Source organism: Pontimicrobium aquaticum, from assembly GCF_005047595.1.
Classification (GTDB): domain Bacteria; phylum Bacteroidota; class Bacteroidia; order Flavobacteriales; family Flavobacteriaceae; genus Pontimicrobium; species Pontimicrobium aquaticum.
On sequence record NZ_SUPL01000001.1, the window covers coordinates 403,700 to 461,370 of the forward strand.

The following is a 57,671-nucleotide window of genomic DNA, read 5'->3' on the forward strand; positions in this document are numbered from 1 at the left end:
CCATGTACATAAACGGTGAAGCACATGGTCCAGACAGAGGCGTAACTACATGCCAATTACACATGCGTATGTTTAAGGATGGTGATACCATTACTATTGAACCATTTAGAGCTAAAGCATTTCCAGTAATAAAAGATTTAGTAGTTGATAGAACAGCTTTCGAGCGTATTCAACAAGCTGGAGGCTACATTTCTGTAAACACCTCTGGTAATACACAAGATGCCAATGCTATTCCTATTTCAAAGCATGCTGCTGATGAAGCTATGGATGCTGCTACCTGTATTGGTTGTGGTGCTTGTGTAGCCACTTGTAAAAACTCTTCGGCAATGTTATTTGTTGGTGCTAAAGTAAGTCAATATGCTTTATTACCTCAAGGGCAAATAGAAGCTGCCGATCGTGTTAGAAATATGGTTGCTCAAATGGATGCTGAAGGTTTTGGTAATTGTACCAATACTGGAGCTTGTGAAGTAGAATGTCCTAAAGGCATTTCATTAGATAATATTGCGAGAATGAACCGAGAACTTATGAAAGCCAATTTAAAATAGCCTAAATAATTCTATATAAATAAATAAAACCTAAGTTCTCACTTAGGTTTTTTTATTAGCTTTGGTTTTTAATAAACATAAAATGAAATTAAAACATTATTATCTAGTACTCGTTGCTATCCTTACGCTTTCTTGTAAAGGTCAAACAAGCGAAACAACACAAGAAGTTGAAACTACTGAAACTATAGAAAAAACAGTAACATTATTTGATACTGAAGCACTGTTAGAACGCGTAAAATTCTTGTCGTTAGATTCTTTAGAAGGCAGACAAACTGGAACAAAAGGTGGTTTAATAGCTAGAGAATATGTTATTAATCAATTTAAGAAATATGGTATTGCACCTTTATTAGATGACTACACCCAACCATTTACTTTTGAAGGTCGTCGTGACAAAAAAACCTATAAAGGCGCTAATGTTTTAGGTGTTATTAAAGGCACAGATCATCCCGAAAAATATATTGTATTATCGGCACATTACGACCATCTTGGAGTAAGAGATGGGAAGGTGTTTAATGGTGCAGATGACGATGCATCTGGTACAAGCGCTATAATTGCAATGGCTGAATATTTTAAAAGCAATCCCCCAAAACATTCTGTGGTTATTGCATCTTTCGATGCCGAAGAAATGGGCCTACAAGGTGCGAGTTACTTTGTAAAAGCCAATACATTGTCAAAAGAACAAATTGCCCTGAACATTAATTTAGATATGGTTGGTCGTAACGATAATAATGAATTATATGTTGTTGGAACTAATTTATACACACAGTTACAACCAGCTATTGATGGTTTGGAATTACCAGAAAATTTTAAATTATTAACTGGTCATGACGGATTAGATGGCAAACAAAGTTGGGTGTTCTCATCAGATCATGGGCCATTCCATAGAGAAAAAATTCCGTTTTTATACTTTGGTGTAGAAGACCATAAAGACTATCACAAACCAACCGATGATTTTGAAAGCATACAACCTGAATTTTATGCAAAAGCAGTGACAGCTGTGATTGCTGTGTTTGAAAAGTTGGATGAGATGAGTTCTTAGTTGCAAACTATAGTTTTTAGATAAGCTAGATGACATATGAAAACTGAAATTATTCCACATGTTGGATTTGGTAAAGTTAAGCTGGGTCAAACTCTAGGTCAAATAGAAAAATTATTAGGAAAACCTAATGAAAATAAAAGAAACTACTACAGAGAAGATAATTCAAATGAAGTTGTCTTAAAATATCATCATATTGGAGCAGATTTAGTATTTTCATCTGATAATAGTTTTAGGTTAAGTTCAATTACTTTGTTCTCTAGAGCATTTACTCTAAATGGCAAAAGTTTGATTGGATCAAACCAATCAGAGTTAATATTAAAATTCAAAAATTTATTTGAAGACTTAAAATTAGATGATGACTTCGAAGAATTAAATGCAAAAGATTACTCGATTGACTCAATAGGAATTTCATTTTGGTTAGATAATGGAATTATCGAATCAATTACTCTTTTTCCGAAATATCAAAATGATAATGAAACTATAATATGGCCTAAATAACAATTAAACAAGAAAATGTAAAAAACCCTTCTAATAAACAGTAACCACATTTTTTCGTTTCTTTACTCTCAAAAAAACGCCTCATGAACAACCCATTACAATTTTATAACGCTCAAATAAGCTTATTTCAAAGCAAAATAGCTGCTCTAAAAAAGAAGCTCTTGGTTTTGAGTCTCTCAAGAGTAGTTATTTATTTAGCTGGTGTTATGGGTGTTTATATCTATTTTCATAACATTCCTGTGGCAGTTAGCATTGCTATTGTTGCCATTGGCTTGTTTTTATATTTTGTATCAAAACATACCGATGCCAAAGCACAACGCAATTTATTTAGAGCATTATTAAAAATTAATAATGAAGAATTAGAGATAGCAAAAGGGAACTTTTATAAACGGTTTAGTGGTAATCAGTTTCAAAATTCAGAGCACCCTTATAGCTTAGATATCGATTTGTTTGGTCGCGGGTCTTTTTTCCAATACCTCGATAGAACAGCTATAAACGAAGGCACACACGCACTAGCAGAGGTGCTAAAATCTAACGACATTACTAATATTCCTAATCGTCAAGAAGCTATTAAAGAGCTTTCTAAAAAACCTGAATGGCGACAGTTATTTACTGCTAAAGCATCCTTAATAGAAACTGAAACACCAACAAATGTTATTATTGATTGGTTAAACAATTACCAACCCTTTGTCCCTAAAATAATGCGTTGGTTACCTTATGTTTTTGGAACACTTTCAACAGTAATCATTGTTTGTAGTGTATTGCAAATCATTCCGCTTCATTATATGGCATATTGGTTAATTTTTGGGATATTTATTATTGGTTTTGTATTTAAAAAAGTAAATATGCTGTCTATGCATACCTCCAAAATTAAGGATACGTTTAGACAATATGCTTTGCTATTACACCAAATAGAAACGGAAACGTTCACCTCAACATTACTTAAAAACAAACAACTTCAAATCACTTCTGAAAACGATAAGGCATCAGACATTTTGAAATCGTTTTCAAAAGCATTAGACGCCTTAGACAATAGAAACAATATCTTTTTTATCCTTTTTGGAAATGGATTTTTTCTCTGGGATTTAATTCAAAGCTATAAAATAGAACAATGGATAACCACGTATGCTCACAAAGTTGAAGATTGGTTTGAAGTCGTTGCCTTTTTTGATGCTTATAACTCCTTAAGTAACTTTTCGTTTAATCATGCTGAATTTGTATATCCTAAAATTACAGCAAACAACACCATTATAAACACCAAAGAGTTAGGGCATCCTTTATTAGATAAAACCAAGCGTATTGCTAGTGACTTAAACATCAATAAAGAACAGTTTTTTATTGTAACAGGTGCTAATATGGCTGGAAAAAGTACTTTTTTACGAACGGTTTCCTTGCACATTGTTATGGCGAATGTTGGATTACCAGTTTGTGCAGCGTCAAGCGAATACACGCCAATAAAACTCATCACAAGTATGCGTACAAGTGATTCTTTGACTGATAATAGTTCTTATTTCTTTTCGGAGCTTACACGACTTAAGTTTATTGTAGATACTATAAAAACAGAGCCATATTTTATTGTGCTAGATGAAATTTTGAAAGGCACTAACAGTACCGACAAAGCACAAGGTTCCAGAAAATTTGTAGAGAAATTAGTGGCTGGAAACGCCACAGGTATTATTGCCACCCACGACCTAAGTCTTTGTGAAATTGAAAAAGAATTAGACGACGTAAAGAACTACTATTTTGATGCAGACATCGTCAATGATGAACTCTATTTTGACTACAAATTAAAGAAAGGTATTTGCCAGAATATGAATGCTAGTTTCCTGTTAAAGAAAATGGAAATCGTTTAACGTTAAAGCACCTTCCCTTGATTAAGGGAAGGTGGCTTCAACTTTTTTTTGTTGAAGACGGAAGGGTTGGAAAACACAACCACATCGTCTTCTAATTTTTATTAAATTGAAATCCACTCCTCCTTTCAAGGAGGAGACTTAATTTATTCTCTAGTTTCTTTTTTTATTTTATCAATATAATTAGCTGCTACATATTTTGGTGCATATTTTCCATCTAAAATAGCTTTAATACCTTGTTCAAGGGTTTCTTGCGGTGATTCTACAATTCTATTAACCTCTTTTCCATCTTTATAAAAAATAAACGTAGGTACTTTGATAATATTTAAGCCTTCCTCTTCGCCTGTTGGGCTTTTTTTATAGGCTTCTGGAGTTCTATCTACAGCAATTACTTACCTATATAGACTCGCTTAAAAATTGGATAGAAAAGCTTTGTGGTGAGCAGTTTGTACAAGTCCATAAATCGTTTATCATTAATAGTAAAAAAAGTCGATAAGGTTTCAGGCAATCAAGTATTTATAAACAATTTAAAAATTCCTATTGGAAGAACTTATAAGCAAGAATTATTAAAGCAGTTAAAAATTATGTAATTTTCGGTTTGTATAACTTATAGTTGTGAATTCAAAAAATTATGAGCTTTTTTAAAAAATTATTTGGTAGAGGTCACACTAAACTACAAATAGTAGATTCTGATTTAGGGCAATTTAATAGTGATTATATAAAAGGTTCAGATGTTATTTGGATTGGAAATACTAAATTGTTTGGTAAGTCTATTGAGCTTCTTATGGAAGGAAATCAAGAGAGAATTTCACAAGTACAAAAAAAGATTGTTTTATCAGCTTTATCTGATGAAGACAATCTTAAATCTGAATCATCTATTGCTATCAAAGAAGAATATAAAAATGCCGAAATGGATTTTTCTTCTCTTGAAGACCTATTGGAAGTTAAAGCGATTACAACCAATGACAATGGGTTTGAACTATCTTTTGAACAAAAGGAAAATCCTTTTTTTTATTTTAATGTGTTTTTCGAGAATAATAAACAAACAGGAGTATCAATTGATAGCTAAATAAAAAAATAAAACGTTTATAATAGATTACTGTTTTTTAAGCAAAATTCAACTCTAATAAACAACCAATAACATGAACCACCAATCCAAACTTCCTAATTTAGAAACCACCATTTTCTCGGTAATGAGTGCTTTGGCGCATAAACACAAGGCCATTAATTTATCACAAGGCTTTCCAGATTTTAAAGGCGACCAAAAGTTAATAGATTTAGTAAGTGCCAATATGAATGCTGGCTATAATTATTATGCACCAATGCCTGGAGTTTTAAAATTACGTGAAGCCATTGCAAAAAAATACGATGATCTTTACAGTTCTACCTATAATCCAGACAATGAAATAACGGTTACAGCAGGCGCTACACAAGCTATTTATACAGCTATCACTGCACTTATTAGACCTGGAGACGAAGTGATTGTATTTCGTCCAGCGTACGATTGTTACATTCCATCTATAGAACTTAATGGTGGAAAAGCCATCTCTATTCAATTGCATAAACCTGATTATAAAATTGATTGGAACAACGTTGCTAAGGCGATTAATAATAACACAAAAATGATTATTATTAATACACCTCACAATCCAAGTGGTACTGTGTTTTCAAAAGAAGATATGCTACAATTACAAAAGCTAACCAATAACACAAACATTGTTGTGTTAAGTGACGAGGTATATGAGCATATTATTTTTGATGACGAACAACATCAAAGCGTGTGCTTATTTCCTGAGTTAAAATCTCGTAGTTTCATCACCGCGTCGTTTGGCAAAACGTTTCATAATACGGGTTGGAAAACCGGTTATTGTTGTGCACCAAAAGAATTGATGGACGAGTTTGTAAAAGTGCACCAATTTAATGTGTTTAGTGTGAATCATCCTATACAGTTAGCGTTAGCTGTGTATTTAGAAGAACCCAATCATTATTTGGATTTATCTCAGCTATTTCAAGAAAAAAGAGATCTGTTTCTCAACTTGATAAAGGATTCTAAATTTACGTTTACACCATCAAAAGGCACGTATTTTCAAGCATTGGATTATTCAAATATTTCGAATGAGAACGATTATGATTTAGCTATCAGACTTACCAAAGAACATGGCATTGCTTCTATCCCTATTTCGGTGTTCAATAAAAATAAGCTAGACGAAAAGATGCTACGCTTTTGCTTTGCAAAAACCGATGATACTTTAAAAAGAGGTGCGGAAATATTATGCAATATTTAGTTATTTTTGATCTATGCAAGACACTTTAAAAATAGCCCTTATTCAATCTGATTTAGTTTGGGAACACCCTAAAGAAAACAGATTACACTTTTCTGAAAAAATAGACACAATTACTGAAACTGTTGACTTCATCCTTTTACCAGAAATGTTCACTTCTGGATTTACGATGACTCCTGAAAATGTTTTTGAAACCATGGAAGGCGAAACAGTGCAATGGATGAAAAAACTTTCGAAAGAAAAAAATGCTGCTATTGGAGGTAGCTTAGTTATAAAAGAAGGTGGTAATTTTTACAACCGTTTTGTGTTTGTAACGCCTAATGGTACCATTGACACCTACGACAAAAGTCATACCTTTACTTTAGCTGGTGAAAGTGATGTATATAAGGCTGGATGTGAAAAAGTCATAATTAATTATAAAGGTTGGAAACTTTGTCCATTAATTTGTTATGATTTACGCTTCCCTGTTTGGGCTAGAAACGTTGAACATTATGATGTACTGATGTATGTAGCCAATTGGCCAACACCTCGTGTTGATGCTTGGGACACCTTACTCAAGGCTAGAGCCATAGAGAACATGAGTTATTGTATTGGTGTTAATCGTGTTGGTAGTGATGCTAATAATCTTGAGTATTCTGGACACTCAGCTGCTTATGATGGATTAGGAAAACAACTAACATCTTTAGAAAACAACAAAGAAGGTATAGAAATTGTAACGCTAGAAAAAAAGCATGTATCTAAAATTAGAACCATGCTAAAATTTTTAGATGATAAAGATGTGTTTACTGTAAAGTAAATGTGATGATTTGTTCCGAATACGCTCTAACATCAATTTCTTTAGAGTCATGGCTTACACGTTCAGGTTGAATTTTATTTAAAAAATTACCTGAATCGTACTTACCATTTTTATTGGTGTCGAAAATTACTCTTATAAAATACTTCCCTGGATTGAGGCTTAAAAAATCAATTGGTTTTGAAGCATCTTCAACATATTGCTCAACTTCTAGCTCTCCTTTTTTATCTACTAATTGTACAATAACAGGATATACTGCGTTTTGTAAATTAACACGAATTTCACCATAATCTATTTCAGCTTTCGTACGAACATTAAAGTTAAGTGTGTCGTTTCTGTCTTCAAAAAAATCGGTAAGTGCTCCTGGCAGTAATGTTATTCTATAAATATTCTCTTCAGTTTTATCAAAAGAGAGGTTATAAGTATTATTAAATGTATCGAGTCTGCTAGTAAAGGACACATTAGTAGAATCCTTATCTAAAATGGTTATCTTACTTTCATCCATTGAAGCAAATGGTGTTGTTCCTTGCAATTGAAAATCTTCTTGCAATTTTAGTGATCTGCCTTCTATAGGCTTCACAATTAAAGTGTCTTTTTTTAGGTCTCTTAAATTTACTTTAAATGTTTCGGTAAAATCTGCTTTTGAAACGTTTACCATTACAGAATCTGCTTCAAAATTAGGTTTATACCAAAAATTTAAGGTGTCTTTTTCAACTTCTTTAGTGATGACACTTTTAAAATCTGAAGTGGTTTGAGACAAAATTTCAATATTCATATCCTCACCTTCTCCTTCGTATCCAAAAGCAATTTTATTACCAGATACTAAACTAGGTCTCACAGGTTTAAAATCTGTAACTTCTTTAAATAAATTCATTTCGTAAACCGAATCAGAAGGCAATGTAATGAACTCCTTTTTAAAGGCTATTTTATCTGTTTTTTGTTGAAAAATATAATCTTCATTTTTCTCTTTTAAAGCAATCATTAAATACTTACCTGCTTTTAAGTTTTCAAGTTTAAAAGTCGTTGTACTATCTAATGTATTAGTGATGTATTTTGGTTTCTGCTTGTAAATAATGGAGTCCGTAAACGTGTCGTTTACTTCATAAAGCATGACAGACACAAAATCGTCAGGTGTTCTTTCTAGAGCATTTTTCACAAATCCGTTAATGCTTAACGAATCAATATGGTTGCCAGTTGAAAACACATAACGATAATAAGGATAAGGATTGCCTTCGTTATTATCTACAATACTTGTTCCGAAATTAAAAGCATACGTGGTGTTTTCTTGTAAGGTGTCGTGAATTTTAATCGTAATATATTTACTTGCTGAACCCAAAGGCGTAATCTCAGGTGCAGGATCCATTGGTGGCGATACTATTAATTGCTTTTGTATATCGTTAAGTTTAATATACTCATCAAAATAAATTCTAATTTCCTTTCCTTTAAAGTTTATGGAGTTGTTTTCAGGAACTGACCTAACAATTTCAGGTGGCGTTACATCTTTTTCGCCTCCAGAAGGAGTGCCTCTATTTGCACAATTAAAAAGAACTGTACAAACTAAAGTTAAGAGACAAAAATTAGATAAAAAACGATGCATTAAATCAATTATTTAGACAAATTAACAACTTATTTAGATAAACGAAAAACTTATTACGCAATTGCCATAGTGGCAAGACTTAATTTAACATTGTTGGCTTTTAACAGTTCATTTGCACAAGCTTCAACTGTTGCTCCTGTTGTAATAATATCGTCAACCAATAATATATGTTTATTTGCTAAAACATCTAGTTTAGCTGAGCTAAAAACCTCATTATCATTGCCCCATCTAGCTATACGCTTTTTAAATACTTGGGTTTGCGTTGCTGTGGTTTTTTTAAGCACAGTATCTATATATGGAATATCTAAAGCGTTCGCTATTTCTTTGCCAAACTTTTCTACTTGATTATACCCTCTTTTTTTAAGTTTCTTTTTATGTAAAGGCACAGGTACAATTGCATCAATATTTTTATATGCTTCAATGTTTTTTAACTCATGCCCTAGCCACTTCCCAAGAAACTCACCAATATCTTGATAGCCTCTGTATTTTAAACCATGCATAAGCTGTTGTACCATTCCTTTTTTATGAAACCTCAAAAGTGCAGTGGCATGTTCTAATTTTACACGTCCGTAAAGCACTTTTTTAACCGTATCATCATTATTAAAATGATAATTAGTAACTGGTAAATTGTGCCTACAATCGGTACAAACGTATGTTTCTTTATCTACAAGTAAATTATTGCAAGCATAACACACTTTGGGGAAAAATAAATTCAACAAGTTTTTTACCATTTTAACGATTAAAATTATTTACTACAAACTTAATATATATTTTCGCCTCAATTAATTAAATCAACCAATAATAGTAAGTAATGATAGTTAACCCTCAAGTATTTAACTACAGATTCACTATAGGCACCCTCGTAGTTGCTATTACAGCTCTAATAGTGTACAGTTACTCTAGCTATACTTCAGCACAGTCAAAAGAAGCTTTTTTTAAACAAGAAAAAAAGCTTTTAGAGAGTCAGACATCTAAAATCATTACGAGTTATGATAAGCTTGATAGTATTAACAAAAGATTAAAATTAGAATTAGACAATTCTAAACAACATATTACTCAAACTCAAGATTCTTTAGAAAAATTACAAGCTAATATGTCGTTGATTTATCAATATAGAAATGAATTAATATCTCTAAAAAAGCAACAATCTCATTTACTTAAAAAAGAAGATTCTTTTTCTATAGTAAATAATGAACTTTCAAAACAAAACGCTTCTATTTCTAAGATTCTTAATGAGCAATTGAATGTTATTTCTAACCTAAAAGAAGAAAAAGCTAAACTAGATAACAATCTAAAAAAAGGAGCATTAGTTACAGCAAACTCATTTAAAACCACAACCTTTGGTATTAAAAATTCTGGAAAATTATTAGAAACCAATAAAGCAAACAAAACTAAAAGCTTTAAAATAGATTTTGTGCTTGCAGAAAATCCATTAGCTTCAATACAGGAAAAAGAATTTTACTACCAAATAATTGGCCCAGACAATAATGTTGTTTCAGATAAAGGTGCCATTGAATTTGATAGATCATCACTAATATACAGTTATAAAACAAGCGTTTTATATAGCAAAAACACATTAGATGTTTCTGTAAACATTGGAGTTGAAGAAACTCTTAAATCTGGTCGTTACCTAGTAAATATTTTTGACAACAATAAACGGGTAGGTAGTACTAAAATAATTTTACAATAATTCAACAAATAATTTTTAAGTAACCGTTCCTTTTGTATGGAACGGTTTTTTATTTTTGCACCATGGCAAATCAAGACGATAAATTTAAGAAGGTAATCTCTCATGCAAAAGAGTATGGTTATGTGTTTCAAAGCAGTGAAATATATGATGGTTTAAGTGCTGTTTACGACTATGCGCAAAATGGCGTTGAACTCAAAAAAAATATACGCGACTATTGGTGGAAAGCCATGGTACAAATGCATGAAAATATTGTTGGTCTAGATGCTGCTATTTTTATGCATCCAACCACTTGGAAAGCTTCTGGACATATTGATGCTTTTAACGACCCTCTTATAGATAATAAAGATTCTAAAAAACGCTATCGTGCCGATGTTTTAATTGAAGACTATTGTGCTAAAATTGAAACTAAAATTGAAAAAGAAGTAAAAAAAGCTGAAAAACGTTTTGGTGATGCTTTTAACAAAGAAGAATTTGTTTCAACTAACGGAAGAGTATTAGGCTACCAAGAAAAAATAAACACTATACTTTCTAGAATGGCAAAGTCTTTAGAAAATGAAGATTTAGCTGATGTTAAGGCACTAATTGAAGAACTTGGAATTGCTGACCCTTTAACAGGAAGCAAAAATTGGACTGACGTAAAGCAGTTTAATTTAATGTTTGGAACTAAGCTTGGTGCTTCCGCAGAAAGTGCTATGGATTTATACTTACGCCCTGAAACAGCACAAGGTATTTTTGTGAATTTTTTAAATGTTCAAAAAACGGGACGTATGAAGATTCCGTTTGGGATTGCCCAAACAGGTAAAGCCTTTAGAAACGAAATTGTTGCACGACAATTTATTTTTAGAATGCGTGAGTTTGAGCAAATGGAAATGCAGTTTTTTGTAAAACCAGGTACACAAAAAGAATGGTATGAGCATTGGAAAGAAACCAGACTTAAATGGCATTTATCTCTTGGAATGGGCGAAGATAATTACCGTTTTCACGATCATGAAAAATTAGCACATTATGCCGATGCTGCTGCAGATATAGAGTTTAAATTCCCATTCGGTTTCAAAGAATTAGAAGGTATCCATTCACGTACAGATTTCGATTTAAAAGCACACGAAGAATTTTCCGGAAAAAAGCTGCAATATTTTGACCACGAAGACAACAAAAACTATGTGCCTTATGTGGTTGAGACTTCTATTGGTTTAGACAGAATGTTTTTAGCTGTATTCTCCAATTCTTTACAAGAAGAAGAACTGGAAAACGGTACAACAAGAACTGTTTTAAAGCTACCAGCAGTATTAGCACCAACTAAAGCAGCCATTTTACCATTAGTTAAAAAGGATGGTTTACCTGAAATAGCACGTAAGATTGTTGATAATTTAAAATGGGATTTCAATGTTGCTTATGACGAAAAAGATGCCGTTGGAAGACGCTACAGACGTCAAGATGCTAACGGAACACCATTTTGTATTACAGTAGATCATGATACCTTAGAAGACAACTCGGTTACTATAAGACATCGTGATACTATGGAACAAAAACGCGTTAGAATTGGAGAACTACGAAACATTATAAAACAAGAAGTAGATGTGAAATCTTGGTTGATGAAAATATAGCCAACAATAAAACATAAAAAAGCCTCAAGCAAGAAACTTGAGGCTTTTTTGTTTTACTCTCCTCCAGACAATAACATAAACGTACCTTTAGTTAATACTTGCTTATCTTTAAAATCTTGAGTGTTTAGAACCTCTACAAAAGCTTCTGTTTGCTTTCCTACCGCTACTTTTGTCTTTTCGAAAGCGTATCCATCATCTTGGTTTTGTAAAACTAATGCATAAAATGCTCCATCAATTTTAGCCACTGCTTCTTTTGGTAAAGCATTTCCACTAGAAGCATCTGTAATAATTTGAGCTTCCACAAACATTCCAGTTACAAAAGGCGAGTTTTCGTCATCTTCAATATGACCATGTATTTTTATAGTTCGGTCAGTGACGTCTATCGATGTTCCAACTAAATAAACCTCTGCTTTATAAGCATTGTTAGAAGCTTCAGGAACTTTAAAACTAATGGATTGTTCTTTTTTTATCTTTAAAATATCCTTCTCAAAAACCATGAGTTCCAAATGAATGTGATTTGTATTCACGATTTCCAATATTTCAGTAGATGCAGATACAAACGACCCATTACTTACATTTACTTTAGTTATAGATCCTGCAATTGGCGCATACAAATTTATAGTTGATGATATGTTGCCATTTTCAACATTTGATGGATTAATATTGAGCATTTTTAGCCTTTGCTTTAATCCATTATAATGTGCTAGATTCCCTTTGTAATCACTTTCAGCTTTCAAATAGTTTTTTTGCGAAGTGATATTCTCTTTATACAAAGTTTCTTGCCTTTCAAACTCCGATTTTAAATAGGTAAGTTGGTTAAACACTTCTAAATAGTTCTGTTGTAACTCTACAAATTCTGGGTTTTCAAGTGTTACTAATAACTGTCCTTTTTTAACCTCATCTCCAATTAAAAGCGGTGTGTTTTTAATATATCCTTCCATAAATGCGGTAACACTTGCTCTACTTGATGGAGGTACATCTATAAATCCTGTGGCTGTTACTGTTTGGTTAAAATCTTGCGTAGATAGTTCACCTAAAGCCATATTTTCAGACTCAAACTGAGATGCTGAAACAACAACCTCTTCTTGATGACTTTGAGTTTCTATACTAACTTCTTCTTTTTCGCTATTTCCACAAGACAAAATGACTAGTAAAAATAAAATGCTATATATATGTTTCATGTTGATATTTTATAAGGTTAAGTAATTAATGGCTATAACTGTTTGGTTATATTGATTTAAATTTTCTAAATAACTAAGTTCAATTTCTTTTGCGTTTTCAATGCTTTGGATGAATTGAAAAAAATCTATTTCTCCATGTTTAAAGCTTTGCTCGGCTGTTTTGATAATCTCTTCAGAAAGATGTTTTCCTTGAGTTTCATAATATATGAGCGCTTCATCTAGTTGTTCTAATTTTGCCAATAGTGTATTAAACTCTGCTTCATAACTTAACTTGTAGTTTTTTTGCTGTTCTTCAGCAGCTTTAAAAGCTAGTTTAGAAGCTTTTATTTTTGAAGCATTCCCATTAAACAATAATGGTATTTTAAGTCCTATTTGATAACCATTTATGTTTGAATTTAAAGTACTGTTTGTGCCTTGAAAATACTCTATGCTTACATCTGGTAACAAATTTTGTGATTCTAAATTGATTGCTGAATTATAGTAATCTTTTGAACTTTCAAAATATGCTAAACCAACATTAGGACTATTAAGTGTTCTTTTTAATTCAAGCCTATTAGGCGTTTGGGTGTTAAATGAAGCTAATTCAGACTGTACTACTTTATTAAGCTGATGTTGTGCAGCAATAACTTCTTTTGATGCTTGCCCTAATAACATTTCTATTTGACGTTGTTTTGATTTTGCTGAAATCATTTCGAGGTAATTAGTTTCACCCAGTTCAAAACGTCTTTCAGAAGCCTTTGCAAAATTTTTGTACAAACTGTCTAGATATTGAATAGCTGCAACTTTTTCGTTTGTATAACTTAGTTGATAATATGCCGAATACACCTCTCTTTTAATTTTTAACAGCTGCATGTTATACTCAGCTTCGGCAATATTTTGTGCGGCTTTATTAAGTTTCTTTTGGGCAAAATAAACCGTTGGAAACTTAAAATCTTGAGACACTCCAAAGACTTTTAACGGTTCACTATTTATGGCTAAATTATTCTCGTCGTAATTATAATAAACATTTGTTTTGTCGAAGCTAAATGCACTATTTATTAACGCTTCTTTTTCCTCAACCATTAATCTAGAGGCTTTTAAAGATGCATTGTTCTCTATTGCTAAAGCTAATGTTTCATCTATTGTTAATTTTGATTGTGCATTGGTATTCATCATAAAAAAGAAACCAATAATGGTAATAACAGCTGTTTTGTTCATTCTTATTTCTTTTTTGGTTTCAAACCACGCATATAAAACAGGCAGTACGATTAAGGTTAAGACAGTTGCTGTAACTAAACCTCCAACTACTACTGTAGCTAACGGACGTTGTACTTCGGCACCAGCATTGGTAGACACAGCCATAGGTAAAAATCCTAAAGCTGCTGCTGCTGCAGTTAATAATACTGGTCGCAAACGCTCTGCAGTACCCCGTTTTATACGTTCTTCAATATCATCCATACCTTGTTCTTTTAGCTCTTTAAAATGCTCAATAAGTACGATACCATTTAGTACTGCAATACCAAAAAGTGCAATAAATCCAACGCCTGCTGAAATACTAAAAGGTAAATCGCGTAACCATAGCAGTAATACACCACCAACTGCAGATAACGGAATTGCAGAATATACCAACAATGCTTCTTTAGCCGAACCAAATGCAAAGTAAAGTAGTAAGAAAATTAAAGCTAGGGCTATTGGCACAGCAACCATTAAACGTGCTTTCGCACTTTGTAAATTTTGAAATTGCCCACCGTACGTAATGTTGTAACCAGCAGGTAATTTTAGTTGACTATCAATGATGTATCTTACATCGTCTACAACCGACTGTAAATCACGATTACGCACGTTAATACCAACAACAATACGCCTTTTGGTATCGTCCCTTGAAATTTTTGCAGGTCCAGTTGTGTATTTAATGTCGGCTAATTCACTTAACGGAATTTTTATTCCGCTTGGTGTATCGACATATAAATTTTGAAGACTTTCCAGGTTTTTTCGATTGTTTTTATCCAGACGAATGACTAAATCAAAACGTTTTTCACCTTCAAAAATATTACCAACTGTTCCACCTGCAAACCCCATTGATATGAGTTGATTAACATCTGAAATATTAAGTCCGTAACGTGCAATTTTACTTCGGTTGAAGGTAACACTCATTTGTGGGAGACCTTCAACTTTTTCAATAATAATATCTGAAGCACCTTCAACATCTTTGATGAGTTCTTTAACTTCATCTGCTTTGTTGGCTAATATTGACAAATCTTCGCCAAAAATCTTGATAGCTACATCAGCTCTAACACCAGTAATAAGCTCGTTAAAACGCATTTCTATAGGCTGGGTAAATTCTACTTCCATACCTGGAATTACACTTAGTGCTTCCTTAAATTTATCGGCCAACTCGTCTTTAGTTTCTGCGTTTACCCATTCGTCTTTTGGTTTTAATTTTATAATTACGTCACTCTCTTCCATAGACATTGGGTCTGTTGGCACTTCGGCAGCACCAATACGACTCACCACTTGATCAACTTCTTGGAAATTGTCTAATAGAATTTTTTCTATTTTAGTTGTGATTTCAATGGTTTTCCCCAGTGAAGTTCCTGTTTTTAAAACAGGTTGAATCACAAAATCACCTTCATCTAAAGTAGGTACAAATTCGCCACCCATTCTACTAAATAAAAAGATGCTTATAGCCAATAAAATTCCTGCTAAACTTACCACTGTCTTTTTGTGATATAATGCCCAATGTATAGATGGTTTGTACCATGAGTTTAAGGCTTTCATTAGTCTTACCGATACATTTTTTTTGCTGGGTGCTTCTGGTTTTAAAAATAATGAAGACACTACAGGTACGTAAGTTAAACATAATAACATAGCGCCAATTAAAGCAAAACTGAAGGTTAGTGCCATAGGCTTAAACATTTTGCCTTCTACACCACTTAATGATAAAATTGGAATAAACACTATAAGAATGATAAGCTGCCCAAAAATGGCAGAATTCATCATTTTTGAGGCGCTTTTTAGTGTAATTTGATCAATTTCTGATTGTTTTGCCTCTCTAGTTAGAGATTTTAGTTTTTCGCTTTGCTTGATGATCCTAAAGGCAATAAACTCGACAATAATTACGGCGCCATCAATAATAATCCCAAAATCTATAGCGCCAAGACTCATTAAATTAGCATCGACGCCAAAAATATTCATCAGTGAAATGGCAAATAATAAACTTAATGGAATCACTGAGGCAACCACTAGCCCAGAACGTATATTACCCAGTAATAAAACCACCACAAATATGACTATTAGAGAGCCTAAAATTAAATTTTCAGACACGGTAAATGTTGTTTTGCCAATAAGTTCGCTTCGTTCTAAAAATCCGTTTATGTACACACCTTCTGGCAAGCTTTTTTGTATAGATTTTACGCGTTCTTTTACGGCGTCTATGATAGCTTTTGAGTTACCATCTTTAAGCATCATAATTTGCCCAAGTACTTTTTCACCTTCACCATTACCAGTAATAGCACCAAATCTGGTAGCGCTTCCAAAGCCAACATTGGCAACATCTTTAATGTAAACTGGAGTACCTTCATTTTTTACCACGATTTGTTCAATATCTTCTAGGTTTTTTACCAAACCTTCACCGCGTATAAAATAAGATTCGTTGGTTTTTTCGATATAGCCTCCTCCAGCAACACTATTGTTTTTTTCTAATGCATCAAAAATTTCGGCTATCGAAATATTCATAGCATTTAACTTATTTGGATTAATGGCAACTTCGTATTGCTTTAAAAATCCGCCCCAGGTATTAACCTCTACAACGCCAGGAATACCAGATAATTGACGTTTAACAATCCAATCTTGAATAGTGCGTAACTCAGTAGTTGTATATTGGTCTTCATAACCTGGTTTAACGTCTAAAATATATTGATAAATTTCACCTAAACCTGTGGTGATTGGCCCCATTTCTGGCGAGCCAAATCCATCAGGAATTTTCTCAGAAGCCGATTTTATTTTTTCAGCGATAAGTTGTCTTGGAAGGTAAGTACCCATTTTGTCTTCAAAAACAATGGTGACTACCGAAAGACCAAATTTTGAGACCGATCTAATCTCTTCTACACCAGGTAAATTAGCCATTTCTAATTCTACTGGATAGGTAATAAATTGTTCCACATCTTGGGTAGATAAGTTACGCGATGTGGTGATAACTTGTACTTGATTATTGGTAATATCTGGCACAGCACCAATAGGGATTTGGGTTAAAGAGAAAATTCCAAAACCAATAATAAATGCTGTAAAAAGGAAAATAAGAAGCTTATTTTTTAAGCTTGACTTTATGATTTTTTCTAACATAATTCATAATTAATTAAAATTGAAATGTGACTGATTGCTTAAAAATCAGAACCGTTTTTTAATGAATTATGCTTGTTTAGGTGGCTGAAACACAGAAGGTTTTTCGAATAAAGAATATGATTCTTTATAAAAGAACGTTTTACCAGAATCTATAAATAAAGCTTCTTTTAGTTCAATAGCTATAGATTGCGGCATAAAAATAGTAGGCGAATGATGGCACGTTTGCTGGTCATGTTTAAAAGGTAAATCTTCGTGCTCTTTATGTTCACTACTGTGATTTATAAACTCTTCGCCATAATGTTCTGCTAAAAACTCAAAAAAATTGTCTCCATATTGCTCTTGATGAAATGAGGCATGTTGCAACAGCGTATTGAGCTTTGAAACATCATCAAAACCAATATTGAAACTTTGAAAAAGTATCAAATTTGCAAATAGTATGGAAAACAACTTTGTCATATCGTTGCTCAAAAATAAATAAAAAACTGAACACTATTGATACCTAGGTTACATTCATTCTAATAAAATATTTAAAAATAGGCTTTTAGCTGTATGTTTCCTGTATGAATGGTTTTACTCAATTTACTTTTCCTTCCAAAATAATTAATGTTTAAATCAAGAAACTGGGTTAGTTTTTTTTGAGCTAATAAGTTCCAAGTGAAATTTTTTCCTGGTTGTAAGCCTTCCATCATTTGGTATCCAACTGGTGAGTTAGGGTTACCTTCAAATTTGTTTGAAAAATAATTTACTTCGGCTGTTATTGCGGCCTTTTGATTATTAGATAGTGCAAATGATACACCATACTTTTGCTGAGTTAATGTTTCTAAATTTCCTATAGTGTTTTCTTTATTTGCATATTGGTAAAACACATCAAATCGAGTAGCATCATTAAATAAATACGAAAGTTTTGGGTTAAGTTTTATTTCATCAATATTATAGTTCTTACTCACAAAATTTTCACTTATACTTTCATTGTTATTAAAAGCCGAATCTAAGTTTAGCAACCATGTATTTGCTATTTTATGGTTAAAATTAAATTGGTGGCTCTTTAAATTATTTTCAATAAACCCAAAAGACAACACATTTCTAGCTTTGTTAGATAAATACATGTAAGATGTTGTGTAATGCTGTTTCCCTCGATTAAAAAAGAGTACATTTCTAAAATTTAATTGCAGTCCTAATTGATTTTCTGCTTCACTTTCAAATGGGTTTAAATTAAAATTATTGCCTTCTCTTTTTATTTTTCTATCAATTAAATATGAGGTTTGATTATAAAAATGCGACCAGAATTTCTGACTTGTATTTTCAGCAGATGACCAAACCGAAGGATTAATAGTTAACGTTTGACTCAACCTATTTTGATGTGTTTTTAAGAATACTTGATTTGGTAATAACACTCTAATATACTTTCCTTGATCTTGAAATTGTGCCAATTCAAATTCTTCCAATTCTTGTATGCCATTATTATTATAATCAATCCAAGTGTAAGCGCCTTGTCCAGGTTCTACTTCAACATACGTAAATTGCTGTTGTGGTAATGTTCCTGAGTTAGTTTCGAAAATAGTATTCCACAACATTATTTGCTTAAACAGTTTTTGACTAAACTGAACTCTTGAGTTTAACGATGGTGAATCCTCGATAGCAGAATCAACACTTTTTAAAACACGATAATTTGCGTAAACACCTAAACTAGTGTTGTTATTTTGAATAAGTTTTGAGCGTACATAGTAGGTATTTGAGGTATTCACTTTTTGAAGCTGGCCGTTTTTAATACTATCATTAACTCGGTTTTTATAACCAATTTCTACAAATACGTTGGTACTATCACCAATGCCAGTAAATACTTCATACGACGAGAATTTTTGACTTAATGGCGTGAGTTCGCTTGTTAATTTTTCCTTTTGCTCATTATCTTCTATAGCAACTTTAGTGCCTATCCAACCCTTATTAAAATTATAAGTAATTCTATTAAAGGATCTTGAAAATTCTGATGTATTTAAACTTGAATTCGATGTTAAAAAACTGGAATTTGAAAAGATGTTAAACCTTCCTAATCGTAAATCTGCTAAAACCACGTGTCGGTTTCCATTAAAGTTTTCAGAATATCCTAAATGCTCAAATTGATAAGTTGCTATCCCTTTGTTTCCATGAACTAACTGCAATCCTGTTTTAAGCAATTGTTGATTTCCTAAAGGCATGTCTAAATTCCAATCTCTGTTAAATTCGGCATAGTACAAGCGTTCAATGGTTTTAAAATCTTCATTCACATAGTCGCCATCTACAAAAGCGTTTAAGTTCCAAAGACTATCTTTTTTAATAATGTTTTGTGTGATTTTTAACTTTCCTGCAAATCCGTTATTGTTAGCATCATCTAATGCCGAAAATAAATTTAGATCATTTTTGCTAGCCGAAATTTCAAAATTAACAATTGTTTTTTCCGAAGGTGTATAAGTTCCATTTACAACAGCCATTTGTAACTTTGTTGGCGCGATTAATTGCACAATGGGTTCGTAATTTCCTTGTGGCACTCCCAAAATTGGCTCAACATATTCGTAAATTGTAGAAATAGCATTGGTGTTACTTACAATATAATTACCTTGATTATCGCCAACCAATGAAAACCTAACACTAAATAATTCATCATTTGGGTCATTAGAAAATACGAATGCCTCTACACCATTAATGGTCTCTTTTTTGTACAGAATTCTATTTTCGTTATAAGCTTCAGGAACTGCCGAAGGTGCTACCATCAAGTTATTATCATCACCTGCATCTTTTAAAATTTGTACCTGTTCGGCAGATAAATTTTGCTGCAAAGGCTGGTTTTTAGCATCCTTTTCTGTATAAACTGAAACACCTATTTTTAGCTTTTCACTTTGATAATTTCCGCCTCCATAACCAACGAATCTTGAGTAATTTCTATCACTAAATTGGTAATCTACCACAATACGCATCTCAGAAGTTATAGGATACGTGGCGTTAAAAATAATTTCACCAGCATTGTAGTCAATAATATAATCGTTGTTTTCTCCTCGCTCTAAAGCAATGCCATTTACATATACCGTTTCACTTCCAGAAACAATCAATACAAATAGCTCTCCATTTTGCCCTTGTAATTTATAAGGTCCTTGATTGCCTTCTTGCCCTTTAAATGTGCTGGTGCTAAATTGACCTCTTACCAAAGCTCCTGCAGCAAAAATATTAGATTTAGAGTCGTCTCCATTTAAATTGGCATTGATGGATAATCCCTGAACACGTTTGGAAAATTGACCAAAATAAGACTCCGTGTTTTGTAAATCGATGTCACCTGCACGAATGTTCCATGTATCACTATACAACTCAATAAATATTTGGTCAAACTCGTCCAACCGTTGTGAATAGCCACTCTCTTGGAGAGGAATATTAGCATCTTGTATAGATGCTCTTAAAGAGACTTTGTCGTTTAGCTTCCCTGAAATTTGTAAATCTAATTCACTGTTTAAAACCGAATTTTGATTATTCCCAACTGTGATCCCTCTAGAAATACTTCCTGAAGTAGTCAAGCCATCAAAAGGAATGAAGCTATTGGTTTCACTTGGTTGTGATAATTTGTAAAGCTTATCTAAATTACTCGTATTTTCAACAATAATACTTTCATCTAATTGCTTATAGGTTCTCGTTAAGAATTCTGGATAACGCAAATATTCAATAATGATAGAATCGGTTTCAATTGGCTTTTTAAATGTTAATAATGCTTTGGAAAAATCAATATTATAAAACGTAGAATCTAATGTAACTCCATTTTTAAGTTTCACTAAAAACATACTGGAATTGATACTCACGCTATCAATCAAAATAGAATCCCTAACAATAACCTTTTTAGTCTTGTAATTAGAGGTTTGTTCTTGAGTAAAGCCCAAAAAACAAAGAAAAAAAAAGAAAAAAGGTAAAGTTAATTTCATCTAGTATGATAAACTAAAAAGCTTATAAAATATTTTGTTAATAGTTTTAAGTTAAAACTCCTTTAAAATTATAGTGTAAAAGTACAGCATTATTTATTTTAGCTGAAAACTAACTTTGCTTATATAATAAGAGACGGTTACCCCAACTTTTTATTAGTAAACATTTTAACAGTAATGAATAAATTTTTATCGATTTTCTTAATCATTGTAACATTTTTTAGTTGTAAGAACGATACTATTTCATATTTCGACCAAGAGCCTCCTTCTACAATTCCTGAATTATTTGCACCATCAATTGTTAATACTGACAGTATCGAACTTAATGTAGTTTTTAATTATGACAATACAGAAATGTTCTTTTCAAGAATTGTGGACAACAGTTTTGTTATTCACCATTCTGAATTGATTAATGGAAAATGGTCTGACATTAAACCTATTAAAATGTATAACGATGATGTTTTAGTTTCAGTTGCTTGTGATCCCACAATTACCAAAGACGGAAAAACAATGTATTTTCTTGGTGTAGACCCTAAGCTTTATAAAAATGATGTTACCCGAGAAGAACTTTACACGATACCACCAGACATTTATAAGAGTAAAAAAGTGAATGGTAAGTGGGAATTAGCCTCTAAAGTGGATTTTTCAGTTTCCACGGAATACTTTGAAACTTATCCTGTAGTTACGGCGGATGGAAGTTTATATTTTCGCTCAAATAGACCAAGTGATGAAGGAGGAATGAATACATATCGTGCACAATATTTAGGAAATGAAAAATTTGAAACACCTGTTATCGTAAACATTAAGGCAAAAAAAAATGAACTAATAACTTATGTTTCACCTGATGAACGGTATGCGATAACTAATGGAGAAGGTAAATTTCAAATAACGTTTAATGATAATGGTGAATGGACAAAACCAAAAGAAATACCGTTAAAATATGAAAGCAATTGGCATTATTATTGTCCGTATATGTCTTCTGATGAGAAATATTTTATCTTCTCCAGAAAATATAATAACCCTGAAAAAAGAGGATGGGCAGGTGTTGAAAAAGGAGAAGTTTATTGGGTAAACGCCGACATACTTTTTAGTGCAAAAAAAAATTAAAATATTTGTTGCTGATCATGCACTAGATTGGCTTTTTAAATTAACTAAAAATTAAAAATATCCCTTCCGAAGCTTCGGAATTATTGAAAAAACAATATGAAAATCATTTCTTATAACGTCAATGGCATTCGCGCCGCAATTAACAAAGGCTTTATTAACTGGTTACAAAGTGCTAATCCTGATGTAATATGTTTACAGGAAACCAAAGCGCATAAAGAACAATTAGAACTATCGCTTTTTGAAGACGCTGGTTATAACTATCATTATTGGTTTAGTGCTCAAAAAAAAGGGTATAGTGGTGTTGCTATTTTAAGTAAAACGGAACCTGACCATGTAGAGTATGGCACAGGCATTCCGACTATGGATTTTGAAGGTAGAAATATACGTGCCGATTTTGGTGATGTCTCGGTAATGAGTATGTACTTACCGTCTGGAACAAATCAACAGAGACTAGATTTTAAGTTTAATTACATGGACGAAATTAAAGAGTATTTAACTTCTTTAAAACAAAACAAACCTAATTTAATTGTTTGTGGCGATTATAACATTTGCCATGAAGAAATTGACATTCACAATCCTAAAATGAAAGGTGTTTCTGGATTTTTGCCAGAAGAACGTGAATGGCTTGGCAACTTTATAGATAGTGGATTTATTGACTCGTTTAGACACTTAAATAAAGATGTACAACAATATAGTTGGTGGAGCTATCGTGCTAATGCCAGAGCAAATAATAAGGGTTGGCGTTTAGATTATGCTATGGTTACTGAACCATTACAAGAAAATATTAAAAGAGCCGTTATACTCACTGAAGCAGTGCATAGTGATCATTGTCCAATTCTAGTAGAAATAAAAAAATAATCAAATCTATATAAATAACCTAATAACAAAAACAACCACAGTTATGATTAAAAAAATATCATTAATAGTATTCACACTAGCGCTTTTAGTGTCTTGTGTATCTCCAAAAGTTTATAAAGAACTAGAAGACAAATACACTAACTTAAAAAAAGAACACAGGCAATTATCAGACGATAATGAAGCACTCCTAAATGCTAAAACAAAGTTGGAAAATAGCTTAAAAGACTTGCAAAAAAATTATGACGAAACCGTCGCTAAACGTGATAAATTGCAAAGTGATTATAATGCCTTAAAAGCTAATTACGATAATTTAACTGCATCTTATGATGCGTTAGAGAAAAATAGTTCGGCCGCTATTGCTGATAATGTAAAAAAGAACCGTGAGTTATTAGCCGAACTTGAAGCAAAAGAACAAGCCTTGGCTGCAGAGAACACACGCCTTGAAGCACTTAAAAAACAACTGGAAGACCGTTCAAATCGCGTTGCAGAGTTAGAAGCAGTGATTGCTGCTAAAGACAAAGCCATGACCGATTTAAAAAATGCCATCTCAAGAGCATTAACCGATTTTGAAGGTAAAGGTTTAACAGTTGAGCAACGCGACGGAAAGGTTTATGTCTCTATGGAAAACAAATTATTATTTAGCTCAGGAAGTTGGGCTGTTGGATCGGAAGGAAGAAGAGCAGTACAGCAACTTGGTGCTGTATTGGCAGACAATCCTGAAATAGCCATTTTAATTGAAGGACATACCGATAATGTACCATACAAAGGCAATTCGCAGTTAAGTGGCAACTGGGATTTATCGACTAAAAGAGCAACAGCTATCGTTAATATTTTAAGGGAAAATGCTAACATTAACCCTGAAAACTTAACTGCTGCAGGACGTGGTGAATATGCACCAATAGCAACAAACGACACTGCTGAAGGTAAAGCGAAAAATAGACGTATAGAAGTAATTTTAACCCCAAAGTTAGATGAACTTTCTAGGTTACTTAATGATAATTAATTGTTGATAGTAAAATAGGCAATAGAAAATAAAACACATCGAACATCGAAGTGCCAAAAATCATATTTTTCAATGGAACACTTAAAACGAGGTGAATATTTTTGCAACGAGAAACAAGTCTTTGATTTCAATAATTTAATTATCACTGAGACTAAATTTAGAAATTCAGTTGTTGATTGGCATTATCATGAAAATCCATATTTCTCCTATTCTTTAGAAGGATATTGCCTTGAAAAAAACAAAAAACAATCTTACCCCGTCCAATCAGGCACTTTATTATTCCATAATTGGCAAGATGTCCATTGCAATACAAATCATTCAGCGTACTCAAGAAATTTTTACATTGAATTAGAAAAGGAATGGTTAAAAAAATATGACATAGAAGATAATATAATGGAAGGAAGCAATCAAATAGACAATCCTTTTTTAAAAGCTTTATATCATCAAATATACATAGAAACTAAACTTAAGGATAATACTTTTCAAATTGCAACAGAAAGTTTACTTCTCAATATTTTTAGTGTCTTGAAAGAAGTTAATATAGCAAAATTCTCCATAGAACCGTTATGGGTAAATAAAGTAAAAGAAATTATTCATGATCAATTTGCAGAAAAAATAACTCTTCAATATCTTTCAAAACAAACCAATATTCACCCAGCACACATATCCAGAGATTTTCCAAAATATTTTGATACTACCTTAGGAAACTATATTAGGAAAGTTAAAATTGAACATTCGGTTACACTATTAATTAAATCTGAATCTCTCACAAATATTGCTTATCAATGTGGGTTTTCTGACCAAAGTCATTTTATTAGATGCTTTAAATCTACCTACAATATGACTCCAAATAAGTTTAAAAGTATTTTAGCTTCACGTTAAATTCATTCTATTTTATGACTCTTAGTCATTTTATATTTGCATGATTCTTTTGAAAGGAAAAAACAGAAATTAAACTAACATGATCACGAAATTTAAATTAATTACAGTAATGAAATATCCTATACTAGTCATTTTTCTATTCTTTATTTCCTTAACAAATGCTCAATCTGAAGAAATTAATGAGGTTATTGAAGATTTTAGACTAGGCATTCTAAACTTAGAAAGTGAAAAAGAATGGTCAAAACTCTTTTTACATGATTCAATTACTTGGGCCATGGTAAGAGAGGGAAAAACAGAGACAGAAAGAAATAATAGCAACCCTAATTTTAGATTCTTTAGTAGCGATCCAATCTCTTTCTTTAGATTTTTGAAAGGAAAAAATCAAAAATTTGAAGAAAAATTTTATGATGTAAGTATTTCTAACACTGAAAAATTTGCTACAGTTGAGTTTCTATACTCCTTTAATGAAAACGGGAAAATTCTTAATTGGGGGAAAGAGTATTGGTCTCTACTAAAAGTGAAAGGAGATTGGAAAATTACTAGTGTTACATGGACCGAAAACTTGCAAAGTATAGAGCAATGTCCTTTTAGTAATATGAAATCTTTTTCTTTAAAACAATATAGATGTCCACCTTGTCCATTCGGCTGTGATGTTGAAATACATGACAATCCAGGGCTGTGCAGTGTTTGCAAAATGGAGTTACAAGAAATTAAAGAAACTAAGTTTGGTGGCTACAAAAAGTCAACCTTCTATATCAAAAACGACAGTATTCAATTGTTTGCGGCATATTATTTACCAGAAGATGTCACTAAAATAAAAGGAGGTATTGTAATTTCGCATGGATCTGCACCATCTACTCACGAAGATGTAGCATATTATACTAAGCTGGCTACTCAACTAAATATGGCTGTTTTAGCATATGATAAAAGAGGAACTGGGTTATCTTCTGGCACCTATGAATATTTTACTGTGGATAGAAGTAAGGAATGGTTTGATATGATTGCTTCTGACTTACAGGTTTGTTTTGAATGGTTAAGAAAGAGGTCAGAACTGAAAGATAAAGAAATAGGCTTTTTTGGAGGTAGTCAGGCAGGTTGGATTATGCCTCTTGCTGCTTCTAGATTAGAAAGTGTTGATTTTATAATTATTGGAGAAGGAGCTGCTGTTTCTGCAGGTGAAGAAGCTTTTCATAGTAATTTGACTGGTGATGGTTCTGGGAATGGTATTTCTATAGATGAAGCTGATAAAAAGCTTAAAACATATAATGGGGAATTAGGGTTTGATCCTAGGCCTATTCTCAAGAACCTGAATACAAAAATTTTATGGTTCTTTGGAACTAAAGACGATGTAATGCCTGTTAATGCATCAATTGAAGTTTTAAATGAAATTAATAATAAAAACTATAAAATTATCATACTTCCTAATGGAGATCATAATTTTAAAAATGTAGAAACAGGAAAACGGTATGACCTAATAGAATATATTGAACCTTGGTTAAAAAAAATTGGAATATTGGAATAATAATCAAAAAAGTTTTTAAATACAACCTGCTGCCAACAACGTATAAATAATTACTAGTTATTTACAATTGTGAAATATAACTCAATAACAACTTAAAGTTATATTAATTAAAACCTTTCAGCTCTTAAAACACTGAAAGGTTTTTTATATTTACGCTTAATCTGAAAAATCTAATTATCCAACAGCCCATAATATGAAATATACCAACCTTCCAAATACTGATATAAAAGTTAGTAAAATTTGTCTTGGCACCATGACATGGGGCAACCAAAATACCGAAGCAGAAGGTCATGCGCAACTGGATTACGCCTTTAATAATGGTGTAAACTTTATTGACACTGCCGAGTTATATCCAGTACCAGCAACTGCCAAAACACAAGGTAGAACAAGTAAAATAATTGGTACATGGTTTCAAAAAACTAGTAATCGTGATAAGGTAATTTTAGCAAGTAAAATTGCTGGAGGAGGCGATTATACAGCACACATTAGAACTACTGGCTTTGTAAAAGGCATTAAAGAGGCTGTAAACAATGAATTAAAACGATTACAAACAGATTATATTGATTTGTTTCAACTACATTGGCCAGAACGCCAAACCAATACTTTTGGCGTAAGAGACTATAATCATAACCCAAACGACCAATGGCAAGATAATTTTAAAGAAGTGCTTCATGTTTTGGATAATGTTATTAAGGAAGGTAAAATTAGACACGTTGGCTTATCAAACGAAAAAGCTTGGGGAACCATGCGCTATTTAGAAGAATCTAAAACAAATGATTTACCGAGAATGATTACCATACAAAATGCCTATTCATTATTAAACCGCATATTTGAAGGCGATATGGCAGAAATAGCCATGCGTGAAAATATTAAACTCTTAGCGTATTCACCAATGGCTTTTGGAGTATTATCCGGTAAATACATTAAAGGCACAGCTGCTGATAATTCGCGATTAAAGTTATTCCCTAGATTTGCTAGATATAGTAGTGAACAATCTACTGAAGCTACAAAACAATATTTACAATTGGCAGAAGCTAACAATTTAAGTTTAGCACAAATGGCTTTAGCTTTTGTAAATCAAAGATCTTTTGTATGTAGTAATATTATAGGTGCCACAAGTGTGGAACAGTTAAAAGAAAATATAGATAGTATTCATGTAGAATTAAACGATGAGCTTTTAAATGAAATTAATGCGATTCATGCTACCATACCAAATCCAGCACCTTAATTTTTCAAGTAGCTATAAAACAAAAAAGCCTCTCCATACGGAAAGGCTTTTTTTATAATGTAATTTCGTTACCATTTTTATCTAAAAAATGATACTCTAGATATGTGTAAGCATCTCTTGGTAAAATTTTCACCCATTTTTTATGTTCAAAATACCATTTTGAACGTAATGATGGAAAGCCTTTTGTTAAAAAGGCTGCTATAAAAGGATGTGTGTTTAAGGTCACCTTTTTATAGTCTTTTTTCATAATTAAATCCAGATCGTGTTTAATTTTTTGCAATAAAACAATTGGTGCTTCAACCTCCTTGCCATTAATACCATTTGGATCTTCCTCTCTGGTTTTAATTTTCATTTCAGGTCGTACACGCTGTCTGGTTATTTGTATCAATCCAAATTTACTTGGAGGTAATATTTTGTGTTTTGCTCTATCATCTTTCATTTCTTCACGAAGATGATTAAAGAGTTTCCTCCTATTATCAGCAGTATTCATATCTATAAAATCTACAACAATAATGCCTCCCATATCACGTAAACGCAACTGTCTTGCCACTTCTGATGCCGAAATTAAATTAACTTCTAATGCTGTATCCTCTTGGTTTCTTGCTTTGTTTGAACGGTTTCCGCTATTAACATCTATAACATGAAGTGCCTCGGTATGTTCTATTACCAAATAGGCACCTTTTGCCATAGATACAGTTCGACCAAAGGATGTTTTAATTTGTCTTTCTATTCCAAATTTTTCAAAAATTGGAACTTTAGATTGATACAACTTAACTATTGATTCTTTTTTTGGTGCAATTTCTTGCACATAATCTTTAATTTGAATGTAAAGCGATTCGTCATCAACTACTATTGAGGAAAATGAATCATTAAATATGTCTCTTAAAATTGAAGAGGCTTTATTCATTTCTCCTAATACTTTACTTGGATGACTTGCTTTGTGTAGCTTTTTACACATTGCGACCCAACGGTCATACAAATTCTGTAAATCTCTGTCTAGTTCGGCTACTTTTTTGCCTTCTGCAACAGTACGTACTATGACTCCAAATCCTTTGGGAGTAATACTTTTTAATAATCGCTTTAATCGATCTTTTTCTTCTTTACTTTCAATTTTTTGAGAAATAGAAATACGATCAGAAAAAGGGACTAATACCAAATATCTACCAGCAATGGATATTTCCGAGCTAATTCTCGGTCCTTTTGTAGAAATTGGTTCTTTAACGATTTGTACTAAAACAGATTGATTTGATTTTAAAGCGTCAGTAATACTGCCATCTTTATCAATATCTTTTTCAAATGGGAAATCTTTTAAAGAATAATCTTTAAGTTTACCTGTGCTTACACGTTTAATGAATTTTAAAAGAGTAGGAAGTTTTGGCCCTAAATCATGATAGTGCAAAAATGCATCTTTTTCATAGCCAACATTAACAAATGCGGCATTTAAACCAGGAACAGATTTTCGGATTTTGGCTATAAACACATCACCAACCGAAAAATTGCTGTCATCTTCATCTTTTTGTAATTCAATAAGTTTTCCATCTTTTAATAAGGCAAAATCAACATTGTTTGAACTAGATCTAATGATCAATTCTTTATTCATTTTGTTAATTTTTATCCATACTATCTAGTTTACAGTTTCATTTTACAGTTTACAGTCATTTTACTGATAACTGATTACTGTTACTGGCTACTGAATTGTACAGATGGATTAAACATATTATTTGATTCACAGGATTTTAATCCAGAAAACTCATGCTTATGCTAGGTAGTAGCATAATAATAACATGAATTTGATATCAAAGAACGATTTTTAATAAAACTGAAAAAGTAGCTTTTTTAAACTACTTTTTCGTATTATTTTTTCTTGTGACGATTAGCGCGTCTTCTTTTTTTACGCTTATGCGTCGCTACCTTGTGTCTTTTACGTTTTTTACCACTTGGCATAAATTAATGCTTTTTAAATTAATACTTCTTTTAATGCTAAACCAAGTTCAGCTAATTTCTTATTTTACTTCTACTTTAGCTTTTACGCCTTCTACAAAAACTTTTGCAGGCTTAAACGCTGGTATATTGTGAGCTGGAATTTTAATAGTTGTATTTTTTGAAATATTTCTACCTGTTTTCTCTGCTCTTGTTTTTACGATGAAACTTCCAAAACCTCTAAGGTAAACATTATCTCCACTCTCTAAAGAGTTTTTTACTTCACTCATAAAAGTTTCTACTGTTGCTTGTACATCTCCTTTTTCAATTCCTAACTTGTCAGAAATTTTAGCTACTATATCAGCCTTCGTCATTATTAATTATTTTTTAGGGTTATCTATTAATTATAAGGGATGCAAATATATGTATTTTAAATTCAATATTTCAAGCCTAAATCATTAAATTTTAATCCTATAAACGTTTATTTTTGCTGCTTATATAATTTAATAAAATGATTTTTAACAATATTTTAACCAACTGGTACTCAATACATAAGCGTGATTTACCTTGGAGAGAGACCAAAAACCCATACTTTATTTGGTTATCAGAAATCATTTTACAACAAACACAAATTAAACAAGGGTTGCCATATTACGAGACTTTTATAAGCAAATTTCCAACCGTAAAAGACCTTGCTGAAGCTAAAGAATCAGATGTTTTAAAGTTGTGGCAAGGACTTGGTTATTACTCAAGAGCTCGTAATTTACACTATTCGGCAAAATACATTTCAAGCATATTAAATGGTCAATTTCCAAAAAACTATAAAGAGTTACTTAAACTAAAAGGCGTTGGCGATTATACTGCTAGTGCCATTGCCTCTATTTGTTACAACGAATCAACTGCAGTAGTTGATGGTAATGTATATCGCGTTTTAAGTAGATATTTTAATATTGAAACTCCTATTAATTCTACTAAAGGCATTAAAGAGTTTAAAATATTAGCACAACAGCTTCTTCCGAAAAGTAATATTGGCGATTATAATCAAGCCATTATGGAGTTTGGTGCTATGCAGTGTAAACCAACAAATCCTAATTGTAAAGAATGCCCCTTACAAGATGGTTGCAAAGCTTTTGCTTTAAACAAGATTAGCCACTTACCTAGTAAACTAAAAAAAACTAAGGTGAGTAAAAAGCATTTTAATTTTTTAGTATTTCTATCTAACGATGGAAAAACTATTTTAGAAAAGAGAACCAAAAAAGGTATTTGGCAAAATTTATATCAGTTTCCTTTAATAGAATCTAAAAAAAGTCTAGCAATTAATGGCATAAAAAGACAATTAGAAAACACATCTTTAATTAATATTGAAAACTATTCGGTTAGTTTATATAATGAAAAGGAAATAATTCACAAACTATCTCACCAACACTTACACACAAAGTTTTGGATAGTTGAAACCGAGAGTTTGTCAAAAAATAGTATAGATACAGCAGATATTAAAACTTACCCAGTACCTATTTTAATAGGAAATTTTATTGAGCAGTTTAATTTTTAAAGCTTTTTTATTACTTTTAAGTAAATTACTCAAAGCTAGCTCACAATGCATTAAAAAGAAAAAATAAAATTTAGGAGTATGCTTTTGAGTATTCAAATCTCGATTATCGAGTAAATCAATTAAAAACCACTAATTTTGTGGTTTAAAACAAATTATTATGTCAGGAACATTAAACAAAGTAATGCTAATTGGGCATTTAGGCGATGAAGTAAAAATGCATTATTTTGATGACAAAAACTGCGTTGGTCGCTTTCCTTTAGCAACAAACGAAACTTACACTAACAAACAAACTAATGAACGTGTAACAAATACCGAATGGCACAACATTGTTGTGCGTAATAAAGCTGCCGAAATTTGTGAAAAATACTTAAAGAAAGGTGACAAAGTTTATATAGAAGGTCGCATAAAAACACGTAAATGGCAAGACGACAAAGGAAACGATCGTTATTCTACTGAAATTTATTGCACCGATTTTACGTTTTTAACAACAAAAGACGAGGCAAATTCATCAAATAACACTTCTCAAAAAGCATCGCAACCTCAAAATCAAGTTAATGAACCTATTGGTGATGATAATGATGATTTACCATTTTAATATTAACTAAAATCTTAAAATATTGGATCCTGATCCCATAAGTTTATTCATCTCTTTTTTAGCAATAGAAACATCCACCATATCTGGGTTAATATTGCTGCTTATATTGTTATTTTGTTCTGCATTAATTTCTGGCGCCGAAGTAGCTTTGTTTTCTTTAACTCAATCAGATTTTAAAGAGCAAACAGAAGACTCAAAGCCTCTTGAGATAATTTCAAAATTATTAGAAAAACCTAAAAAGCTTTTAGCCACAATTTTAGTTGCCAACAACTTTATAAATATTGCCATTGTAATATTGTTTGCTTACTTAAGCGAATTTTATTTTGCAAGTATTTCTCCTGTATGGTTTAAACTTTTAATCGAAATTGGGTTAGTCACTTTTTTAATTTTACTATTTGGTGAAATTTTACCTAAAATTTATGCCAGTAGAAATAGTTTAAAATTTGCCAAATTAATGGCATATCCCTTGCGCTTTTTAGATGTAATTATTTCTCCTATTAGTTTACCCATGCGAAGCATTACAATTGCTATGCACAATAGATTAGGGAAACAAAAATCTAATATAAGTGTTGACCAATTATCGCAAGCATTAGAGCTTACTAGCGAAGAAGACACAACAAAAGAAGAACACAAAATTTTACAAGGCATTGTATCTTTCGGAAATACAGATACGAAACAGGTTATGCGTCCTCGAATTGATATTTTTGCCTTAGACACCACTTTAAAATACAGCGATATTATTCCAGAAATTATAAAAAATGGCTACTCACGTATTCCTGTGTATGAAGATAATATTGATACAGTTATTGGTGTTTTATATGTAAAAGATTTATTGCCTCATTTAGATAAAAAGCAATTCAATTGGGCTTCTTTATTGCGAGATCCGTTTTTTGTTCCTGAAAACAAAAAACTAGACGACTTAATGCAAGAATTTCAAGAAAAAAAGGTGCATTTAGCAGTTGTTGTAGATGAATATGGTGGCACATCAGGTATAGTATCGTTAGAAGATGTTATTGAAGAAATTGTTGGAGATATTAGCGATGAGTTTGATGATGACAATCTAGTTTACTCTAAGCTTGATAACAATAACTTTGTGTTTGATGGCAAAACCACTTTAAAAGATTTTTATCGTATTATTAAAATTGAAAATGAGGAGCTTTTTGAAGCAAAAAAAGGTGAAGCCGAAACTATAGCTGGTTTTGTTTTAGAAATTTCCGGAAGCTTTCCAAAACTTGATAGCAAAATAAATTTTGAGAACTACGTTTTTACAATAGAATCGTTAGACAAAAAACGTCTTAAACAAGTAAAAATAACTATAAATTAAATGAGAACAGTATTTTTAATTTTTATAATTATATGTTGCGTATCGTGTGGAAACGAGCCAATACCAAAGCCAAAAGCTTTTTTAAGACTTGAATATCCAACACATCAATATGCTCAAGTAAAAACTCAGCTTCCTTTTACTTTCGAAAAAAATATGTTCGCTAAAGATATTAGCAACATAAAAGTTTCAAATGATAACAAAACCTACGGTATCGATATTACTTATCCATCATTAAAAGGCACTATATATATTACCTACAAAGAAATTATAGAAAACAATGTAACACCTTATTTGTTAGACGCACAAAACCTTACCCAAAAGCACTCACAAAGAGCTGATGAAATTATAGAACAACCATATATAGACACCACTAATAAAGTTTATGGTATGTTTTATGAAGTTGGTGGCAATGCTGCATCACAATCACAGTTTTATCTAACCGATAGTGTTAATCATTTTGTAACAGGATCGTTATATTTTTATGCTAAACCAAATTACGATTCAATTCTTCCAGCTGCACATTATTTAAAGAAGGACATTCAGCATATTATGGAAACCATTCGTTGGAAAAATTAATTACTTCGAGTTTTCAGTAAATACATTTTTAGAACTAATCATATCAATATTTTATTAAATAGTTTAAATTTGCACACAATGTTAATTATTTAACAAATGAAAACAATTGCAAGTTGTGTCGAAGATGTGCTAATTACGCAGCCTTATCTAGAAGAAGCTCTTTCAAGAGGTATTATTAATTACAGTGCTTTAGCAGAAGAACTGCAACAGCCAATAAGCGACATGCTAAAAAAGCCTGTAAAGTCGGCTGCTATTATGATGGCATTAAGGCGTTATAGCTCGCCAATGGTTCCTGGGCATTCGCTTAAAATGAAAAAAATTATTAATAATTTAGGCGATATAACTGTGCGCTCTAATCTTACTGATTTTACTGTTAAAAATTCGCACACACTAATACAAAATCATTCTAAAATCCTTGAAAAGGTAAAAGGTCAGTCTAAACTGTTTTACACTTTTACCAGAGGCATTCATGAGAGTAATATTATTATTTCTAGCAGCTTAAAACCTTTTATAATGGAGTGTTTTAAAAATGAAACTTTTATCGCAATTCAAGACAATTTATCTGCAATAAGCATTAATTTACCTGAAGAAAACTCAAAAATTGCAGGTTTATACTATCACTTTTTTAAACGGTTGGCTTGGGAAGGTATTATTTTATACGAAGTCGTTTCAACAACAAATGAGTTTACTATTTTGGTTGAAGATGAGTTTGTAGATAAAGCATTTTCGGCTGTTAAGCGATTGAAGAAATAGATTGAGTAAAAATAGTTGCTCTCAACACTGTATAAAATTAATTGCTAAATTAGGTGCCTAAAACACAAAACAAACCATATACAAAAACGTTGAAGCTCATTCAGCTAAACTGAACTTTTGCTGCTAACTCCCACACCAAAAGCATGTGCTTCAACAGACCTAAAATCAAAAAACCAAATTTTAAATTAGTAAATATTGCTTCTTTTAGTTTGAAAACACCTAAGACATCTTTTATATGATTAGAGCAGACAAAGACATTTTAAATTATATTTTATCATTAGAAAAAAAGTCAAGTAAATATATTGTTTTACATCAAGTCAAACCAAAAAGCAAGATTATAAAGCAAAATCATAACACATCTAATATTTATGTATTAAAGAGTGGGATTGCTAAATGTTATCTAACAACAGAAAACGGAAATGAATTTATTCAAGAGTTTTTTGGAGAAGGTCAACTATTTGGAGAGGTAGAAGCTATACATGATACTTTAAGTATTTGTTCTGTAGAAAGTATTAATGAAGTTCAAGTCTATGCTATAAATAAAAATTATTTTAAAGAACTTTTAACTAAAGACAAAAATTTTAATACTTTAATTTTAAAAACACTCACAAATAAAATTGCATATAAGGCTCATAGACATTCTTATAACCAATTTAATTCTATACACTCTAATATTAAAAGACTAGAAAAGATTTTTCCAGAATTAATGCGAATTATATCTAAACAAGATATAGCTGATTATCTAGGAGTTACACTAAGGAGCCTAAATAGAGCTTTGAAGAATCAAGTTGAACCTTAATTGATTTTATGAATCTTTAAAACATCATCCTCTAGCATTGGCCCAACAACTTTTACTTTGCGACCTCCTTTACTAAAAACTTCTCTCGAACCAAGCTCAAATACCCAATTAGGATTTTCTCTACCAAAGCTATCATAAAAAGTCTTTTTACTTAATCCAAAAACTAACTTGCCAATCCCACTCCAATAAATTGCAGATGAACACATTGCACATGGTTCATCACTAGTGTAAATAACGCAGGAATTAAGGAACTTGTAGTCATAAAGTTTACAAGCTTCTCTAATTAAGTTTATTTCAGCGTGTGCCAAACAATCATTATCAGTATTAATTGTATTTTCTCCTTTTAGTAAAACCTTACCATTTGCATCTGTTAAAACACTCCCATAAGGTAAATTTCCTTTTTCTTTTGCTTGTTTAGCTACGTTAATCGCTTCCTTAACTCCGTTCATATCTAGAGGCATAACTTCATTTTGTTTATTTCTACAATTTGTTAGTGTTACCAAAATAATCAATAACATTAAAAATTTTGTTTGTATGTTCATTTGTACCATTAATTTATCAATACAAATGTAAAAGTCTTAGGTTATTTAGAATAGGACATTTGTCCTTTCAGAAAAAATTCAAAACTATGGTTTTTGTAAAAACTCTAATATTAGAACATTAATAGTTAAAATTAATGGGTAAATTTCCGTTTCGTAATTTATAGATGGAATTATTCTATTTGCCTAGGAAGAATTTCGCAGGAACAAATTGGAGAACATTTAATGCATGAGGCAAAGGGTATTGTGATATTAGAGATATTGATAGAATTAAATAGGAAGTTGTAGAAAAAATAAATACAATTAAATTGAAACGACAAACATTTTAACAAATCTTATACAAACTCGTCGCAAAACATTTGAATAATTTAATATTGAAATTCAATAGTGACAATCAATAAAAAAACTAAAACAGTTTACTAACACTTCCTTTATAAGTTTGCCCTATCGGAATTTTATGCTCGTTAATAAGAATTCGATTACCTTCAATAAGTTTGATTTTATCAATCGCTACAATAAACGATTTGTGAACCCGTAGAAAGTTTGATGCATCTAATATATCTTCATAATGCGATATTTTTTGATGGCTTACAATCATTTCGTCCTTTAAAAATAGTTTGGTATAGTTTCCATACGCTTCAATAAAAAGCAAATCGTTTAAATTAATTTGATGATGTTTTTTATCGCCTTTCACAAAAAAACGACTATTATCTGGAACATTAGAAACTTCTCTAACTAACGTTTTTGTGTTTTGAGTTTCTGAAACCTTATTTATTGCTTTCACTAAACGATCAAAGCTAAAAGGTTTTAAAAGATAGTCCACAACATTCAATTCAAAACCCTCTAAAGCATGCTCCTTATAGGCTGTTGTTATTATAGTTTTAGGAGGATTAGTTAATGTTCTTAAAAAATCTAAACCTCTTAGTTTAGGCATGTTAATATCTAAAAACATGAAATCTACCGTATTTTCATTTAAAAACTGTAGAGCTTCCATTGCGTTATAACAGTTCTTTACTAATTGCACATGAGGTAACATGCTACAAAACTCTTCAATAATTTCATGTGCTAAAGGCTCATCATCTACAATAATATATTTAAGCATGTTTAGAAATTTTTAAAGTGGCTAGATATGTGTTCTTTGTTTTATCAATACTTAATTCGTGTTTTTCTTTATACAATAAAGAGAGCCTTCTTTTAAGGTTTTGCAACCCAATTCCATTTGATTCTTGTTTCTCTTTTGAGTCAAAATTGTTTTCGATTTTAAAATAAATAAAATCTTTATCATCGTATAAATTTATATAAATAAAAGCATTTTCTGAAAGTGTTTCAACACCGTGTTTAAAAGCATTTTCTAGAAGAATGATATACAATAGCGGCGCTACATTTAAACTTGTATCTATATTACTGTAATTAAACACTATTTCTACAGATTTTTTGTAACGTATTTTGTGTAACTCTATATAATTGTTTAAATAGTCTATTTCATCTAGAATTTTTACAGTTTCCTTTTCTCCTTCATAAATCGTATAGCGCATCATATCAGATAGTTTTAAAATAACTTCTGGAGCTTGCTTTGAATTTTTAACTGTAAGTGCATAAAGGTTATTTAGAGTGTTAAAGAAAAAATGCGGATTTATTTGTGACCTTAATAAAGATATTTCCGTTTTAGCTTTTTCAGCCTTTAAATTCTGTAGCCATTGCCATTGCTCAAAAAGCCAAACAAGAAAAAAGATTGGTATAGGCAAAAAGAATACATAGAAAGGAAATTCTTCTTTAATTTTTAGATACGCTTCTAAGTCTCCAGAAAACAACCTTAAATAAATAAAGTAAAGTAATAATGGCACATATATTAACGTAATTAATTTCCAATATTTTTTGATAAATTCAGGAATTAGTACGTATGCAAAACCAAACCAAAAACCCATTAATAGGATAAATGTTATTGGGTTATCTGGCAGGCTCATTATAGAGTCAATGCTTACTGTAATAAAGAAGAGTAAGAATAAGCCCAACACTTGTAATACTGTTTTCTGCTTTCTTTTTAAGTAGTTAAAATTATGTATTGGTAGTGCTATTAAAAAACCCCAAATGAGGGCAAAAATAATGATCTCGTAAGTGCTTTCTTCTGGTAAAATAATCAAGTCAATATAGTCCAAGAAGTAGAATATTGGAATGATAACAATATACCCAATAAAAAAAGCTTTGTATTTTTTTAGAAACTTAATCACAACTCAAAAGTAAGTATGTTATACTGTCTTAACAAGAAAATTGACACACACTACTAAAATTGATACCAACAACATCTTTTTACGGCTAAACACGATTGGTATCAAAAATTATTATGTATGGCTTAACAAAAACTTCATTTGTCATATTAATTAGAAACCATTTCTTAATCACTTTATGTTTGTTCCAAATTAATAATAAAACAATAATTATGAGAACTTTAAGTAACAAACAAATCAGTAGTAAACTAAACAAAACCCATTCTTTTAAATGGAACTCTAAAAGACGTTTTAGGTAAAACAACAAAAATATATCAATTAAAAATCTAACAGACATGAATACATTACAAATAAATAATCTTAGTAAAACTTACCCTAATGGTGTTAAAGCACTAAACAGGATCAATTTAAAGATCACTAACGGAATGTTTGGCTTACTAGGTGCAAATGGTGCAGGAAAATCATCATTAATGCGAACTATTGCATCGTTACAAGAACCCTCTTCTGGAAGCATCACATTTAACGATTCGGATATTGTTAAAAATCCAGAACATATAAGAAAGCATTTAGGATACTTACCTCAAGAGTTTGGCGTATATCCAAAAATTTCGGCTGAAAAGTTACTAAACCATTTAGCTGTTTTAAAGGGAATACTAGACAAAAAAGAACGCAAAGAACAAGTTACTGCATTATTACAGCAAGTAAATTTATATCAGCACAGAAAAAAATCTGTTTATACATTTTCTGGAGGAATGCGTCAAAGATTTGGAATTGCACAAGCTTTGTTAGCAAACCCACAAGTCATTATTGTTGACGAACCGACTGCAGGTTTAGATCCAGAAGAAAGTAACCGTTTTTTAAACTTATTAAGTGAAATAGGCGAAAATGTTATTGTTATCCTCTCTACACATATTGTAGAAGACGTAAAAAACTTATGCCCTAGAATGGCTATCCTTTCTGATGGGGAAATTATTTCGCAAGGAAACCCAACAGAATTAGTAGCAAGTTTAGAAGGTAAGGTTTGGACTAAAATTATACCAAAAAAGGATATTGAAATTTACAAAAAAGCGTTTGACGTTATTTCTACAAAACTAATATCTGGAGACACACAAATTAGAGTATTATCGAATTCAAAGCCAGAAGAAGGTTTTAGCTTAATCACTCCTAATTTAGAAGATTTTTATTTCGCTACACTTTTTAATAATCAACAAAAAAAGGCCTAAGTTATGTTTAAGCAATTATTTAATTTTGAAATTTTTTATCAATTAAAACAACGTGCATTCCCAATATTTGCACTCTTGTTTCTAGTGTTAGGCATATTTGTTGGAAGGCAAGGTTTTGCTCCAACAGGCGTTAATTTCAATTCTGTCTATCAAGTCTATTTTCATACAAGCCTTTTTACCTTAGGCAGTGTTTTTATTATTATGTTTTTTGCTATTAGTGCCATACTAAGAGACAAGCAACACAATATGGAAGGCCTTATTTATAGCTCTTCAATAAAAAAAGCACATTATTTTTGGAGTCGTTTTTTAGGAACGTTCGTTTTTAGCGTATTAGCATTTTCACCATTTGTAATTGGATATATTTTTGGAAATTATTTTTCTGATTTAGATCCTGAACGTATTGCAAGCTTTAAATTATTAACCTATTTGCAACCTTGGTTGTATATGGTTTTACCTAATATTTTTTTCTGTTCTGCCATAATATTTTCTGTTAGTACATTAACAAAAAACAGTACTGCAACTTATGTAAGTGCAGTGTTTGTTTATATGTTATATTTTGTGAGCTCCCTCTTTTTAAATTCACCAATGTTAGCACAAGCTGTTCCTGCATCTCCAGAAAGTATGGCAATTGCTGCTGTAGCAGATCCTTTTGGAATTGCCGCATTTTTTGAACAAACGCAGTATTGGACAGCTTTTCAAAAAAACACACAGCTACTTTCTCTTTCTGGTTTGTTTTTATTGAACAGATTTGTTTGGGTATTAGTTTCTGTTGGCATATTACTAATAACATACAGATTGTTCTCTTTTAGAAAAATTTCAAAAAAAGTAAAGAAAGAACCAAAACAAAAAAAGGAGAAGGTGCAATGGTTAGCATATCAACCAAAAAAAGGATTACACAATTTTAAAGCACAAAGAATGGCCTTTATATCTCTTTTAAAATTAGAACTAAAAAGTGTTTTTAAGAGCTTGCCTTTTATTGCAGTCTTGTTAATGTGGTTGTTTATCGTATTCTCAGAATTATATTCAACTGTAGTTAGTGGAGGAGCCTATGGTGTAAGTGTATATCCTTTTACTAATCAATTAATGGATTTAATTGTAGATCCATTAACAATTTTTAGTTTAATTTTAATTATTTATTACAGTGCAGAAATTGTTTGGAAAGAACGCAGTATAAATTTTAATAGCATTATTGATGCAACACCAGTAAAAAACTGGGTATTCTTTGCATCTAAGTTTACAGCATTAGTAGCATTGCCTATACTATTAATTACTTCTGGTATTATAATGTGTATCGCATTTCAGGTTAGTTTAAACTATACAAACTTTGAATTTAGCTTGTATGCATCTTTATATTATCATTACGGAGTACAATTGGTTGTATTTTCTATGATTGCCTTATTTGTAAACAGCTTCGCAAAAAGCAAATACATTGGCATGGGAATTTTTGGTTTAATCGTACTGTTAAGCATGAAATCTGGGTCGCTAGGGCTGGAACACCCTTTAACAAGCCTTGGGTTTATGCCAAGAATTGGGTACAATAACATGGACGGATTTAATGGTGTTTCAAACCTTTTTAACCACCTCTCTTTGTATTGGTTAGCCTTAGGTTTATTGTTAACTTTTATTTCATTTAAAATTTGGAATAGAAGTGTTGTAACAAACCTTGGTTTTAAATTAAAACAGCTAAAAAATGGTTGGACACCTATTCAAAAAGTAGCACTTACATTTTGTGTATTGCTATTTGTTGGAGCTGGCAGTTTGGTTTTTTACAACGTGAATATTGTTTCTAATTATGAAACCTTAAAAGACAATCTAGATTTTAGTGAAAACTATGAACGAAAATTTAAGAAGTATGAAAGTTTAGAAAGGCCTGTTCCTATATCAGTAAAAACAGAAGTGGCTATTTATCCAAAAGAAAGAACATATACTGTTATAGCCAATCAAATTTTAATAAACAAAAGTGAAGATCCATTAACAGAAATATTTATAACTGAAAGAGTTCCGTTAAAAAACGTCAAGATAGAAAACGCACGTTTGGATAACCATGATGCCTTTTATGGAACCTATTTATTCAAGCTGAACAATCCTTTAAAACCAGACGATTCGATAAAATTTAAGTACGAATTAAAGAAAGATTTAAAAGGATATGAAGAAGATAATTCTATTATAAACAATGGTACTTACATTAACCGATTTGCCAATTTTGAACCAATGCTAGGGTACAGTTCTGGACTAGAAATAACAAACCATATTGAGCGACAAAAAAGGAATTTGCCAGAACGTTTAGAAGAAGATAATTCAGATGCTCATATCGTATTAGAGGACTTCAAATATGAAAAAATAAACTTTGAAACTATTATCTCTACAGATAGTGACCAAACTGCCATAAGTTCTGGTCGTTTAATAAAGCAATGGACAAAGGATAATAGAAATTATTTTCATTATAAATCAACCCATAAAATCATGCCTACTGTAGGTTATTTCTCTGCTAAATATAAAACACAGAAAACCGACTACAAAGGAGTTTCAATAGAGCAATATTATGATGTAAATCATGATTTTAATATCGACAACGTTGAAAACAGTGTAAAACAAACCTTAGATTATTGTCAAGAAAACTTTGGGTATTATCCTTTTGATCATGTACGAATTGCAGAAGTTCCTTCACACTGGCCATTCGGAGGTTTTGCTCATCCTGGAGTTATCAGTATGAATGAGGACAGATTATATTTATCTGATGTAAGTAACAAAGAGACTTTTGATTTAGTTGCAAAACGAACCATACACGAAGTGGCTCATCAATGGTGGGGACATATATTATCTGCTAAACCAGTAGCAGGAGGTTCGCTATTTGTAGAAGGATTTGCAAAATATACAGAAGCTGTTGTTATGGAAAGATTGTATGGAAAACGAGCTTTATATACTTTGAGTGAAAATGTTAGGTCTAGGTATTTCTCTGGAAGAGCCTTTGATGGTGATTTAGAACCTCCAGTATATAAAGTACATGGACAAAGTTATATCTCATACGGAAAGGCTTTAACTGTAATGCTTGCTTTAAGAGATTTAATAGGTGAAAATGAGGTAAATAAAGTTCTTAAAACTATTACAAATAGGTATCGTGGCTCTAATAAGCTAGACGCTACTACAATTGAGTTATTAGATGAAATATATAAAGTAACACCAAAAGCATATCATACATTAGTTGACGATTGGTTTAAAAAAGTAATTACATATGATTTAGGTATTGAAGAAAGTTCTTATAAAAAGCTATCGAATGGAACTTATGAAGTTTCGGTAAAAATTAAAGCAAACCGATTTGAGATGCAACCTTCAGGTAAAACCAAAGAAATTGAAATGAATGAGCCTATAAAAATAGGCGTTTTCACAAAACATCCATCACTGGTGAAAGATGATAGCCCAATTTTGCATTACAAATCCTCAAAGATTGACAAAGAGTTTACAGAAATAAAAATTATTGTAAACGAAAAGCCTGCTTATATTTCAATAGATCCTTATGGAACCAGATCTGATGAGAATTTAGTTGATAACACTAAGTCACTATAGTAGTTAAAAAATGATAGATAAAGTTCAAATGTATTAAGTCAATTTCAAGGCTTTACATTTGAACTTTATCATTTAAACCTTTAATCAATCGTTTTATTACACACTACTTTACAAATACTCTTAGGCAACACTCAATTTTGGGTTAATTTGAATAACGAATAAAAAACGTTTTTAACAAACAATTGAATTAAAAATCACCTCCCTTAACTATTTTAAGCGCTTCTTGGCTTAGAAGTTTTTTCAATCAAATTAACCACAACAAAGGCTAAAACAGCTGGCAGTACCCAGCCTAAATTTTGCTGTGCAAAAGGAATAGTTTCTTTAACGTTTTGCAACCAATTAGCCTCTATTAAAAACCCTAAAAAATCTGGGATGCTAAACACAAAGGTTACTAAAACTACGATCTTAAATACTAATTTAGACGCATACTTATTAGGAAGAGTATTTAAGAAAATTAAGACGACAGTTAAAGGGTAAATAAACATGAGTACTGGTAATGCCACATCAATGATATATTTCACATTCATTTGACCAATCAATATACCAACCAAACAAGCTACAATAGCAGTAATGGTATAAACTAATTGAGATTCTTTAAACAAGCCTTTAAAAAAATCTGCAGTACCTACAATAACACTTACTGCTGTAGTAAAACATGCTAACGAAATAAGTACGCTTAAAAATAAATTACCTATGTTTCCTAAAGTTTTTAAACTTAAACCAGAAAGTAATTCTGGTCTTGAAATTGACGCTTCAAACTCAGTATTGTGCAAAGCACTAACGGCAATCATTCCTGCATAAATAATAAACAATCCAAAGGCAGCAACCAATCCAGATTTAGTAATGATGGCTTTTTTGTCTTCAAAAGAAATACCTCCTTCTAAATTGAGCGATATAATTACGACACCTCCAATTAAAATCCCTCCAAGCGCATCATAAGTTTGATAACCTTCTAATAATCCAGCAACTAAAGGTGGTGATTTTAAAACCGAAGCATTCATGGTTTCAGGCGAAGTAAAAAATCCAACAATTATAATAGCTAAAAGAATCAGCACAATTAAAGGTGTTAGATACTTACCAAGTATGCTTAATATACTATCTCGTTTCATTATAAAAATAAAAGCTATACCAAAATACAAACTGCTTGTTAAAAATGAAGGTGTATCAAAAAAAGGCTGAATTGCCATTTCATGAGTCACAGCAGCTGTACGAGGAATGGGTAGTGTAATAGCAATAATATACACACATAAACAAAACACCAAACTGAACAAAGGCGAGACTTTATTACCAAAATCCAGCATTGTGCCTTGTAATTTTGCATGACCAAATAAAGCTAGTAAAGGAATTATTGTTGCAGAAGTAATAAAGCCTAAAGCTACCAACCACCAATCTGGACCAGAATTAAACCCTAATTGTGGAGGCAAAATTAAATTTCCAGCTCCAAAAAAACTTGCAAAAAGCGCAAAACCAATTATGAATATTGTTTTCTTATTATTCATTGTATAAAACTATCTTTGTGAAAGATACTAAATTTGCTCGATGAACGCTTTTGTTTTGTTTAGAAATGCAAAAATCCATTTTAGTGATTATGGAAAGGGTAAAACAGTTGTGTTATTACATGGTTTTTTAGAAAACTCAACCATGTGGCGCGATTTTATTCCGCAATGGTCCAAAAATAACCGTATAATTTCGGTTGACCTATTAGGCCATGGACAAACAGAAAGCATAGGCTACATACACAGCATGGAGCTAATGGCAGAAGCTGTTGCTGAGGTTTTAGCGCATTTAAAAATTAAAAAAACGACGCTTATTGGTCACTCAATGGGAGGCTATGTAGCTCTCGCTTTTGCTGAATTGTATCCAGACATGGTTAATGGCTTGTGCTTAATGAATTCTACTGCTAAACCTGATAGTAAGGACAAACAAAAAAATAGAGATCGTGCTATTGAAGCTGTTAAACAAAACTATAAAACATTTATTAGGATTTCAATTACCAATTTATTTAGGCCTAAAAACAGACGTTTGTTTAGCAACGAAATTAAAATTGTTATAAACGAAGCTCTTAAAACACCTGTTCAAAGTATTGTTGCAGCATTAGAAGGCATGAAAATCAGAAAAGATCGACAGGACATTTTTCATAAAGGTGATTTTAAAAAAATGTTTATTATCAGTAAAAAAGATCCCATTTTAGATTATCAATCTTTAATTGAACAAGTACCAAATAAAACTATTAAAGTCGTAGAATTACCTGATGGCCATATGAGTCATATCGAAAATAAAGAAGCTTTTTCTTACCATATAAAGCATTTCATCGAAAATATTTAATGTTTTAACGTTTATTTGATTTTTTTTTCTAAGTTTACTACACCCAATAACCAATATAGCTTATGAAAACTTCTACTTCTTCACAAACCAATTCCGTTTCAAAATTATACTGTAGCATTTTTGGCCATCAGTACGATGTAACCAAATTAGTAACCAAACATGTAAAAGAATATACGTGTAAATGCTGTAAAAAGCAGTTAACCACAAACAGTAATGGTAATTTAACAGAGCTTACACCAACATTTCAAGAAATAAATTCAATTTTAGAATATATCCACTCAAAAAGAATGTCTCGTCTTAAGCAAAAAATGTACACCACAACTGCTGCTTAATTATTACTAGAAGATACCTTATTTATAGTTTTTGAAACCAGCATTTTAGCTCAAAAAAAATAAATGTAATTTTTAACAAAGAGTTTAAATTTTATGCTCTTTTTTTAAGCATTAAATAAAAAAATATTGCTTTCAAAGGAAAAAACAAACTTTTTAACGAATACTTATCGTTAAAACCTATTATTTTTGCAAAAAAATATACTTTTAATAATCCCTCAATATTAACTAGCTAAAAACAAATAGGTTTGAAACAATTATATTGCTCTCTTTTTGGTCATGATTACACAGTAACAAAAAACGTTACTTATCATGTTAAAGAATACACATGTAAGCACTGTAAAGAACAGGTCACGACAAATGGTAATGGCAAACTAACCTTGTTAACACCAAAGTATAAAGAAATTAACACTGTTCTAGAAAGGATTCATAATAATAGGCTTAAGAAAAAAAACATTCCTGTTATAGATTTAAGTGAAAGTCCGTTATTCCGAATCGCTAAGTGAATTCCATCCTTGCGCTTTTAAAGGTATTTTTTCGTCTGCTCTTGTAACCAAATGCATTCCTGCATTTTTTTCTGTCATATAACCAATAACTGTTAAGTTTGGGTTTGCTTTTATTTTTGGGAAATCTTTCTGGGAAATTGTCATAAGCAACTCATAATCTTCACCTCCATTTAATGCAATAGTTGTACTATCAATATTAAATTCTTCGCAAGTAGAAATTACCTGAGGATCTAAGGGTATTTTATTTTCGTAAAGATCACAACCAACATCACTATGTTTGCACAAGTGAATAATTTCTGAAGACAACCCATCACTAATATCTATCATCGAGGTAGGTTTTACTTTTAAATCCTTTAACAGCTTTACTATATCTTTTCTGGCTTCTGGTTTTAACTGACGCTCAATAATATAAGTATATTTATCTAAATCTGGTTGATTATTCGGGTTCACCTTAAACACTTCTTTTTCTCGTTCCAAAACCTGCAACCCCATATATGCACCTCCTAAATCGCCTGTTACAACTAATAAATCGTTTGGTTTAGCTCCTTTTCTAAAAACCACATCATCTTTATTTACTTTACCTATAGCTGTTACTGAAATTAACAACCCAGAGGTGGATGACGTTGTATCACCTCCAACAACATCAATGTTATAAATATTAGCTGCTGCTTCAATTCCTGCGTAAAGTTCTTCTAATGCTTCCAACGGAAACCTATTAGACACAGCTATAGATACTGTTATTTGAGTAGCCATAGCATTCATAGCATAAACATCAGATAAGTTAACCATGACCGCTTTATAACCCAAATGCTTTAAAGGCATATAGCTTAAATCAAAATGTACACCTTCAACTAATAAGTCGGTAGAAACTACCACTTTTTTATCTCCAAAACTTAAAACAGCAGCATCGTCACCAATACCTTTAACAGTCGTTTTTTGCTGTATTTTAAAGTTTTTGGTTAAATGATCTATTAGCGCAAATTCGCCCAAACTACTTAATGGTGTTCTTTGTTGGTTTTTATCTTCTATCATGCCGCAAAGATATAGCAATTACTTTTATTTACTAGTAAATGATTTGTTATTAAACCGTCTTGAGTGCTTCATGGAAAAAATCAAGTATTTTGGAATTTAATGATAATAAGTATCTATAATGAATGTATTAACTATTTATTATAGACAGACATAGACTGCATCTACACCACATTTAGTTAAAAACCGTTTTTATCCAACCTTCAATTGTTGTTAAATAATCAGGGTGCAATTTTGACCAGTAAGGAAAATCACTGTCTCCAACATTATACATAGAATGAGATGCTCCTTCTGTTAAAACGGTTTTAAATTATTATTACCTGATTTTTTAATAGCTTTAGAAATGAGTGAATAGCTATTATTAGGTATTATTTCATCCATGGTTCTCTGTACAATCAAAACAGGTTGCTTGGTGATTTCAAAATAAGGTATTGGAGTATATAAAAGTTTTTTATCTATTTGAACTTGATCCAAATTTGGCACCCATATATTAGTGAATGACGTCAGCTTAATTTGAACTTTTAAAGGGTTAAATCTAAGAGAAAGATTTAATATATTTAATAACCTTTAAAAGCAGAACACTGGAAACAAGAAAAAAGCAATTCCAGAATAATCAGTTAAATTCGTAAAAGTACTCTCTTAAATTTTAATTCAAAAAGTTCAAATTAAGCTGACGACATACAATGTTTTAATTTTTTTAAGCATAGAGTATTATTGTTTTTATTAAAATTGGGGTATACTTAATGATGCTGCACTTTTACACCCAAAACTTTGTACCATCTTTTGACTTTTAATAATCCCCTACTGGATTTACCATTTTATATTAGAAAAACTTGAGTATTCAAGAAGATTTTCGGGGAGCTTTTCTGGAGTCTCAATATCATAATATATTTCCTTCATAATCATTTCACCATTATTATAGAATATAACAGTAGGCGCTATCCAAGCATCGTCTAATCTTTTATAATCTTTAAATTCAGTGGTAGAAATGGTGCCATTTGGATAATGTGTTTCTACTTTAGAAAAAAGAAAGTGTTCGGTGTCTATCCAAAACTGTTTTTTTGAAGACTCTCCCACGACATAATAGGTTTTATTATCTATTGTATCAGTTCGAATAATATTAAGATTAAAACCAACTTCTTTTAGTTTAGAGATTGTTGTTTCTGGCTTATCAGCATAAACGTTAAACCCAAGTACTAAGAGTTCATGAACTCTCTTCATTTTATTTGTTGCTTTTCCATCTTTAAATACAGTCATAGAATCATTTTTAAAAAGGAGTCCATTACCACCATTTATGTCTTCAATCTTGATTACTAATCCTTTTGGAATTTGCATGGCTTCATGCCATAATTCTTCTTTTAGAACCTCTCCTTCTTTATAAAACATAGTTTGCTGTTTAAAAGTAAGGTTGCTATACCATTTGTTATGGTATTTCTCATACATTTTATAGACTAAATCAGTGCCATCCTTAGGTTCCTTTTGAGTCCAAGCTGTAGTGGTAAAATAGATAACGATTAAGCTTATTGCAAACATTATTAATAAGCTTGTCAAAATTAAGGGTTTAATTTTTTTACTTTTTTGTGTCATAATTTATAGTGATATTTTAATTTGTAATTAAATTATTCTTGGTTTATTATCTTATTGAGGACTAAAAAAGGCAGCGAACCTTTTCAAGTATTAATTTGTGAAAATCTTTTGTTTTTTTATTATTTATATAGTTCTTCATTTATTTTTCAAGTCTATAATACTATTACTGAGTTAGTTTATTAATCGATTAGCTCTATCTAAAAAGCCTTTTCCAACTAGAGATTCCAAAACATGTTCTCCATTTTTAATAATTTCTAAAGTACTCTCCACTTCTAATTCAAGTAAAAGTTGATGACTTTTTTTAGCTGAACTCATCCAATAAGAATCTTTATCGTCAACAACAAATTGTACTTTAACACCTCTTAATTGTTTTAGCTTTTCTTTATTATTGGTTGATGGATTACCTGCCATACCAGTAATGCCTTTAAAGTACTCTGGTATTTTCATTACGAGGTCAAAAATACTGGTACTATGCGCTATAACAAACAACGTGAAACTTACTGTCTTCTACTTTATATTTCGATTTAAGGTGATTAAATAGAGCTTTAATCTCACCAACTCTATTTGTAGCGTTATAAATTTTATAACCAATAAGAATCCAGCCTTGACTATCTTCTGTGTCGTTCCAGTAATAACTTGCATTATTGACAGATCTAGTGTTGGAAGGCCCGATAATTACAGGGTAAGTTTTTGTAGCATCAAAATTTAGAGGTAACTAAATTATATAACTCTTTTTTTCGTCCTTATATTCAAAAGTTTCTATCTTTTGTTTGCCAAAAGCAAGCAAAGTGTTAAGAAATATAATTGATAATACTATACTTTTTAGATTTTTCATATTTTTAAATTTCACACAAAGCTAAATGAGTTATTGCTCTATATTTATTGATTTGTGTTAGTGCGTTTATTTTGTGATTAGTGGTTTTAAATTGCATTATTCTTTCTTAAATAAATCTTTTCTTTTATTATAAAAAATAGCAAATATTATAACAAATAGGTAAAGTATAAAAAACCAAAAAGCATTCATACTTCCAGTAAACTCTGGTAAAATAAGTAAGTAGTTAAAAGCTGCGTTTGCACTTATATGTATAAGTATAGAAGTTAAGACGCTTTTTGTGTAATAATATACCCAGCCTATAAAAAGAGATGCCAAAATAACCCAGATTAAAAATACCATAAAGTTCATATTTAAAGGAACCCCTGTACCTATTAAATAAGCTGGAAAATGCCAAATACCCCAAATTAGCCCTAGAATTACATTTGAATAAAACGGATTAAATTTATTCATCAATCTTGGAAGCAAGAATCCTCTCCAACCATACTCTTCCCCCAATGCTATCACTATTATTACAATAATTTGAGGCATTAATTGAGTAGTTCTAAGAGCAAACTTTGATATATCAAAACTATATAATGAAAGCATAGCTAATGATGCTATAAGAGGAATGCCAAGTAAGGAAACTAGAATCCATTTAAAACTAATTTTTTTAACGGTTTGTTTAATAAATAATTGATGAACCCCTTTCTTGCCTTTTGTAAAAAGAGTGTAAATAAGAGCAAGTATGGTAGGTGTTAATACCGATAAAATGGAGATATTAGTATCACCTATTGCATAAGAAATAAAACAAATAATTGAACTTAAGGCTATTGCAATAATTGAGAAAAAGTAAATTTCCTTTGATTCTGATGAGTTTATGCTTTTCATGCTATTTTGGTTTTTTAATTGTTGGTTCTTGGGTTATACAGCCACCACACCATGTACCACCTACATCTATAAGTAACGGCTTGTCTTTTATTAGGTTTGATATAGCTTTTGTTTCTCCAGACAGTAAATCAATAGAAAAATTAGAGACATCAGTTTCTTTATTAAACATCACTCTGGTATTTTTGTCAGTTTCAGATATTGTTAGTTTATTTCCATTTTTAGACAAATGTTTCACATAATAGTTTTTGCCATATAGTTCAAATACAGCATTGTGGTCTATAGGTTCTGCATCCATAAGAAAAGACAATAAGCTTTGTGTTTCGTCTATAGATTTATCTAACAAGACTATTCTATCTCTATTATTATCAGGATTAAAAGTATATATTCCATTAACATCACCATCACGAATAAGAATGGTTATGGGCTTTCCATTAATTTCACCTTTTGAAACTCTTACAGAAAGCTTCTCAAAAACTAACCAAAATTTTGTAGATACAATTTTGCTCTTAGGAAAATTAGCACTATATCGATGAGTAATAGAAACTTCATTTTCTTTACTAATTCTACTTTTAGACACTACATATAAAAATTTACTGTTTTCTAGGTCGCTGTTAGATAGTTTTAATAAGAATTTGTCTTTAAAATAAATAGGCTTCCCATCGTCTGTGAAATCTAAATTACCGTTTCTGTCGATATGTAAAATAGGAGTAGTGCTATCATAATTCTCAACCAATACGGTTAGCTCTCTATTGAAAACAGAATGACTATTTCCTAAAAACAGAATAAAACCATAAGCAATTTTAGATGGATTAGAAAAACTTGGTTTGGCTTTAATTGTTCCAGATTGGTTATTATTATAAATAGTATTTGATTCTAACTTAAAAAGCGGCGAAAAAGTTACCATATCACTATTTTTACCAAACTCACTCACATAATTTTCAGCTATGTCGAAAGTCATGCTGTTTTGAGCAAATAAAATTTTGAACCTAATACAAAAATTAAAAGTTTTATTTTCATCTTAACTAATTTAATTATGATTTGAAATTTTTCATGTCTTATTTCTAAAATGCCATATCTAATTGCATATCATTAACTGTTTTTGACTTTGTTTAATAGTATTTATAAGTTGACTTTTTAGCTGTTGAATAATTAAAAGTTCTCCTAGTAGCTTAGAATGATTTGCATTTACAAAATAGTTTAATAGCTTTTGCTGTTCATTTAAATAAATTTCTTGAAGTTTATAAGCACCTACAAAAGCTTGTATGCATTCATAATCAAATTCATTAATTACTTCACTTAATTTATAAGTTTCCCAAGCTATATCACTTAAATCATTTAACTCTAAATTAAAACTATACTCTACATTATATTGATACAAATCTTTATTAGTTTTTATTGAATCTACTACGTTAAAAAGCTGATGATATTTTTTCTCTAATTTTTTTCTTTCACTAGTAGAAATTTCAATTACCCTAGAGATTTTACCATTTATTTTTTTTAACTCTTGTAAGAAATTGGTGAGCTTTTTATTATCATTTGAACTAACAAGAGTGTTCTCATTATTTTTTAGCTCAAGAGCTAAACTTTTTATTGAAACAGCTTTTTTTTGATTTATTTTTGTGCGTATACTTACATCATTTAAATAAAAAGCTAAAAGTACTCCCATTGTCGTGGCAAAAAGAGTGACAAACCAAGTGCTTTTGTATAACCTTTTAAGTGTCTTTTTCAGACTAATATTCATAATTATTAAATTTAAAAATCAACAATAATTAGTGCTTTTATAATTGCATTGCATACCACTTTAATTTTATTGTAGTTTAGTTAACCACCTTAGAGTATTAACAAGTAATCCAGCATTGTCAGTCTCTGGGTCATGAATAGTAACTGCAATTTTTTCATTTTCAATAAATAAATTTAAACTTCTAAAGATGCCTTGATCTGTACAAATAATAACTCTTCCCTTGCCATACTCAAACCCAATCATTCCAGCATAATCATTAGAAGTTTCTTCCATTCTAATTTTGCTTGTAGTGGTTTTGGTATAGTTAACCGTATTGTTTGGAAACGGTAATATTTCATCTTCTGGATTTCTAAAAATAGCTGCACCACAATAAAACCTTACACTAGTTGGTATGGTTTTTTTATCGATACTGGAAGTGAAAAGAGGATGATTTAAATTGAGCATCCCATTTGAGGTATTCATCCTAAAATGTCCACAAATTCCTTTCTTTTTTGTTGTATGATATTGATTATGGTAAGCATAACCATCTCTAAATTTTACACTAAAGGCTTCAAGCAAAGGAAGAGCGCCACTACCACCAGGAAAATGGCTTAAAAATAATAACAAACTTCCTCCATTATTTACATATTTAGCAATCGATTCAACTTCTATGTTTTTTAAAGGAGACGTATATAAAATTTCCTCTTTATCTCCATTTTTTAATATGGTTTTATTGTTTGGCATACCATGCACAATCAATAAATCAGGGTTTACTTGAGATAAATATGTTGAGTCTAATTTTTGGTTAGTAAACCTTACCTCAAAGCCATCTGTTTCAATAATTCTAAACATTTCTCTTGCAGTAGCTTCTCCTGAGGGAATAGAATAAATTGTATTGTGACCTTTGTCAATTAAAATCTTTTTTTGATGTGTATCTTTTAGTGATTTAAATTGATATTTAAATAGTGTATCAATTTCAGCTTCAACTGTACCTTGAGCATATGATAATGTTCCAATAAAGAATATTAAATGATATAAATTTTTTTTCATGATTATTATTTTTGGTTTTAATCTATTAGTGATTTTGCTGTCCTATTAACGTCTTCTCCGTAACCTGTTTGTTTTAATATAATTTTACCTTTTTTATCTAACAGGTAAACAGTTGGTGTTATTTGTACATCATAAATTACTTTAATTGGGCTAAAGTCTCCTTTAAGGTCGGACAACAAAGGGATGTCTAAATTGTATTTAGATTCTTTAATCCATTCTTCTTTTGAATCAGTAAAAAAGTAATTGAGTATGTTGATTTTATCACCATATTCTTTATGAAAATTCTTTAATATTTCTCGACCATGTTCCCTCATGCAAAAAAAACCACCAAGAATAACTAGTACAGGTTTATTTTGATTCAGTACGTTGGAAATTTTAATCTCTTTCCCATCAAGTGATTTAGCAGAAACATCAGTGTATAAATCACCAACATTTAATGTTTTTGAGTGACTGTAAACATTTAAAACTTGTACATAAGGATTGTTTTTTAATTTAGCAGAAACATTATTTAACACCTTGGCAATAGCCTTTTTATCTATGTCTAGTCTTAACTTATAAAGCGCTTCAATAGCAACTTCGCTATCAGGGTTTTTTAGGTTAAGCTCTAAAATATCTTTAGCAAAATTTTTCCTTAATAGGGTTAGTGAGTCGTTTTTTTTGTCCTCAGTTAACCTCACAAAATCTAGCATAAAAAATGTGTATTTTTTGTCAAGAATATTATTTATGCTATCTTCAGATGTCTTGTAAGTTGAAGATTGACTGTAAGTTAGTAGGGGAATTAAGATTGCGAAAATTAAAAGTGCTTTTTTCATAACTGTTTTTTTTATTGCTTCCTTATTTTGCTTAACGAGTTTAATAATGAAGGGATATAATCATCTATAGATTTGTAAAGATTTCTGTTTGTTTCATATTCCTCTATACTCTTTTCTAAATGAGGTATATAAATAAATTTTCTCTTATTAACATATTCATCTCTTAACTTTTCAGCACGAGCAGAGTCTCTCATAGCGTATGAAATTCTAATTTCCCCAAGCCTAACAAAATGTTCTGCAACACAACTTCTCCAACTTCCATAACCTTGATTTTGCATTTCTTTCTTTATAGGATCAAACAAATACTTGTATTTATCAATAATCTCTGTATTTTTTGCTAAATCAAGAATTGGGTTAATGAATGAATGTCCAAATTCATGAACTGTGAGTTCATCTATTTCTTTAGAATCATCAAATCCAAACCCAAAGTCCAATGAATCTTTAGTTACTATTAATGGACCAAAAACATTAAACACTTTATATCCTATATCTGCATTAATTCTTTTCCCAAAACCCATGGTGTGATATAAGGTGGGAGAGGGAATTAAGGTATAACTATCATTTTGTTTGCCATAATAATCTTCCATAGTTGCAATAAATTGTTCATTTGGAAGATTATTGCTTACTTCCTGATTAACAGCCTTAAAATAATCTGCATTTTCTTTAAAATATTCAGACATATTAGCGTCTAAATAAAATTCATTCATTGCAGCTATAAACTCTTTTATTAATGATGTAGATTCGGATTTATTATTAGACAATCTATCTAAAGTGGACTTATCAATTTCATAAATTAATTCAGCTTTAGGAAGAGGGGACGATTTTAGCATGACTTCTACCATAGCATCAAACCAAAAACCTTTACTTACCAAGGTGTCAATTAGTTTTATTGCTTCATGATTTTTATACTCTTTAAATTGATTTCGAGCTTGTGTTTTCATTGGTTGAAAATCATCAAACGGGAAATTCCAAAAGCCTTTGTCAGCAATTTCAAAGCATATTACCAGTGTCTCAATATTGAAGTTAGTCTTTACATCAATTTCTTTTTTGACAGGCTTGACTTTAGAACATGCAACAAAACATAAAATGTTTAATAATAGTAATAGCTTTCTCATTTCATTTATATTTCTAGGAGTTAATTTTACTATACTCTATTGGTGTTTTTGATTAGTTTTAAATACATTATTTATATATTTGAAAAAAGCAAATTCTAAAAATAGCTTATTATGAATTAGCTCTTTGTATAAATGATTTAGATCTATTTATAAATGATTTCAACTTAATTAAACAAAAATATTGAGGCTTGTGATTAACTAGTTTTTGTAATTGGAATAGGAATAATTTCTATAGGATAACCTTCAGCGTCAATTTGACCTCCATCATTTTCAAAAATTGCGTGATACATAAACTTGCTTTCTATGTTCTCATCAATAAAGAATATCTGTTTAAAGGTTTCTTTTCTTCCATCGCTATATTCTGCTGTTCCATTAATTTTATTAACTAGAACCTGTTCGCCTTCAAAAGTTACTGTTTTGGTCCCCGTGGTATTAAAGGAAATAATCACTGTTTCGTTAAAAATAGCAGTTCCATTGCACTGCATATTGTCAAAGCCCTTAATGTTGATTTGAAGATCTTTATTATTAAAAATCAAAGACTCATTTAATATCATATTATTATTGGCTTCTACACAACCCGAAGACCAAACACCATCCATATTGATATTATTTCCTGATGTTGTAGTTAAGGTGATTGATTCTATAATATCTATAGGATCATCTTTTTGACAGGAAAATGTAAAAATCCCTATTAAAACATAAAGGATAAGTAACTTTGCTTTTTTGTTTTTGATTGCTCTCATAATAATGCGGTTTTGTTTTTTGTTTGAGCAAACATAGCCTTAAGATTTTGCTATAAAGAATAATTTCATGCTGAATACCTCCTAAAACATGATATAGGAGATAAAAATCAAGCTTCTAAATTTAGATTATCTTTATATTGTTTTGGAGTAATTCCTGTTTGCTTTTTGAAGGCAGCATAAAAAGCAGAGCTAGATTTAAAACCACAACTTTCTGCAAGAGCAACCATAGTATAATTTTTGGAAGATGGTTTTAAAATTAATTTCTTAAAAGTATCAATGCGATAACTATTAATATAATCTACAAAACTTTGTTTGGTAGCTTGATTAATTGTAAGCGACACATCTCTTGGTGATAATTTAACTTTTTTTGCAACTTTTGCTAATGAAATATTTTTATCAAGAAAGAGCTCATTATCATTAATTGTTGATTGAATGACTCTTAGATTTCTATCTAATATTTCTGTACTCAATTTGGAGTTCTCGTATTTCTCCTTTTTAGCAAAACCTACATTTCCTGATGTATGTGCATAGCTTAATAAAAACGCACAAACACCAAAGATTAATGATAAATTTAGATTTATAAAATCTGGAGTTATAATTCCAGATATTTTTTCAGTAACTATAAAGGCTAGTTGTAAAAACCAAGGAATAATAATTAACCAAGTGGCAATTCTTACCCATTTTAGTTGTTCTGGGAGAGGCTTTATATTGTTTAAGCTTATTAATGAAAGAGTAAAATATGAGACAAACTGAATATTAAAAATAAAGTAAGCAATAATATGAATTTCTTCAAATGATTTAGTTTTATAAAACATTTGACTAATTAAAATAAAACTAAAATATAATAAAAACGGAAGGTAATGAATCCATTTTGTTCGTTTTGACGTAATCTGTTTAGTTTTTGCCTTTGTAAATAAATAAACAGAAGGAGCGATAGCTAGTAGAAAAGTGTTGGAAAAATTTTCAAAAAAACCAAGAGGGCTTATATAATCGCCAAGCCTAATAATAGTGTTAAGTATAATTACTGAAATTGCTAAAAGTAAATAAATCAAGTAAATATTTTCTGGCTTATTTTTTTTGCTTCTCCAAAGTAGTAAACATAAAAAAATACCTTGCCCAAACCCAAGAATATTTAAAAGTATACTAATATCTATTAAGATTCTTGACATAAAAATTAGTTGATTCTAATAGCTAAATTAATTAAATAGATCTATTTTTTTAATTTATAATATTTAAAAATAGGATAAGCTACTGGTTTACTGTCAATACCATTTTCTTTAAAGTAATCATCAAAGAAATTCCAGGTCACCAAACCATCATCCGATTGTGGTTCGAGCATATAAAAAATTAGATTCGACAATGGTTGTGCCATGTCAACCCAAAAGTCTCCCTTTTTAAACCGCTTTGTTTTAGATTTAAACTCCCCTTTAGCATTTGCCATAAAGTGCCCTTCAAACTTACGTTTCGACACGTTTAAATCAGACATTATAAACTCTTCACCTATTGCTCTTTTAGATGATGTTAACTCTGTTACTTCCACCCCATGTTTTTTTAAATGATCCACAATAGGCTTCATTGATTTTGGTATAAAATACCCTCGTGGTAGTGTACTTTTTACTTCTGCCTCAAACTTAGAATAGTTTTGAACGTTTGGTATTTCAACTATCTTTCCAGATCTAGTATATCGTTTTTCTCCTTTATCATTATTATATGCTATGTAATCGTATGTTCTTAGTGTAAACGTATCCT

At 31.0% G+C, this 57,671-nt stretch carries 52 protein-coding genes (2 of these 52 running past the window's edge); 27 read left to right on the forward strand and 25 right to left on the reverse strand.

The genetic code is table 11. The features are described 5' to 3' along the window. The 8 genes from E5167_RS01870 to E5167_RS01910 form a co-directional block, all read left to right on the forward strand. On the forward strand, positions 1 to 545 hold the 3' portion of the coding sequence (locus tag E5167_RS01870; protein ID WP_136840457.1) for a succinate dehydrogenase/fumarate reductase iron-sulfur subunit. Its footprint begins 199 nt before the window's first position; 545 of the gene's 744 nt are visible here — the last part of the coding sequence; its start codon lies off the left edge, out of view; its stop codon occupies positions 543 to 545. 82 nt (positions 546 to 627) lie between these two features. After that, the gene (locus tag E5167_RS01875; RefSeq protein WP_136840459.1) at positions 628 to 1,584 is read left to right on the forward strand and encodes a M28 family peptidase; all 957 of its coding nucleotides are present in this window, start codon (positions 628 to 630) and stop codon (positions 1,582 to 1,584) included. Between the two features lie 36 nt (positions 1,585 to 1,620). Further along, positions 1,621 to 2,082: a hypothetical protein gene (locus tag E5167_RS01880; protein ID WP_136840461.1), complete on the forward strand. Its 462-nt coding sequence runs from the start codon at positions 1,621 to 1,623 to the stop codon at positions 2,080 to 2,082. Between the two features lie 83 nt (positions 2,083 to 2,165). After that, positions 2,166 to 3,935 carry a MutS-related protein gene (locus E5167_RS01885; RefSeq protein WP_136840463.1) on the forward strand — a complete coding sequence of 590 codons (1,770 nt, stop codon included), beginning with the start codon at positions 2,166 to 2,168 and terminating at the stop codon, positions 3,933 to 3,935. 343 nt (positions 3,936 to 4,278) lie between these two features. Beyond that, entirely contained in the window at positions 4,279 to 4,428 is a 150-nt protein-coding gene (locus E5167_RS15595; RefSeq protein WP_169301356.1) for a LytTR family transcriptional regulator DNA-binding domain-containing protein, read from the forward strand. A 135-nt stretch (positions 4,429 to 4,563) separates the two neighbouring features. Then, on the forward strand, positions 4,564 to 5,001 hold the full coding sequence (locus tag E5167_RS01900; protein ID WP_136840465.1) for a hypothetical protein: 438 nt from the start codon (positions 4,564 to 4,566) through the stop codon (positions 4,999 to 5,001). 73 nt (positions 5,002 to 5,074) lie between these two features. Next, positions 5,075 to 6,217, forward strand: coding sequence for a methionine aminotransferase (locus E5167_RS01905; RefSeq protein ID WP_136840467.1), 1,143 nt, complete (start codon positions 5,075 to 5,077; stop codon positions 6,215 to 6,217). A 13-nt stretch (positions 6,218 to 6,230) separates the two neighbouring features. After that, positions 6,231 to 7,010 carry an amidohydrolase gene (locus tag E5167_RS01910; RefSeq protein WP_136840469.1) on the forward strand — a complete coding sequence of 260 codons (780 nt, stop codon included), beginning with the start codon at positions 6,231 to 6,233 and terminating at the stop codon, positions 7,008 to 7,010. On the opposite strand, the gene E5167_RS01915 is transcribed toward E5167_RS01910, so the two are convergent. Both E5167_RS01915 and E5167_RS01920 read right to left on the reverse strand, forming a co-directional pair. Next, entirely contained in the window at positions 6,997 to 8,604 is a 1,608-nt protein-coding gene (locus E5167_RS01915) for an Ig-like domain-containing protein (protein ID WP_136840471.1), read from the reverse strand. The two genes, E5167_RS01910 and E5167_RS01915, sit on opposite strands and share 14 nt — an antisense overlap. 53 nt (positions 8,605 to 8,657) lie before the next feature. Further along, positions 8,658 to 9,323 carry a ComF family protein gene (locus E5167_RS01920; RefSeq protein WP_317130354.1) on the reverse strand — a complete coding sequence of 222 codons (666 nt, stop codon included), beginning with the start codon at positions 9,321 to 9,323 and terminating at the stop codon, positions 8,658 to 8,660. 92 nt (positions 9,324 to 9,415) lie between these two features. Between E5167_RS01920 and E5167_RS01925 the strand changes: the two genes are divergently transcribed. Both E5167_RS01925 and E5167_RS01930 read left to right on the forward strand, forming a co-directional pair. After that, positions 9,416 to 10,294: a coiled-coil domain-containing protein gene (locus E5167_RS01925; RefSeq protein WP_136840475.1), complete on the forward strand. Its 879-nt coding sequence runs from the start codon at positions 9,416 to 9,418 to the stop codon at positions 10,292 to 10,294. Positions 10,295 to 10,356: 62 nt separating this feature from the next. Then, complete coding sequence (locus E5167_RS01930; RefSeq protein WP_136840477.1) at positions 10,357 to 11,898, forward strand: glycine--tRNA ligase; 1,542 nt, start codon at positions 10,357 to 10,359, stop codon at positions 11,896 to 11,898. Positions 11,899 to 11,951: 53 nt separating this feature from the next. On the opposite strand, the gene E5167_RS01935 is transcribed toward E5167_RS01930, so the two are convergent. The 4 genes from E5167_RS01935 to E5167_RS01950 all read right to left on the reverse strand — a co-directional run bounded on the left by E5167_RS01935 (position 11,952) and on the right by E5167_RS01950 (position 21,337). After that, positions 11,952 to 13,079: an efflux RND transporter periplasmic adaptor subunit gene (locus E5167_RS01935; RefSeq protein WP_136840479.1), complete on the reverse strand. Its 1,128-nt coding sequence runs from the start codon at positions 13,077 to 13,079 to the stop codon at positions 11,952 to 11,954. A 9-nt stretch (positions 13,080 to 13,088) separates the two neighbouring features. Then, positions 13,089 to 17,399, reverse strand: coding sequence for a CusA/CzcA family heavy metal efflux RND transporter (locus E5167_RS01940; RefSeq protein WP_136840481.1), 4,311 nt, complete (start codon positions 17,397 to 17,399; stop codon positions 13,089 to 13,091). Between the two features lie 66 nt (positions 17,400 to 17,465). After that, positions 17,466 to 17,822, reverse strand: a complete 357-nt coding sequence (locus E5167_RS01945; protein WP_239021921.1) for a hypothetical protein — start codon at positions 17,820 to 17,822, stop codon at positions 17,466 to 17,468. 104 nt (positions 17,823 to 17,926) lie between these two features. After that, on the reverse strand, positions 17,927 to 21,337 hold the full coding sequence (locus E5167_RS01950) for a hypothetical protein (RefSeq protein WP_136840485.1): 3,411 nt from the start codon (positions 21,335 to 21,337) through the stop codon (positions 17,927 to 17,929). A 174-nt stretch (positions 21,338 to 21,511) separates the two neighbouring features. On the opposite strand from E5167_RS01950, the gene E5167_RS01955 reads away from it, so the two are divergent. The 6 genes from E5167_RS01955 (at position 21,512) to E5167_RS01980 (ending at position 27,934) form a co-directional block, all read left to right on the forward strand. After that, the gene (locus tag E5167_RS01955; protein WP_136840487.1) at positions 21,512 to 22,441 is read left to right on the forward strand and encodes a PD40 domain-containing protein; all 930 of its coding nucleotides are present in this window, start codon (positions 21,512 to 21,514) and stop codon (positions 22,439 to 22,441) included. A gap of 96 nt (positions 22,442 to 22,537) precedes the next feature. Next, a complete protein-coding gene (locus tag E5167_RS01960; RefSeq protein ID WP_136840489.1) occupies positions 22,538 to 23,299 on the forward strand; it encodes an exodeoxyribonuclease III in 762 nt (253 codons plus the stop codon). A gap of 43 nt (positions 23,300 to 23,342) precedes the next feature. Continuing rightward, the gene (locus E5167_RS01965) at positions 23,343 to 24,302 is read left to right on the forward strand and encodes an OmpA family protein (protein ID WP_136840491.1); all 960 of its coding nucleotides are present in this window, start codon (positions 23,343 to 23,345) and stop codon (positions 24,300 to 24,302) included. A gap of 72 nt (positions 24,303 to 24,374) precedes the next feature. After that, positions 24,375 to 25,184, forward strand: a complete 810-nt coding sequence (locus E5167_RS01970; RefSeq protein ID WP_136840493.1) for a helix-turn-helix domain-containing protein — start codon at positions 24,375 to 24,377, stop codon at positions 25,182 to 25,184. Positions 25,185 to 25,293: 109 nt separating this feature from the next. Further along, positions 25,294 to 26,706 carry an alpha/beta hydrolase family protein gene (locus E5167_RS01975; protein ID WP_169301357.1) on the forward strand — a complete coding sequence of 471 codons (1,413 nt, stop codon included), beginning with the start codon at positions 25,294 to 25,296 and terminating at the stop codon, positions 26,704 to 26,706. Positions 26,707 to 26,899: 193 nt separating this feature from the next. Further along, a complete protein-coding gene (locus E5167_RS01980; RefSeq protein WP_136840497.1) occupies positions 26,900 to 27,934 on the forward strand; it encodes an aldo/keto reductase in 1,035 nt (344 codons plus the stop codon). A gap of 52 nt (positions 27,935 to 27,986) precedes the next feature. Here the strand turns inward: E5167_RS01980 and E5167_RS01985 are convergent, their stop codons facing one another. Next, complete coding sequence (locus tag E5167_RS01985) at positions 27,987 to 29,534, reverse strand: Rne/Rng family ribonuclease (RefSeq protein WP_136840499.1); 1,548 nt, start codon at positions 29,532 to 29,534, stop codon at positions 27,987 to 27,989. A 403-nt stretch (positions 29,535 to 29,937) separates the two neighbouring features. Continuing rightward, on the reverse strand, positions 29,938 to 30,228 hold the full coding sequence (locus E5167_RS01990) for an HU family DNA-binding protein (RefSeq protein ID WP_136840501.1): 291 nt from the start codon (positions 30,226 to 30,228) through the stop codon (positions 29,938 to 29,940). Positions 30,229 to 30,365: 137 nt separating this feature from the next. Between E5167_RS01990 and mutY the strand changes: the two genes are divergently transcribed. The 6 genes from mutY (at position 30,366) to E5167_RS02020 (ending at position 35,453) form a co-directional block, all read left to right on the forward strand. Then, the gene (gene mutY / locus E5167_RS01995; RefSeq protein WP_136840503.1) at positions 30,366 to 31,406 is read left to right on the forward strand and encodes an A/G-specific adenine glycosylase; all 1,041 of its coding nucleotides are present in this window, start codon (positions 30,366 to 30,368) and stop codon (positions 31,404 to 31,406) included. A 157-nt stretch (positions 31,407 to 31,563) separates the two neighbouring features. Then, positions 31,564 to 32,001, forward strand: coding sequence for a single-stranded DNA-binding protein (locus tag E5167_RS02000; RefSeq protein WP_136840505.1), 438 nt, complete (start codon positions 31,564 to 31,566; stop codon positions 31,999 to 32,001). Between the two features lie 22 nt (positions 32,002 to 32,023). Beyond that, positions 32,024 to 33,325 carry a gliding motility-associated protein GldE gene (locus tag E5167_RS02005; RefSeq protein ID WP_136840508.1) on the forward strand — a complete coding sequence of 434 codons (1,302 nt, stop codon included), beginning with the start codon at positions 32,024 to 32,026 and terminating at the stop codon, positions 33,323 to 33,325. Further along, complete coding sequence (gene gldD / locus E5167_RS02010; RefSeq protein WP_136840510.1) at positions 33,326 to 33,901, forward strand: gliding motility lipoprotein GldD; 576 nt, start codon at positions 33,326 to 33,328, stop codon at positions 33,899 to 33,901. Between the two features lie 96 nt (positions 33,902 to 33,997). Beyond that, positions 33,998 to 34,654, forward strand: coding sequence for a hypothetical protein (locus E5167_RS02015; protein ID WP_136840512.1), 657 nt, complete (start codon positions 33,998 to 34,000; stop codon positions 34,652 to 34,654). A 235-nt stretch (positions 34,655 to 34,889) separates the two neighbouring features. Continuing rightward, positions 34,890 to 35,453: a Crp/Fnr family transcriptional regulator gene (locus tag E5167_RS02020; protein ID WP_136840514.1), complete on the forward strand. Its 564-nt coding sequence runs from the start codon at positions 34,890 to 34,892 to the stop codon at positions 35,451 to 35,453. On the opposite strand, the gene E5167_RS02025 is transcribed toward E5167_RS02020, so the two are convergent. From E5167_RS02025 to E5167_RS02035, 3 genes are all read right to left on the reverse strand, one after another. Next, positions 35,450 to 35,971: a nucleoside deaminase gene (locus E5167_RS02025; RefSeq protein ID WP_169301358.1), complete on the reverse strand. Its 522-nt coding sequence runs from the start codon at positions 35,969 to 35,971 to the stop codon at positions 35,450 to 35,452. The genes E5167_RS02020 and E5167_RS02025 overlap by 4 nt on opposite strands. Positions 35,972 to 36,398: 427 nt before the next feature. After that, positions 36,399 to 37,094 carry a LytR/AlgR family response regulator transcription factor gene (locus E5167_RS02030; RefSeq protein WP_136840518.1) on the reverse strand — a complete coding sequence of 232 codons (696 nt, stop codon included), beginning with the start codon at positions 37,092 to 37,094 and terminating at the stop codon, positions 36,399 to 36,401. Beyond that, positions 37,087 to 38,220 (reverse strand): sensor histidine kinase, encoded by a 1,134-nt coding sequence (locus E5167_RS02035; RefSeq protein WP_136840520.1) that lies wholly within the window; start codon positions 38,218 to 38,220, stop codon positions 37,087 to 37,089. Before E5167_RS02035 ends, E5167_RS02030 begins: the two co-directional genes overlap by 8 nt. Positions 38,221 to 38,552: 332 nt before the next feature. On the opposite strand from E5167_RS02035, the gene E5167_RS02040 reads away from it, so the two are divergent. Next, a complete protein-coding gene (locus E5167_RS02040) occupies positions 38,553 to 39,440 on the forward strand; it encodes an ABC transporter ATP-binding protein (RefSeq protein ID WP_136840522.1) in 888 nt (295 codons plus the stop codon). A gap of 3 nt (positions 39,441 to 39,443) precedes the next feature. After that, positions 39,444 to 43,004 (forward strand): ABC transporter permease/M1 family aminopeptidase, encoded by a 3,561-nt coding sequence (locus E5167_RS02045; protein ID WP_136840524.1) that lies wholly within the window; start codon positions 39,444 to 39,446, stop codon positions 43,002 to 43,004. Positions 43,005 to 43,216: 212 nt separating this feature from the next. Here E5167_RS02045 and brnQ read toward each other — a convergent pair whose 3' ends face one another. Beyond that, positions 43,217 to 44,503, reverse strand: a complete 1,287-nt coding sequence (brnQ, locus tag E5167_RS02050; RefSeq protein ID WP_136840526.1) for a branched-chain amino acid transport system II carrier protein — start codon at positions 44,501 to 44,503, stop codon at positions 43,217 to 43,219. Positions 44,504 to 44,543: 40 nt separating this feature from the next. On the opposite strand from brnQ, the gene E5167_RS02055 reads away from it, so the two are divergent. The 3 genes from E5167_RS02055 to E5167_RS02065 all read left to right on the forward strand — a co-directional run bounded on the left by E5167_RS02055 (position 44,544) and on the right by E5167_RS02065 (position 46,164). Then, positions 44,544 to 45,329, forward strand: a complete 786-nt coding sequence (locus tag E5167_RS02055) for an alpha/beta fold hydrolase (RefSeq protein ID WP_136840528.1) — start codon at positions 44,544 to 44,546, stop codon at positions 45,327 to 45,329. Positions 45,330 to 45,391: 62 nt separating this feature from the next. After that, on the forward strand, positions 45,392 to 45,661 hold the full coding sequence (locus E5167_RS02060) for a hypothetical protein (protein ID WP_136840530.1): 270 nt from the start codon (positions 45,392 to 45,394) through the stop codon (positions 45,659 to 45,661). A gap of 245 nt (positions 45,662 to 45,906) precedes the next feature. Next, complete coding sequence (locus E5167_RS02065; RefSeq protein ID WP_136840532.1) at positions 45,907 to 46,164, forward strand: hypothetical protein; 258 nt, start codon at positions 45,907 to 45,909, stop codon at positions 46,162 to 46,164. Here the strand turns inward: E5167_RS02065 and thiL are convergent. From thiL to E5167_RS02130, 13 genes are all read right to left on the reverse strand, one after another. Beyond that, positions 46,144 to 47,196, reverse strand: a complete 1,053-nt coding sequence (gene thiL, locus E5167_RS02070; RefSeq protein ID WP_136840534.1) for a thiamine-phosphate kinase — start codon at positions 47,194 to 47,196, stop codon at positions 46,144 to 46,146. The genes E5167_RS02065 and thiL overlap by 21 nt on opposite strands. A gap of 291 nt (positions 47,197 to 47,487) precedes the next feature. Beyond that, entirely contained in the window at positions 47,488 to 47,667 is a 180-nt protein-coding gene (locus E5167_RS15470) for a hypothetical protein (protein ID WP_211242126.1), read from the reverse strand. A 336-nt stretch (positions 47,668 to 48,003) separates the two neighbouring features. Then, positions 48,004 to 48,744, reverse strand: a complete 741-nt coding sequence (locus tag E5167_RS02080) for a hypothetical protein (protein ID WP_169301359.1) — start codon at positions 48,742 to 48,744, stop codon at positions 48,004 to 48,006. Between the two features lie 207 nt (positions 48,745 to 48,951). Beyond that, positions 48,952 to 49,227 (reverse strand): hypothetical protein, encoded by a 276-nt coding sequence (locus E5167_RS02085; RefSeq protein WP_136840538.1) that lies wholly within the window; start codon positions 49,225 to 49,227, stop codon positions 48,952 to 48,954. A gap of 484 nt (positions 49,228 to 49,711) precedes the next feature. Beyond that, positions 49,712 to 50,482 (reverse strand): CPBP family intramembrane glutamic endopeptidase, encoded by a 771-nt coding sequence (locus E5167_RS02090; protein ID WP_136840540.1) that lies wholly within the window; start codon positions 50,480 to 50,482, stop codon positions 49,712 to 49,714. A gap of 1 nt (position 50,483) precedes the next feature. Further along, on the reverse strand, positions 50,484 to 51,440 hold the full coding sequence (locus E5167_RS02095) for a TlpA family protein disulfide reductase (RefSeq protein ID WP_136840542.1): 957 nt from the start codon (positions 51,438 to 51,440) through the stop codon (positions 50,484 to 50,486). Positions 51,441 to 51,557: 117 nt separating this feature from the next. Further along, entirely contained in the window at positions 51,558 to 52,223 is a 666-nt protein-coding gene (locus E5167_RS02100; protein WP_136840544.1) for a hypothetical protein, read from the reverse strand. A gap of 66 nt (positions 52,224 to 52,289) precedes the next feature. Beyond that, the gene (locus E5167_RS02105; protein ID WP_136840546.1) at positions 52,290 to 53,252 is read right to left on the reverse strand and encodes a hypothetical protein; all 963 of its coding nucleotides are present in this window, start codon (positions 53,250 to 53,252) and stop codon (positions 52,290 to 52,292) included. Positions 53,253 to 53,269: 17 nt separating this feature from the next. Next, a complete protein-coding gene (locus E5167_RS02110) occupies positions 53,270 to 54,064 on the reverse strand; it encodes a TlpA family protein disulfide reductase (protein ID WP_136840548.1) in 795 nt (264 codons plus the stop codon). Positions 54,065 to 54,075: 11 nt separating this feature from the next. Next, positions 54,076 to 55,179: a DUF4932 domain-containing protein gene (locus E5167_RS02115; protein WP_136840550.1), complete on the reverse strand. Its 1,104-nt coding sequence runs from the start codon at positions 55,177 to 55,179 to the stop codon at positions 54,076 to 54,078. Between the two features lie 194 nt (positions 55,180 to 55,373). Beyond that, positions 55,374 to 55,922, reverse strand: coding sequence for a hypothetical protein (locus E5167_RS02120; protein WP_136840552.1), 549 nt, complete (start codon positions 55,920 to 55,922; stop codon positions 55,374 to 55,376). Positions 55,923 to 56,029: 107 nt separating this feature from the next. Then, positions 56,030 to 57,091, reverse strand: coding sequence for a helix-turn-helix domain-containing protein (locus tag E5167_RS02125; RefSeq protein WP_136840554.1), 1,062 nt, complete (start codon positions 57,089 to 57,091; stop codon positions 56,030 to 56,032). A gap of 41 nt (positions 57,092 to 57,132) precedes the next feature. Beyond that, positions 57,133 to 57,671: the end of a M14 family metallopeptidase gene (locus E5167_RS02130; RefSeq protein WP_136840556.1), read on the reverse strand. 1,090 nt of this gene lie beyond the right edge of the window; 539 of the gene's 1,629 nt are visible here — the last part of the coding sequence; its start codon lies beyond the right edge, outside the window — the gene reads right to left on this strand; the stop codon is at positions 57,133 to 57,135.

Excerpts from the sequence above, each read along its gene's own strand:
- E5167_RS01875 (WP_136840459.1), top strand. The coding sequence starts at position 628 with ATGAAATTAAAACATTATTATCTAGTACTCGTTGCTATCCTTACGCTT.
- E5167_RS01880 (WP_136840461.1), top strand. The coding sequence starts at position 1,621 with ATGAAAACTGAAATTATTCCACATGTTGGATTTGGTAAAGTTAAGCTG.
- E5167_RS01885 (WP_136840463.1), top strand. The coding sequence starts at position 2,166 with ATGAACAACCCATTACAATTTTATAACGCTCAAATAAGCTTATTTCAA.
- E5167_RS01900 (WP_136840465.1), top strand. The coding sequence starts at position 4,564 with ATGAGCTTTTTTAAAAAATTATTTGGTAGAGGTCACACTAAACTACAA.
- E5167_RS01905 (WP_136840467.1), top strand. The coding sequence starts at position 5,075 with ATGAACCACCAATCCAAACTTCCTAATTTAGAAACCACCATTTTCTCG.
- E5167_RS01910 (WP_136840469.1), top strand. The coding sequence starts at position 6,231 with ATGCAAGACACTTTAAAAATAGCCCTTATTCAATCTGATTTAGTTTGG.
- E5167_RS01915 (WP_136840471.1), bottom strand. The coding sequence starts at position 8,604 with ATGCATCGTTTTTTATCTAATTTTTGTCTCTTAACTTTAGTTTGTACA.
- E5167_RS01925 (WP_136840475.1), top strand. The coding sequence starts at position 9,416 with ATGATAGTTAACCCTCAAGTATTTAACTACAGATTCACTATAGGCACC.
- E5167_RS01930 (WP_136840477.1), top strand. The coding sequence starts at position 10,357 with ATGGCAAATCAAGACGATAAATTTAAGAAGGTAATCTCTCATGCAAAA.
- E5167_RS01935 (WP_136840479.1), bottom strand. The coding sequence starts at position 13,079 with ATGAAACATATATATAGCATTTTATTTTTACTAGTCATTTTGTCTTGT.
- E5167_RS01940 (WP_136840481.1), bottom strand. The coding sequence starts at position 17,399 with ATGTTAGAAAAAATCATAAAGTCAAGCTTAAAAAATAAGCTTCTTATT.
- E5167_RS01950 (WP_136840485.1), bottom strand. The coding sequence starts at position 21,337 with ATGAAATTAACTTTACCTTTTTTCTTTTTTTTTCTTTGTTTTTTGGGC.
- E5167_RS01955 (WP_136840487.1), top strand. The coding sequence starts at position 21,512 with ATGAATAAATTTTTATCGATTTTCTTAATCATTGTAACATTTTTTAGT.
- E5167_RS01960 (WP_136840489.1), top strand. The coding sequence starts at position 22,538 with ATGAAAATCATTTCTTATAACGTCAATGGCATTCGCGCCGCAATTAAC.
- E5167_RS01965 (WP_136840491.1), top strand. The coding sequence starts at position 23,343 with ATGATTAAAAAAATATCATTAATAGTATTCACACTAGCGCTTTTAGTG.
- E5167_RS01970 (WP_136840493.1), top strand. The coding sequence starts at position 24,375 with ATGGAACACTTAAAACGAGGTGAATATTTTTGCAACGAGAAACAAGTC.
- E5167_RS01975 (WP_169301357.1), top strand. The coding sequence starts at position 25,294 with ATGAAATATCCTATACTAGTCATTTTTCTATTCTTTATTTCCTTAACA.
- E5167_RS01980 (WP_136840497.1), top strand. The coding sequence starts at position 26,900 with ATGAAATATACCAACCTTCCAAATACTGATATAAAAGTTAGTAAAATT.
- E5167_RS01985 (WP_136840499.1), bottom strand. The coding sequence starts at position 29,534 with ATGAATAAAGAATTGATCATTAGATCTAGTTCAAACAATGTTGATTTT.
- E5167_RS01990 (WP_136840501.1), bottom strand. The coding sequence starts at position 30,228 with ATGACGAAGGCTGATATAGTAGCTAAAATTTCTGACAAGTTAGGAATT.
- mutY (WP_136840503.1), top strand. The coding sequence starts at position 30,366 with ATGATTTTTAACAATATTTTAACCAACTGGTACTCAATACATAAGCGT.
- E5167_RS02000 (WP_136840505.1), top strand. The coding sequence starts at position 31,564 with ATGTCAGGAACATTAAACAAAGTAATGCTAATTGGGCATTTAGGCGAT.
- gldD (WP_136840510.1), top strand. The coding sequence starts at position 33,326 with ATGAGAACAGTATTTTTAATTTTTATAATTATATGTTGCGTATCGTGT.
- E5167_RS02015 (WP_136840512.1), top strand. The coding sequence starts at position 33,998 with ATGAAAACAATTGCAAGTTGTGTCGAAGATGTGCTAATTACGCAGCCT.
- E5167_RS02020 (WP_136840514.1), top strand. The coding sequence starts at position 34,890 with ATGATTAGAGCAGACAAAGACATTTTAAATTATATTTTATCATTAGAA.
- E5167_RS02025 (WP_169301358.1), bottom strand. The coding sequence starts at position 35,971 with ATGTTATTGATTATTTTGGTAACACTAACAAATTGTAGAAATAAACAA.
- E5167_RS02030 (WP_136840518.1), bottom strand. The coding sequence starts at position 37,094 with ATGCTTAAATATATTATTGTAGATGATGAGCCTTTAGCACATGAAATT.
- E5167_RS02040 (WP_136840522.1), top strand. The coding sequence starts at position 38,553 with ATGAATACATTACAAATAAATAATCTTAGTAAAACTTACCCTAATGGT.
- E5167_RS02045 (WP_136840524.1), top strand. The coding sequence starts at position 39,444 with ATGTTTAAGCAATTATTTAATTTTGAAATTTTTTATCAATTAAAACAA.
- brnQ (WP_136840526.1), bottom strand. The coding sequence starts at position 44,503 with ATGAATAATAAGAAAACAATATTCATAATTGGTTTTGCGCTTTTTGCA.
- E5167_RS02055 (WP_136840528.1), top strand. The coding sequence starts at position 44,544 with ATGAACGCTTTTGTTTTGTTTAGAAATGCAAAAATCCATTTTAGTGAT.
- E5167_RS02060 (WP_136840530.1), top strand. The coding sequence starts at position 45,392 with ATGAAAACTTCTACTTCTTCACAAACCAATTCCGTTTCAAAATTATAC.
- thiL (WP_136840534.1), bottom strand. The coding sequence starts at position 47,196 with ATGATAGAAGATAAAAACCAACAAAGAACACCATTAAGTAGTTTGGGC.
- E5167_RS02085 (WP_136840538.1), bottom strand. The coding sequence starts at position 49,227 with ATGAAAATACCAGAGTACTTTAAAGGCATTACTGGTATGGCAGGTAAT.
- E5167_RS02090 (WP_136840540.1), bottom strand. The coding sequence starts at position 50,482 with ATGAAAAGCATAAACTCATCAGAATCAAAGGAAATTTACTTTTTCTCA.
- E5167_RS02095 (WP_136840542.1), bottom strand. The coding sequence starts at position 51,440 with ATGACTTTCGACATAGCTGAAAATTATGTGAGTGAGTTTGGTAAAAAT.
- E5167_RS02100 (WP_136840544.1), bottom strand. The coding sequence starts at position 52,223 with ATGAATATTAGTCTGAAAAAGACACTTAAAAGGTTATACAAAAGCACT.
- E5167_RS02105 (WP_136840546.1), bottom strand. The coding sequence starts at position 53,252 with ATGAAAAAAAATTTATATCATTTAATATTCTTTATTGGAACATTATCA.
- E5167_RS02110 (WP_136840548.1), bottom strand. The coding sequence starts at position 54,064 with ATGAAAAAAGCACTTTTAATTTTCGCAATCTTAATTCCCCTACTAACT.
- E5167_RS02115 (WP_136840550.1), bottom strand. The coding sequence starts at position 55,179 with ATGAGAAAGCTATTACTATTATTAAACATTTTATGTTTTGTTGCATGT.
- E5167_RS02120 (WP_136840552.1), bottom strand. The coding sequence starts at position 55,922 with ATGAGAGCAATCAAAAACAAAAAAGCAAAGTTACTTATCCTTTATGTT.
- E5167_RS02125 (WP_136840554.1), bottom strand. The coding sequence starts at position 57,091 with ATGTCAAGAATCTTAATAGATATTAGTATACTTTTAAATATTCTTGGG.